The organism is Acinetobacter sp. P37 (assembly GCF_057480965.1).
Genome location: NZ_JBLIYY010000010.1, coordinates 1 through 57,671 on the forward strand (window position 1 = coordinate 1; position 57,671 = coordinate 57,671).

Genomic DNA, 57,671 nt, shown 5'->3' on the forward strand with positions numbered 1-57,671 from the left:
CTGATCCCTTCCCGAACTCAGAAGTGAAACCTCTTAGCGCTGATGGTAGTGTGGGGTTACCCATGTGAGAGTAAGTCATCGCCAGCTCATTATTCGAAAACACCCCCTGATATGTCAGGGGGTGTTTTTTTTATGTGCGGGGAAAAAGGGAAAGGAAAAAGATAGAGGGGGATACGGAAATTAAGCGTTGGATATCCAACGCTATAAGTTTACATAGAATGATAAAATTATCTTAACTGACGTCGTGCATGCTTTAATGCTGTTCTTAACCCTTCTTCTAAAGTTGGATGATAGAAAGGTTTATCCAAAATTTCATGTATGCTTAGTTCTTCTGAAATCATCCAAGCTAGCAAATGTGCTAAATGTTCAGCTTCTGCACAGAATAGCTCAGCTCCTAATAGTGTATGGTTAATTGTATCCACATATACTTCGGCAGCCCCTTTATTTTTAGCAGCAACAATCGCACGCCCTTGTCTTTCGTAAGAAACGAAACCAATGACGAATTCTGTGTTTTTATCTTGTAGTTGCTTATAGCCTTGACCAATAGTTGCCATTTGTGGTGTAGAAAATAAGATGCCTAAAGGGGGTAGCGTCTTGATGGATTTAATTTGTGGAAAGTTTAAACAGTTTTGTACTGTAAATTTACCTTCATGAGCTGCTTCGTGTTGGATAGGGGTATTGGTATGTGCATCACCGACTATAAAAATTGGATAATCAGCTAGTTGCTTTGTATCCGGATTGATCGGTAAATTTTTAATATCTTTAAATTCTGCACTTATACGTTCTAAACCTAAGGTATTTAATAATGTACGTCTGCCAGTTGCAGCTAAAACATAGTCAACTTGTAACGACTTTTGTAAGTTTTCTTCAGTATAGGTTAAATGAACTAGATCGCCTTCAAGAGAGTAATGTTCAGGTAAAATTTCAAACTTTAGCTTTAATTCTTTACTTAACTCTTCCTGTGCGAGCTTTTGTAATATGGGGCTAGTCAATGAGCCAATTTTTCGACTACGTGCAAAAACAGTAGTGTTTACATTGAGGCGTGTTAAAGCCTGAGCCAATTCTAAAGCGATCACGCCACTTCCAATAACTGCGACAGATTTTGGTAGTTGTTCTAATTCGAATATCTGATCGGACGTAATTAATTTATCGCCTAATATTTGTTTTTGTTCTGTATCTATAGCAGGCGTTGTACCTACTGCAAGGATAAATGATTTGGCTTGAAATGTTTGACTATTTACTTGAATGGTATTGGAATCAATAAATTCAGCTTTTCCTGATATTTTATGTTGGTTTGGCCAACTTTCAACATCTTTTAAAGTGGCTCGTGTAAAACGATCACGTAAGGTTTGAACATGTTGCATGACTCTAGAGGTATCAATTTCACTTTTGACATCAAGGCCTAAATTATCTGCATGTCCAATTTCGTGCATACGGTTGGCAGTAGAGATAAGTATTTTACTTGGCATGCAACCGACCCGTGCACAGGTGGTGTCCCAAGGACCATCATTAATGATAAGAATATTCTGTGTTTTTTTTATCGCTTCTTTATAAGCTGATATACCTGCAGTTCCAGCGCCAATAATAATGATATCGTACATATAGACTCCTATTTATAGAGAATTTACCACAACAAACATTTGTCTTCCTTTTATTTACATAAAGCTATAACTATGGTTACATAGCACCCAATAAATATTTATAACAACTCTATATACATTGAGGGTTCTAGGGGAAATTCATGCTAAATAAACAAACGTCATTGAAGCTTTCTGCGATTGCACTATCTATTTTACTTGCAAGTTGTGGTGGAGGCGGCAGCGATGGCTATTTTAACCAAGGCGATACTGTAAATAACGGAAATGGAAATGGAAATAATAGTAACAATGGTGGTGATACTACTACTCCCCCTGTAGAAGAAACAAAAGATTTGTATGCAAACTTTAAAGCATCAAAAACTGCTATGTTGTTATCAGGTGATACGATCGTTTTAACTGTACAAGTTCTAGATTCTGAAACAGGTGGTGCTGCTGAAAATGAACCTGTTACATTACAATTAGTGAATGCTAAAGATTTAGGAGTATCTATCGATGGTAGTGCGGATCAAACAACGGATGCAAATGGATATGTCATTTACACGATTAAACTGGGTGCTTCTACAAATACATCACTATTAACAAACGGTATTTCTATTAATTTATTAAATGCTGAAAAGAAAAAAATATCTGATACATATGTAAGTGTAGTTGAAAGCGAAGCTGAGAAACCATTATATGATTTAGCTATTCAAACGAATAAGAATTTACTTTCTGTAAAAGGTGATACGGCAACGATTACAGTTAAAGCTTTGGATACCAATGGTGGTTCTTTGGCTGGTAAATCAGTAACACTCAGTATTTTAGATTATGCAAATAATCGTGTTTCAATTGATGGTTCTTCAACACTAATTACCGATAATCTTGGTAATGCAGTATTTACTATACGTTTGCCTTTAGCGACTGGGCAACTGGCTACATCTTTAATTAATAGTGGTATTAATTTTGAAGCGATAATTGTAGACCCCAATAACAATAAAGTGGTTAAGCCGATTAAACTGGATGTGATTGCCGGTGATACGTTAGTTCCTGTAGGTAATATTACTTTTGGTAATGCTGGTGTACTAAGTACTAATTCAGAAAAAACTTTCTATACTGAGGATATTTCTGCACAAGTTGTTGATATTGACGGTAAGCCTTTATCAAATCAAAAAGTGACGATGTCTATTAATATTATCTCTGGTGCAATTGGTCGTTACGTTCAAAATTCTGAGCTTGAAAAAATAAGATCTACAGATCTTTTGAATATAGATGTTAATAAAATTAAGCCTTTAAATACTAAAGTTAATCAACTCAATATTGATATTCAATCTTTAGAAGGTGATTTGAGCTTAATTGATGATAGCGATCTGAATGCAAAAGAGAACAAAGCAAAATTACAAGCAGAAATTAATGCAAAAAAAATAGATTTGTCAAAAGCACAAAATGATATCGTTGAACTTGAATCTAATAAATCTTTAATTGCACGCTATGAAATTGAACCAAGAACGTACTTGTTATGTTCGGCAGTGACAAATCCGACTACTTCATCGCTTGCAACAAGTTTAGTAAATAGGGATAAAGTTGATGATTCTGCGATAAATGAATTTAGTTATACAACGACTGCTACAGGTTCATTTGACTTTAAAGTTAACTACTTACGTCGTTATGCAGGTTGGCAAACCGTCCAAATTAAAGCTTCAACAACAGTAAGTGGAAAAACAGTTGAATCAACGATGCTTTACCCATTGAATCCATTAAAAGCTGATTTAGAATCAGCGGCATCGCAACCATTTGATTCAAGTCCATATGGTGTAGGTAGTTGTAGCTACCAAAAACCGTGGGCTAATTTACTAAATTAAAAAAACAGCGCTTCGGCGCTGTTTTTTATTGTAGGGACTGTTCAATTCAAAGTGCAGTCCCGACACTTACACCAACGGTTGGACGTACATTCATAGAATTACACCCTGTTAGCAACAACGTTGTAAATAAAACGGTAAACACGAATTTAGTCATTGAGCAAACCTTGAGCCTTAGCTTGATTGAAAAGAGCTGTCGAACGTGAACCACTACGACAAATCATCAAAATGGGTTTAGGAAGCTCATTATAGTATTTGGCAAATTCCTTCACGTCTGTTTGAGAAATTTTACCGCTTTGCACAGGTTGATACACAACACTCACATGAGACGTTTCCGCAATGCCACGTAACTGTAAAACAGTCACTTCATTGCCCGCCTCATTATCTGGTCGGTTCACAATCACAGATTTAAATTTAAGTTGTTTGAGTAAACTCGAAAACTTATCTGTGGTCATTTGTCCAGAGACACTTAAATTTGCATTTAAGGGCTGACTGTTATTATCAGCAAATGTGGGTGCCGAAAAGATGCATGTTGCGATCAATAAAGCTTTTTGAATGAAAGCCTTAGTCATCCAAAAGATCCATCTGTTTTGCTAGTTGATACAGGTTGTTTGAACGGTTACCTGTACGGCAGAACATGAGCACTGGCTTTGGCAATTCATTAAAATGATTAGCAAAGTTACGGACATCTAGCTCAGAAATTTGACCTGCAACAACAGGTTGATGAACATAGTCTAAACCAGCGGTACGAGCTGCTTCTTCAATTTGAGCACTGGTTGGTTGCTCAGGACCACCTTCCATGTCAGGGCGGTTATTGATAATCGATTTAAAGCCTTTTTCAACCACTTGCGCTACATGTTCTGGGCCGATTTGACCTGCAAAACCAACATTTTCGCTCATTGAGTCACTCCATAATTTAATTCATAGATTTATGCTTTATGATAGCATTAAGCACAAACTTGAGCAGAATGTTCTTAAATTTTTATAAGCGATTACAACCATAAAATAACGCAATGGAGCGCGTATGCACGCCTATACAGTCGAACCACTGTATGTCAAAAGCGGACAAGATGTTATAGCTGCTGACTTTTATCGTCCAAAATCTGTTGAAAAACCTGCAGTCATTCTCATGGCACATGGTTTGGCGGCATTACGCCAGTTTAAATTAGTGCAATATGCCAAGCGCTTTGTACAAGCGGGCTATGCTGTCGTGTTGTTTGACTATCGCTATTGGGGGGGTAGCACGGGGCGTCCGAGAGAATTAGTGAACCTTAAAGCTCAACTTGAAGATTGGCGGACCATGATCGATCATTTACAGCAGCGTAAATCGATTGATTCAAGGCGCATTGTATTATGGGGAACATCGCTGAGTGGTGGTTATGTACTCAGTTTGGCGGCAGAGCTTAAAAATATTAAAGCGGTGATGGTACAAGTTCCATTTGTCGATGGCGCTGAAAGTGCAAAATTGTATCCCTTACAGCAATTACCCAAAGCGTTAAAATTATCGAGTCAGGACTATATGGGCTCTAAAGTTGGGATGAGCCCAACGACTTTACCCGTAGTTGATCCGCATCGATTGTGTTTTTTACAGTCTGAAGACAGTTATGCGGGCTATTTATCGATTGTAAATCCTGATTTTTATTGGAGTGGCGAAATTCCGGCTCGGGCCTTTTTTAAGTTAATCCGTTATCGCCCAATATTGGATGTCCGTAAAATTAGCATACCAGTACTTTTTATTGCAGCCAAAGAAGATAGTTTGATTCCCATCGAATCAAGCCGAGAAACTGCGACCAATATTGCACCGTATGTGCAGTATTATGAGTGGGAAATGCAACATTTTGATATTTATCACGGGCAATGGTTTGAAAAAGCCATGGCAACCCAATTAGAATTTTTACATCAACATGTTGGAGTCAGCTAAATGATCGTTGTGTGTCCTGAATGTGGTGCAAAAAACCGTGTACCTGAAGAAAAACTCGAAGTTGGACCTGCATGTGGTCAATGTCACCAAGCATTGATTCCATTGGCGCCCATCGAGTTGAATGAAAAGAACTTTGCAAATTTTATTAGCAATAGTGATTTACCTGTGCTGATCGATTTATGGGCTGAGTGGTGTGGACCATGTAAGATGATGGCGCCACACTTTGCACAAGTTGCAAAATCAAATCCGAAGGTGGTTTTTGCCAAAATTGATACCGAAGCAAACCCTCGATTGAGCGGTGCATTTAATGTTCGTAGTATTCCTACACTGGTTTTGATGAATAAAACCAACGAAATTGCTAGAATAAGTGGTGCAATGCGTGCTGGTGAGTTACAACAATGGCTCAACCAGCAATTAAATCTACCTCAATAAATGTCAGCGCCAGGAGCTAAAGTGTCAGAAACTCATGTAAAACCTGAAGGAACGCTTTCCCTACAAACCATCGCGATGCCTGCAGACACCAACTGGAGTGGTGATGTTTTCGGTGGTTGGATCGTGTCACAAATGGACTTGGCCGGTGCAATTCACGCAGAGCGTTTCAGTCAAGGACGCTGTGCAACGATTTCAATTAACCAAATGACCTTCCTCGTTCCTGTGAAAGTCGGGGATGTCATCAGTGTATATACCAAAATTTTAAAAGTGGGTAATACCTCTATCCAAATGCAGATTGAAGTTTGGGATAGCCATGACAGCTCACGTGATCCAATTCGCGTAACCGAAGGTGTGTTTACATTTGTCGCTGTGGATGTGAAAGGTGCTAAACGTCAAATTCCTGCGGATGCAAAAGCTAAATTTGCTGCTGATCAAGCTTAATTAAAGTTAGATGCAATAAAAAGCCGCTCAATCGAGTGGCTTTTTTATTAATCACGAATTAAAACTTAGAACATTGTATTTGAATTGGCACTGGTTTCAGGAATGCTCTGTTGCACATCCCAATGTTCGATGATCTTGCCATTTTCAACACGGAAGATATCAATAATGGCTTCTCCACGGTCTTGCTTATTTTGCGTAGAGTGCACATGTAAATAGACCAAATCACCTTCGGCAGCGGCACGTTTGATCTGGTTTTTTGCTTCAGGATTCTGTTTAAAATATTGGGTGAAGTAATCGACAAATGGCGCTTTGCCATCAGGTACATGCGGATTATGTTGAATATATTGATTGCCAATATATCGGTCAGCATATGTCTTAACCTGATGTTTAAGAAAGACACCTTCATAAAAATCAATCACGATTTTCTTATTTTCCGCTGCTTGGCTGGTTTGAATATTGCTATCAGCCGCTTGATTTGGAGTCGTTGGCGTTGCAGGAATAGTACTTTGACATGCAGTTAAAAACACCGCCAGGCTGATGAGTGAAAGGGGAATGATTTTTTTCATAAAGTGCTCAATATATTTGTGTCGTGCAAGCATATTGAGCGGAATTACGGCGTATAAATAGTAAAAAACAGTCTTGATTTTGCTGAAATTTGGTAAAACTTATACTTACCTAAAAGTAAGTTTTATTTACATTTATTTATTTTTCAGAGCGGATTTTGCCACCCACGCCCAAAGCATTTCACATTGAATCGGTGCTTCACCAGATTCATCGGTGACGAAGACCTGTACTACGGTTTCACCTTTTTCTGTACTTTGCATTTGTCGTTGCTGTTCGGGTGTAAGCGTTGCGATGGCTTTCATCCCACCTTGGGTTGGACGTTTAAAATCAACTTTGAAGCTTTTAATCAGGACAATGGCACTGTCTGGGACGTTCATTGCTGTGACAAAGCCTGTGGCTGTTTCTGCGATCAGCGCCATGGCACAGGCATGTACTTGCCCGATATGGTTTTGCATCGCCTTATGATTGGCGATGCTCACCTCAACACGCTCAGGGCTGACATGTTGATAACGAATTTTAGCGGTACCGACCATAGGCACGACGCGACCAAATGCTTGACTGAGCAAACGACTCTGAAGACCCTTCGGTAATTTAGAGCTTGCTTTGACCAGTTTATTTAAACGATTTGGACGTGCCATATTGACCTCAATGGCAGTTGTGCTGCCTTAATCTTTAAAGTTGTTAAATTGAAGCGGCACACCAAACTGTTGCTCTTTTAAGAACGCCATCACTTGTTGCAAAGTGTCACGCTTCTTGTCAGTCACACGAATTTTGTCGCCTTGAATAGAAGATTGCACTTTAATGCCGCTTTCTTTAATGGCTTTATTGATTTTTTTTGCAGTATCAGAGTCAAGACCGTCTTTCAGTTTGATCACTTGAATGACGTTTTTACCAGAAGCTGTCATTTTTTGTGGATCCAATGCTTGAATGTCTACTTTACGTTTGAAGAAATGATTTTCGAGCATGGTATACACTTGTTCACATTGGAAATCGCTTTCTGTTGAGATTTTGATTTCCTTATTTTTCTCATTTAACTCAATTGAAACGTCTTGACCACGGAAGTCAAAACGCGTCGCTATTTCTTTTTGCGTGTTTTGAACTGCATGATTTACTTCAAAAACTTCTAATTCGGAAACAATATCAAAAGAAGGCATAGATTAGACCTTTACAAAGGGAAAGAATATCTGAGATGCTAGGGATGTTTTCTTCATTTGCCAAGTGTTGTTTACATCAAAAGGAGTGCGCAATGATCCGTAAACAAGAAATTACAACATTTGAGTTCCCAGAAGACTCGATTATCTGGGATGTTCGCGATGCAAGTGCTTATGCTGAAGCACATGTTAAAGGTGCGGTTAACCGACCGATCAACGCATTGTCATCAGATGCACTGACTCAGGTGTCAACGGATCAACCCATTTACATTTTATGTGGTGGCGGAAGTAAAGCTCCACGTGCAGCAGAGTTACTAGAGGGTTTTGACAGCTCACGTGAATATGTAATCTTAATGGGCGGCACGCGTGCTGCTCGTGATGCCGGTCTTCCTTTGGAACAAGGGAAATGAGATCGAATCAAAAAAAGCGCCGAAAGGCGCTTTTTTATTGCAGGTTATTTTTTTTGAGGTGGAGATGACGGCATCTGACCCTGAAAATAAGGCTTCTTAGTTTTTTGTTTGGCTTTGGCGCGTCGTATAAAACGTGCTGCATGAATTTTATCGAGTAGCTGTGTTGGAATAGGGCAGGCTTCTTTTAAGACCAGCGCGGCAATGATTTCACTACAGAGCGGGGCATACAGGAAGCCTTTAGAACCGAGTCCACTACAGCTATAAATTTGCTGATCTTCATGGACTGCACCAATTACCGGGAAAAAGTCTTTTGTCTGTGCGCGAATTGCGGCACGTCCTTGCCATTGCTCAATCGGTGCTAAGGTTTTTGCAAAGTCAGGGAACACACTGTGGATAAGTTCATAGTTATGCACATGATCTTCAGTGAGAACGTCGGTGTCATCACGGCCGGGATAAAATGACGCGCCCATAATCATCTGTTCGGCATCCAGTTGCATACAATAGCCCCCATAACTATAGGCGGTATGCATATCCATTTGTTGAGCGGGGTTGTTCAACCAACTGACTTGTCCACGAATGGCACGCAGCTCTGGATAATCTGTTTGTAGCCGCATACTGTCACGTGCCGCACAGAGAATGACATGCTCGGCAGATGGAAGCTGCTGATCCATTGTAAATAGCGCAACGCCATTTTGTTGTTGCTCAATGCGTTGAATATCTGCTTGTAACAATTCAATGTGTGGATGCGCCAAGATTTGGTCACGAAGCTGATGTGGACTGACTGCGCCTGCTTGTTTTAAGAGCAAGGTTGGATATGTTGAGGCTAATTGATTTAGCGTGCCTTCTTCAGCAGCTAATACCTCTGAAGGATAAGCTTGAGCTAAATCTAGGTGTTCTGCTTTATTTTTTAAAATAGATTGGTGAATCTGTAAGGGACGAAATGCCTTGAAGTTTTGATAATGCTTGAGCGCATATAACCAACTCAAGGTCATCAAATGTTCAGCACTTTGTTCAATTGGACAGAGTTTAGGGTTGAGTAGGGCAAGAGGATTACCCGATCCACCGCTGAGTGGTGCTGATTTCTCGTAAATACGCACTTGATGCCCGCGTTGAGCAAATGCCCAAGCACAGCTCAAACCAGCTATGCCAGCGCCAATAATCGCGATTTGACGGGGCTTATGACCTACAGTGATTTCAGAATTTTTTTTTTCGTCTAAGGTGGGTATGTCAGCAACTACGGATTGATCATCTAACTTTTCAGGTGCGAGCCAAAAAGCTTTGAGCATTTCACGCTTATGCGCAAAGCCACGTGGTCGTGTAATGGTAATACCATGCTCACGTAAGCCGCGTTTGAGTACACCTGCCACACTAAATGAGGAGAAGGTCGTCCCAATGTCTGATAGACGCACGATATTTTTGAGTACGTTTTCTTCCCACATGTCAGGATTACAGGCGGGTGCAAAACCGTCCAAGAACCATGCATTGACCGTAGCAGTTTTTGCCATGACGGGAAAAACGTCGTGTGCATCGCCTAACCAAAGATCAATTGAAAAACGTTCTTCTGGAAAATTGAGTCGATGACATCCCGCAATGGGTTCAGGATATTGCGCAATCAGTTGCTGTGCCAAAGGTTGTAATTCAGGCCATGCATTTAATGCACGAATGAGGTCTGCTTTAGATAAAGGGAATTTTTCTACAGAAATAGCATGCAGATGACTGTGATTATCTGGACGAACCTGTTGCCATAATTGCCACAAGGCCAAAATATTTAAGCCTGTACCAAAACCTGTTTCGCCGACACTGAAATATTCAAAATCAGTCAGTGCCGCAAGGCGAGTGTCGAGGTCATTCCCTTTTAAAAACACATGACGTGTTTCGAGTAGGCCATTGTCCTTCGAAAAATACACATCACCAAACTGTTTAGACACTGGAATATCAATGCCATCGATCATTTGCCAATCGAGATCGGCAGTCTGAATTGCACCTGACAAAACTCAAGCAACCTTTAAATTGAAGTAGAAAAATGAATTACCATTGACGACGACGTTTGGTATAGACGTAACTGGCCAACAAGAAACCTAAAATCACGCCAACACCAAGTGTGGTCCCGCCGTATAAAAACATCTGCGCGCTACGTTCACTTTGCAGCACTTGTACTTGTACGCCCAAGCTATCATTTTTAAGTTGTAATTCTTGGTTTTGCGCCAAGGCTTCAAGGTTAGCTTTTTCTAACTGTTGTAAGCGTACTGATTGGTCTTTGACCATCGCTTTGACTTTGGCATCTTGCAGCGCTTTATTTTTTGCCAATTGCTCAATGGTCAATGGATTTGCATCTTGAGGTTGACCATTGGGATTGACGGTTGCCGCCACTTTAATGATGCCCGGTTTATTGGCAGGAATGGTATGCGGCACAGGATTGGGAGGAGGTGTTGCAGTCGTTGCTTGAGCAGCAGGGGCTACAGCAGGTGCAGGAGCCGGTTCTTCAGCCCATGCAGTTGAACAAATTAAAGATAAGCCCAGTAAACTAGAAACAACGACGCGCATGAACCTTATCCTTTAGGAAATGCTTTGTTAAATGGTTTGACATCAATTTGGCCATAAACCCCTTCTTTGAGGAAAGGTTCATCTGCCAACCATTGGTCTAGGGCTTCACGACTATCAAAATCGACAATGATCGTACTGCCATAAAAACCAGCTTGCGGGTTTGCCGGATCTTTAGGCATCGCACCTGCAACAATCAGACGACCTTCATCATCAAGTTTTTGTAGACGTTCAAGATGTTGAGGACGAACCGCAAGGCGCTTTTCCACTGTACCTTCATTATCTGTACAGCTTACGACGAATAATGGCATGACTTTTCCTGATTTTTGACCGAATGGATTATTCTGAGGTCTTAAAGTATTTACGTAATACAATAAACTGAATAATGATAAAGGAAAACATCACGATCATGTCACCAAAAGCAGTGAATTCACCCCAATATTTTCCGTCTGCAAACAAATAAGCGAAAAAGGTGTGTAAACATGACATTACCACGAACATTGCAGCCCATGCATAGTTCAATCGTTTCCAACCGACAGCGGTTAAATTTAAGACTGGACCAAATAAACGTTCGATGAGTGGTTTCTTATCTTTACTAAATAGTGGAGAAAGTAAAAACGCCCCAGCAAAAACTAAGTTCAGTAAAACGGCTTTTAAACGAATATAAAAATCATCGCTTAGCATCAGGGTAATACCACCAAAAATCACGGTCATGAACAACACAATCCATTGTTGTTTATCTAGACGGAATTTTTGCATGACAAACAATGCACCATAAACCACAAGCATGGAAATGATGAGGCCTGATGTTGCCACAAGAATGTTATTGTTATCGACACCCCCAGCAGAACCAATCAATTGTAATAATGGGTGCTGCGTATCTTTTGGATCTACAGTTTTATATAAATAAAAGAAAATAATGAGTGGCACAAAGTCTAAAAGTGCTTTCATGTTAGAGTATCTAAATCTGATCAAATAAATGACATAGTATAGAGATGCAAGGCGTAGATTTACATACACACAGTAATATTTCTGATGGTACTTTGTCACCAGAGGCTTTGGTGCAGGCCGCAAGTGCTATTGGAATTCATACGCTGGCTTTGACTGATCACGATACGATGGACGGATTGTTGGCTGCAGAGCAGGTTGCGCATGAATTAAACTTGCAATTAATCTCTGGCGTGGAGATTTCCAGTCAGTGGTCGAGACCTGCGACCAAAAAAAGTTATGGTGTACATATTGTCGCTTTAAATATGCAAAATCCTGCGCCCTTACAAGCCTTATTGATGGATCAAAAGCGTATTCGAGCGGAACGTGCTCGGCAGATTTGTGACTTACTGATACCGTTAATTGGTCAAGATATTTATAGCGATGTGATTGCCAAGGTTGACCATATACCAGATCGGGTAACACGTACTCATATTGCCAAAACTTTGGTGGAAAAGGGGGTAGTTTCACGTCCACAACAAGCTTTTGATAAATATATTAAAGAAGGCAAAAAAGCTTTTGTAAAATTTGAAGGTCCAAGTCTTGTTGAGACCATTGAGGTGATTCATGCCAGTGGTGGCTTTGCAGTGTTGGCGCATCCAACGCGTTATGATTTATCTGCGACCAATATTCGTTATTTGATTGAAATCTTTGCTGAAGCGGGCGGTGATGCAGTGGAATTACCACCGGCAATTGAGCCATTATCGACTCGTCAAATGGTAGATCGCATGATTGCTGCCTTTAACTTGAAAGTTTCTGTTGGGAGTGATTTTCATGGTGACAATATGCCGTGGATTAAACTCGGCAACATCCCTCGAGTGAAAGAGGGGCAAGTTGGAATCTGGGACAGTTTTAAGTCACATTGACATCAGGATCTTCGATAAACGGTGAAGTTCGATAATACTGAATGTTACGGTAAAGCAGATAGAGGCAGCCCACGGCAACGCATGCCCAGAACCATGCCTTGAACAAAAACGCGATGATAAAAACACTGATGGCGATTATGCACAACAGTAGACGTGTCACGCGTTGAGGATGCCTCTTGGTCAGCAAGGCAGATTGCATGGTAGGTTGATGTTTAAAATTGCGATAAGGAATAAAATCAATGGCGCTTGAGAGTGCCAATTTGAGTTTATCAAAATGCCGTGCCTGTGAACTGATACGATAGCTCTGCCCATAACTGGTTTTCAGTTTGAGGAGATAACCGGGTTGATCTTCTTCACGAACGGCATGAATTTCCGATAAATAAGGTAAATCCAACGTAAGCCGTGTTGGAATCTGCTCAAAATAGATATTCCCCGTATAGGGCATGGCAAAGTAGTTTTTCATTTGATGAAAATCATCAAGCTGATCATGCGCATATAACTGCACGATGGTGCGCGTACGTGCCAAATAATGCACCCAAATCTGTTGCCCAATGAGGGCAGAATTCAATTGCACATGAATGTTTAAAAACAAAGTACTCGCAAAGACTTGATGGAGATCGACGCTAAACCATTTCGCCTCTTCAAGTTCATTGAGCTTTAAGAGCAATTGTTGCTGTTTGCCTTGCCACCAATGTTCACGCACCTCTCGATAATCCACAATCACAGCATCTGAACTGCGTAAGGCGTGTTCTTTTAAATCCAAAGCCAATTTGGGATCAATCAAATGCTGTTGAATCCAAAATGGAAATTTGATTCTTTGCGATTTGTCACGAAATATACTGATGACCAATAGAGCACTCATCAGGAATAAGAATTGCCAATTGCTTTGCCATGATGTGAATAATATGCCTTGCCATGCTAGGAGTAATGCGATGCTAAACAGCAACACAACGAACATGAAAATCACAGCAAGCGCTTTGCAAGGATGCAGAATCGGTTGTGGCTTATAAGTGAAAATCCGTTTTTTTATTTTCATGATTTTTCCTTATTATGGGTGTTGTATGGATCATGGATCTGAATGCGATCCGTGCATTCAGGCGAAACGCATACCAATTATAATAAATTATGATCTTTAGCTTGAATCGGTGGTGGGGTGGGTTTTCCTAAAGTTCCAAGTAGCTCAATTTCAATAGTTCGAACCATTGAGTCCAAAGGAAGGTCATTGCTTTGTGTACCAAAGGGCTCTTCAATCTCTGAACTCAGCGCATCTAAGCCTAAAAAGGTATAGGCCAAAATCCCGACCAAAAGGGGGGTCGCAAGGCCTAAAGTAGAACCCAAGCTAAAGGGTAAGACAAAACAGAAAAAATAAACGGTTCGATTCAGCAAGACTGAATACGCAAACGGTAATGGCGTGGTGGCAATCCGGTCACAGCCGGTTTGTACGGTGCTGAGTTCCATCACATGCTGATTCATCTGGGTATAAATAATATCTGAAATTTCACCATCTTTAAGCGCCTGCATTAGCTCCCATTGAATCAAACTCAACGTGTACTGCGGTGCATTGGCCTGTTGGTATAACTGGGTGATGGCATTCGCACTCATGCCGCTGGTTTCAACCAGTTCAGTGGGATTGGCGGTTTGATGGCGGAGTCGGTCACGTAAAACGTTGGCAAAGACGATCACATGTTGAATCACACGTTCACGACGACCTTGACTGAGTAAACGGCAGTCACGGTCAAAATGTCGCGCGTTGGCAATCAAAATGCCCCATAAACGCCGAGCTTCCCACCAACGGTCATAGCAAGCTGAATTTTTAAAGCCTAAAAAAATCGACAGCACGACACCAATTAGGGTAAAGCCGACCAAAGGAAATTCGGTAAAATGGAAGATATCGACATAGGATAAGCCGCCCACAATGGCAGACAGCAACATAACGATCCCGAGCGGTGGTAAAACCTTAGGTAAAATCGTTCCTCGCCAAGAAAATAGCAGTTTAAAAATACTCGGTTGGTCACGGACGATCATGTTCGAATGATAATTTCTAGTTTTAAAAAATTATGATGATCTTCGGGTTTGCTCAAGCACTTGTCAATAACTGTTTCATGCAGATGAGTGTGCTTGGAGCAAGCCATGTTCAGCAAAGGAAAAACTCCCTTCTGTTGAGATAATGCAATGATCGATCAGTCGAATTTCCACCAGCTGACAAGCCTGCTGAATGAGTCGAGTCAATTCAAGATCGGCAGCAGAGGGTTCTGCACGACCGAAAGGATGATTATGTGCAATGACGATACTGCTGGCGTGTTCAGAAATGGCATAACGCAGCAGTTGATTGATGGAAATTTCACAGGTATTGAGGCTGCCATAAAAAAGTTTTTTAAAGTTTATTTTTCTTAAATGCGCATCTAGACAGAGCACGCCAAAGACTTCTTGACGTTCCGCTAAAAATTCAAAGCGAAGAAAATTTTGTAATTGTTCAGAGTGTTGCAAGTGCAAGGCTTCATTTTGAAAATGTTGACTCACATAGCGTTTACCGAGTTCTTTTACCGCCATGAGCTGCGCATATTTACTGTTTCCGATGCCATGAAACTGGCGTAAATCCTCAAGTGACGCATTCATTAGCGCTTGCAACTGACCAAAATGTTGGATCAGGAGTCGTGCGAGTTCGACAGCAGAGTGCTGCTGGGAACCAGAGCGTAGGAAAATAGCCAGTAGCTCAGCATCGGATAAACTTTGTGCGCCTTGTTGAATCAGGCGCTCACGTGGGCGTTCTTGTTCAGGCCAATTTTTAATTGAATTATTCATTATTCTTAGACTTTTTTATTATCATTCAATCGGCTTTTTCACAGCAGATTGTTGGGTCAGTGCATATTTAATGCTATTGTGAGCGCCACTGCAACAGATAGGTAGCCTGTTCGTGAGCTTTGATTTAAGTGTAATGCCCACAAAAAATATTCTTTTAGGTGTCACTGGTGGTATCGCAGCCTATAAAAGTGCCATTCTTGTCCGTCGATTAAAAGATGCCGGATTTGATGTGCGCGTGGTGATGACTCAAGGCGCGCAAGCCTTTGTGACCCCGCTAACGTTTCAGGCGCTTTCAGGCAACCCTGTGCATACCGAATTACTCAATCCCGAAGCAGAAGCGGGTATGGGGCATATTGAATTGGCACGTTGGGCTGATTTGGTATTGGTTGCTCCTGCAAGTTGCGACACGCTGGCAAAATTTGCGGCGGGTTTAGCAGATGATCTTCTTTCGACACTTTATCTTGCGACAAAAGCACCCGTTTGGGTTGCCCCTGCGATGAATCAGCAAATGTGGGCAGCCAAAGCGACACAGCGTAATTTAAATACACTGGTTGAAGATGGCGTACATGTGATCATGCCCGATGCCGGTTCTCAAGCCTGTGGTGATGTGGGCTTAGGACGCATGCCTGAGCCTGAAGATCTAGCAGATCAAGTGACGGCCTATTTTCATCAAGCACAGCGAGCTATTGCTGAAAAATTTGGCATGCTTGCAGGCAAACATGTGGCGATTACAGCCGGTCCTACACGTGAGTCGATAGATCCTGTACGTTATATTTCCAACCACAGCACAGGTAAAATGGGTTTTGCACTGGCAGCGGCTTGTTATGCAGCTGGAGCTAAAGTAACGCTGATCGCAGGACCCGTAAGTTTAGATACACCAAATGGTGTACGACGGATTAATGTGCAGTCTGCAATTAAAATGTTAGAGACCAGTCTGCAAATGCTGGATGAAGGCTGTGATATTTTTATTGCAACAGCAGCTGTTGCCGATTATCGCGTGGCAGAAGTTGCAGAGCATAAAATCAAAAAAGCTGGCGATGAACTCAATGTGGCATTAATTAAAAACCCAGATATCGTTGCAACGATTGCGCAGCAGTCAAAACGTCCATTTATGGTGGGATTTGCCGCTGAGACACGCAATGTCGAAGAGTATGCAGCAGGTAAACTTGTGGCAAAAAAACTCGATATGATTGCGTGCAATGATGTCTCACGTAAAGATATTGGTTTTGCTTCTGATGAAAACGCCATGACCGTGTTCTTCGCCGATCAATATCAAATGGAAAAGCGTGATTTAGAGAAAGCGTCCAAACAAGAAATTGCACAGCAATTGGTGGAAGCTATACATGATGCGCTACATCATGAGCCTGAAACGGACGATGAATAATTTCAGTTGATGCCTTAAAAATCCCCGCACTGTTCGGGGATTTTTATGGCGCATTTAAGATGTTTTATTTCAGGATTTATATTGAATAAATCACAATAGGATCGATTTCATATTGAAAATATGAAGGCTAGGAAACCACTACCAAAATGGTCATTTTCAACAAAAATATGTCAGCAAAAGACCAAGGCTGTCAGTGTTTTAAAACATCAAAAATGCAATTTAAGTGATTGATATCAAAATTAAATATAAAATTGAGAAATCTTGATAATTTGGCTTGTACTGTGTGTTTTATTGGCTATTATGAAGCAAACAATGAGGAATGTTTGGATCGCAATCTGTGATCGGTCTGACTTTTTCATCAAGAATAAATGCATCATGGGGGATGCAATATGTTTCGATGGCTCACCATTTTTTTACTGTTGAGTTTGGCTGGTTGTAGTTATTTTGTCTCGACAGATGAATTATCTCGGCAGATTGAGCAGCAGATGCAGCACGAGTTTGATCAGAATCCAGATTATCGGCAGTACCATTTACGGATTCAAAATATAAAAGTATTAGAACGTAAGGGATTAAGTTTTAAGGCTCAGGCGACGTTGCAATACGATGGTCAGCCTTATACTGTTTTGGTCGATATTTACAAAGATTTGCAAGGTTATGCATGGAAAATAGATGAAGAACAATTTGCCTTCATTGACGAAGCTGAAATTGCAAAATATCAGGCGCAGTTAGATCAAGAGTTGAATCATTTGGTTGAGGAATTGGAACAGCCAACCGAGGAGGTTGAGCCTGTTACATCGGCGCCTGAGAGCTATGTGGGTTTACGTGAGGAAGAAGATCCATCAGATTATCAATGGACTGGCTATGATGAGCCTTTTCCCAAGGGGAACATTACGGTCAATAGTCATTGAGTGATGATGTGATTGCTTTGATGATTTGTGACGATGTTGCCAAACACGTACTTGGTGAGGCATGACGAATAAAAAAGCCCGCAAAATAGCGGGCTTTTACTTTATAGGATTAATCTTCTAAAACGACTTTAGGATGATCACGTAAATAGTCTTCTGTACGTTGCATTGCATCTTTAATATTTTGGATGGCATTTTCCACATCGGCAAAGGTTTTGGCATTGCCACCACTTAAAGCCTGACGCCATTTTCGAGCACCTGGTAGATTTTGGAATAAACCTAAAATATGACGGGTAATGATAGAAAGAGGTGCACCTTCTTCCATGCGTTTCGCAATATATGGCAGCATTTGATCGATAATATCGAAACGGTTAGGTAATTCGAGATCCCAAAGCTGACCGATCTCAGCCAATAAGTATGGGTTGTGATAAGCCTCACGGCCAATCATCACGCCATCAACATGTTGTAAATGTTGCTGCGTTTCAGCAAAGGTTTTCACTCCGCCATTAATTTCGATCAATAAATTTGGACGTTCTTGTTTCAGACGATAAACATCTTCATAACGTAAAGGTGGCACATCACGGTTTTCTTTTGGCGACAAACCTTGCAGCAGGGCAATACGAGCATGCACGATAAAATTGTTACAGCCAGTCTTTGCAACCGTATCAACAAAATGCAGCATTTCTTCATAAGACTGCATGTCATCAATCCCGATGCGGTGTTTCACGGTCACTGGAATATCAACAGCATTTCGCATTTCAGTAATACATTCTGCCACCAAATCAGGCTCTGCCATCAAGCATGCGCCAATTTTATTGTTCTGAACGCGGTCACTTGGGCAGCCGACATTGAGGTTCACTTCATCATAGCCCCAGTCCTGTGCCATCTTGGTACAGGTCGCTAAATCTTTAGGATTTGAACCGCCAAGTTGTAACACAATCGGGTGTTCTTCGTTGTTATAGTCCAAATGACGATTGGCACCGCCAAATAAAATCGCACCTGTGGTGACCATCTCGGTGTAGAGAATCACATTGGGGTTAAACAAGCGTGCAAAGAAACGATAGTCACGAGTCGTCCAATCCATCATTGGCGCAACACTAATTCGTGGTTGAAGTTTATTTTCAATGGGTTGGAGATCAGTCATCAAAAAAACACGCCTTAAAAGAACAAGATGGAAGAACGAAATGGAAAATGGTGAAAAAATTACAAAAGCAGTCCGAAATACGATGAAAAAAACCGCATTTCAAGACGCGCGCAATATTAGCATAAATTGTGGTTTGGGGCATGGTCTTGCTAGCGTGTCATATTCAAGGTCAGGCCAGAAAGAGTCGGAAGTATGGCTTAAGTAATTTAAATTTTTATGTGATTAATCTATAATTTTATAAACTTTATTGTATGGTTTCTCAGCAGATTTAACTGCCTGCCTTTATGTCTTTATTTTCCCAATATCTATTGCAACGCCAGTTTTGTATCTCGTTTGAATATCTAACGACGCAAAAACCGCATTGTGTCCCAACGACATTTGCAGGCTTTCCTGTGTGCATGACATTGGCTGACCGAGTACAAAGTGACACGGATATTGCTCCTTTAGAAGCAATGCAAGACTACCCTCAAAGCATTGAAAAAATTCTGCATTATTCGGGGAAAGGCCGAGATATTTCAGATTTTCAAGCTTTTTTGAAAGATGCTCAGCAGCACGGGGTAGAGAATTTACTCTTGCTCAGTGGCGATAAACTCAAGCAGCATCAGGATGGGGCAAATGATCCTAGCTTACGGAGCCGCTATTTAGAGTCGGTCAATCAAGTCATGGCAGCCAAAGACTTTGGCGGGTTTTATTTAGGGGTAGCATTTAATCCTTTTAAATATGCAGAAGCAGAAAAGGATGCGCAGTATTTTAAACTGAATAAAAAAATTCAAGCTGGCGCTGACTATGTGATTACACAGTTGGGCTTTGACATGGATGTGTTGAGCGGTTACCAACACTATATGCAGCAATACTATCCACATGTACCTGTATTGGCTTGTGTCATGCCGCTGACCTTTACCCGTGCCCGCTTTATGGCCAAGCAAAAAGTCGCAGGCATCGTGCTTTCAGCAGATGTATTAAATTTTTTGCAACAAGAACAGCAAACTGACGCCATACAAGCTGAACAAAATGTCTATGCCCGCTGCGCTTTACAAATATTAATGTGTCAGCATTTGGGCTATGCAGGGGTTCATTTATCGGCCTGTCATAAAGCGGAAGAACAAGAGAAGTTGCAAAAAGCAATTTTGCAATTTGCCACATTAACGTTTGAACAATGTTTAGCAAAATGGAAAATGCTTTGGCGCTCTAGTGTTGAGGTGAACTTCCAGCCGACGGGCGCAAATAACCATAAGGCTCCAGTTGAACAGGTTTTGAAATATAAAAGTATGCATGTCATGCATGAGTTATTTTTTAGTTCAAAACTGGCCAAAGGAGCGGGATCTTATATTTTTTCGGCCAAATTATGGCAAAAACCGAAAGCCGATGCGGCCTTGCTGAAAACAGAATTTATTAGTAAACATGGCATTGTGGGCTGTGAAAGTTGTGGACAATGTCGTTTAGGCGAAACCTTATATATTTGTCCTGAAACCTGTCCCAAAGGATTAGCCAATGGACCCTGTGGTGGCTCCAACCTTGACCGCTGTGAGTTTGAAGACCGTGAGTGTATACACTCGGTCAAAGCGCGGTTGGCGAAAGCCGTCGGTCAAGAAAAAATGCTGAAGCAAGAGCTCATCCCTACCGTTGCAATTGAAACTCGGCACAGTAGTTCTTGGAAAAACTGGTTCGTTCCACCGACATCGCCACCAACAGAACATTAATTCACTTAAAGCATTATTCAGTCTGAAACTTTATAAATGTGAATCTTTCAGGCGCTAATCATTCTAAAAATCAGACGAATAGTCGTATAAAAAAAATGAAAAAGATGAAATAAACAATTAAGATCAACAGCAGATGAAAATCAAAAATTAAAAATAGAAATGTGAAGAATTTGGGGAATACCACATGATGAAACAAACCTGCTTAGGATTAGCTTTAGTTTTTACATTGTCAGGCACAACAGGCTGTTCAGTTGTCATGGCAAGCAAGCAGCCAAACAAGAAAAATACCGAAATGATTCAACAAGGGCTATCTCGTAACTTGGTGATTGCTGAATTTGGCGCACCGATCACCTCTGAATATAAAAATGGCAAACGCTATGAAATTTATACTTTTACCCAAGGTTATTCGACTGCCAGTAAAGTCGGACGTGCGTTTTGGCATGGTGCAGCAGATGTGGCGACCGTGGGGTTATGGGAACTTTTAGGAACACCTGCCGAATCCGTTTTTAATGGAAAGAAAATGTCTTATGAATTGATTTTTGATGAAAATGATCTGTTAGAACGTTATACCTATCTCACACAAGATGAAACCAAATAGTTGAATACAGAGATATTTTGATTGCATGCCGGTAAACAATTGCGCTAAGTTCAAATGGTAGAAAAATAAACGAATTATCCATTGGAATTTAGCAGGCATGATGCTACTTGAAGAAATATTCAAAAGTAAAAAGTCGGAAAATACCGACCAATTTAATTTACGCATTCATCGAGGTTTAAGTTGGCTGAAAAAGTCGATTGATCTTCAAGATGATCTCGATTTGCAATTTATCAGTTTGTGGGTGTCCTTCAACGCAATATATGCGCAAGACTTACAGATTGCGCAGGACAAGCAAAGCTTAAGACAGTTTTTATATGTGATTTGCCAAAAGGATGCAGAGCATAAAATCTATAATATTTTATGGGAGCGTTTTAGCCAGCCGATACGGTTATTTTTAGATAATCCCTATGTTTATCAAGGTTTTTGGGATTATCAAAATCAAAAAATTAGCCATGACGCATGCAAAGAGGGCTTGGCGCATGAAAAACAAAAAGTACTGCACGCGCTTAAAGAAAAAGATTCCGTTGATATTTTAATGGTGCTGTTCAATCGCATGTATACGCTACGCAATCAAATGGTTCATGGCGGCGCGACCTATAAAAGTTCAGTCAATCGGAAACAGCTTCAAGACGGCTGCACAATACTGTCGGCACTTTTACCGGTATTTATAGTGGTTCTTTTGGAAAATGCAGAAACCTTGGATTTAGGCAAACCCTTTTATCCCGTAGTGCAGGTTAGTTAATTTTAAAAAAACTAAAGCCACAGTAATGTGGCTTTAGAGTAATGATCCATACATTTCATTGTGGATATTTTAGTTGACGCGCAGTATAGAGTTGATCGATCAATACAAAAAATCCAGCAGCAATGACTAAAGCAATCCCTGTCATGCAGGTGGTGGTCCAGCCGCCATGATGCCATGCAAATACGCCCAAAGCTGAACCACATGCACCACCGACAAAATAAAAAGTCATGTAAATTGAATTGATTCGAGAGCGTGCAATCGGGTTGAGTTGGAAAATAATATTTTGATTACAGCTATGCACCATTGCCAAACCTAGATTGATTAAACCATAGCCCAAAATATAAAAAGTAAGAGATGATCCACCCAAGTACAGCAGTCCCCAACTGAGGGCTAAGATGCTGCAACCGAGCCAAGTTAATTTTCGATTAAAACCCAAATCTGCCCAACGCCCAATCCATTGTGTCGATAGCGCACCAAACACACCAACTAAAGTCACAACACCAACCCAAACATCGGCTAATTGAAAAGGTGGCTCAGTCAGTAACATGGCAATGGTGGAAAACAGCATACTCATCGCGGCAAAGACACAGCCCCCAATCAGAGAACGGAAAATTAACCGTGGCTCATGTTTGAGTAATGCGCCCATGGACTGGAAAACTTGGCTATAGGGCATCCGTGTGATGCTGACCACGGGCAAACGTTTTTTGAGTAAGAGTGCTAACACCAACATCAAGAGAGCACTGAGGATGTAAATCGATTTCCAATGAAACAGATAGGACAATAAGCCAGAGAGACTGGTCGATAACAGAATACCGACCAATAACCCACTCATTAAAAAGCCAACAACAGCCCCAATTTTTTCAGGTCGTATTGCAACCGTGACCAAAGGGATGAGGACCTGAGCAGCCACTGAAAATAGCCCCGTGATAATGGTTCCTGCCCAAAGCATGTATAGATTGGTCGAAAAAGCACAGAGGGCTAAACCCACAGTCGCACCAAGCATGAGTAATGGAATAAATTTGGCTTTATTCACAATATCGCCAATCGGCACAATAAACAGTAGACCCAAAGCATAAGAAATTTGCGCAAAGGTGACGGTTAGCGCCACCTCTGATTGTGGAATTTGAAAGCTTTGTTGGATAGAGGCCACTAAAGGTTGGCAATAATAATTGGCACCCGCACATAAACCACATGCAGCAGCCATAAGCCACAACAGGGTTTTATCATGGCTAATGTCGATCGAGGCTTTCATAAATTGTCCAGATATTGGGCGGAAGCGTATGCAAAGAATTTGCTGCCACGCTGTTGTGGTCACTATAAGGAAAATCAAACAGGTCTTAAAGTGTTTCTCTGTGAATAGTATCCAAGTACGGGTTTAGGATTTCTTACTGAGACTGATCATCAAGACACCCAGCATATTCAGACCGCAACCGACCCATTGCCATAGGTTTAAATGTTCATTCAACAACGCGACGGCCAGTAAAATCGTTAAAATGGGCCCGATAGAGGCAATCATGGCCGATTGTGCTGCCCCGAGTCGGACGATACTTTGCATCATTAAAATGGTTGGAAGTACGGTAACCAATAGTCCGAGCGCTAAACCATACAGCCAGACTTGACTCGGGAGTTGTTGAAGCAAGGCAATGGGCTGCGGTGTTGCAAATAGAAAATGAATAATCGTCCCAACGCAGGCTATGCTCAGGGCTAGACCAGTAAAGTGTAAAGAACCAAACTTTTGCATGAGGCCTGGCGTGAGTAATAAATAAATCGCAAATAACACGGCACTGGCAAAAACCAAACTACATCCGAGCCAAAAGTACTGATCATGTGGTGTGGCACTTTGTTCTTGTAGCATCACTAAAACTGTCCCGCCATAACTTAAAATCAGGGCAAGGATGGTTTTAAAACTCAGTGGCTTTTTGAATAAAACAGCGGAAGCCAGCACGGTTAATGTGGGGTACAGAAAAAGAATAATTCGTTCAAGCGAAGCACTGATATACATCAAGCCACGGAAGTCGAGCCAACTCGAAAAGTAATAGCCGATTAAACCGGAAATGAGCAAGAGCACCCAATCTTTTCGTTGAATCGTTTGATAGGAACATCGACTCAGCCATGCAATGACCAAGAAAAACGGCAATGCACTCATCATGCGTAAAGCCATGAGGACTGTAGCATCGACAAGAGGAGAAAGTGCATAGGCTTGCTTAATAAAAATCGCTTTGGTACTAAACAAGAAGGCAGCAATCAGCGCAAAAATTGCACCGATGAAGTGCGGACTAAGGTTTCTTGACATAAGTTAAGATGTGCCTCATGACGACTGAACGAATTCGACAGCATTGTTCCGATAAATTTGAACTGTCATTTTGATTATAAAAAATGCATCGTGTGAGTAAAAATGCAAAAAAAGAATAGTACTTATTCCTTTATGCATAAGGGATTGCTAGATCAAACATGAAAAACAGCGGAAGAAATGACCAATTTGGTTTTGACTTTTTTAATATCAACATGACTCGGGAGGTCAAATATATCAGGCTGAAACATTTAAGGTGAAAATTGCACATAAATGGTGCAATAGTGTTTTTTTGGGATAGAAAGTCAGTAGCGATATCATGATGCTAAATATTCAAAAAATTATTTTTTTAGCTAAAAACGTCAATTCTAAGTTAAGGCGAAGCATCAGGTGGGGGAGAGCAAGATCTCAATAAACCCGAAACGTGCGCAAAAATCCATCGGATATTCAAGCTGACCGATTTGACGAGACTGTGGCAGAAAAAAGTCAGTTTTCAATGCAGGTCAGCACGTCAAAACTGTCAAATGAGTCAACGAGCTGATGCAGTCTGCATGAAAGAGTGGCTTTACCTGACTTAAGTCGATTTTTCACGACACGTTCAGGTCATTAGTTGTCGAATGAAAATGTCACAATGATCAACGCACTGAAACAATCTGCACTAAAACCAGCGAAATTATTTATGTTTTTAGTCTTAAGTAATATTAAAAAGTTATAAATAGGATAAAAATGAGTAATAAATCGACAAATAAAACTGAATAAATGAAATATCGCACCATTCTTTTCATGAATCATGAGTTCAAAATATGGGTATTTATTAAATAAATATTGGGTAGTATTTTAAAAAAGTTCAATTAGAATCCAAAAATTGTACAAAAACACATCCTGAGGGGAGACATCGCGGATTGCGATGTTTACTTAAGAAAAATTAGCTTGAGGAACGCTCATGCAGATCGGAATTCCAGCCGAAACTGTTGTCGGTGAAAATCGCGTCGCTGCGACGCCTGAAACAGTAAAGAAGTTGATCAGCGCTGGTCATAGCGTCGTTATTGAACGTGGAGCAGGGGTAAACGCTGCTTACATCGATAGTGCCTATGAACAAGTTGGTGCCAAAATTACGGATGATGCCTATACCGGTAGTCAAATGATTTTGAAAGTTCGTGCGCCTAAAGGTGACGAAATTCAGAAACTCACAGCGGGTACCACCGTTGTGGGGATGTTTGACCCTTACCGCAACACCGAACTTGACCAATTTGCGTCACAAAACGTGTCTGCATTTGCATTGGAACTTTTGCCACGAACCCTATCTCGTGCGCAAAACATGGACGTACTTTCATCTCAAGCCAACCTTTCAGGTTATAAATCTGTGCTTTTGGCTGCGGCAGAATATCAACGTATGTTCCCAATGTTGATGACAGCAGCAGGTACAGTGAAACCTGCACGTGTTGTGATCATGGGCGTAGGTGTTGCAGGCTTACAAGCTATTGCAACAGCAAAACGTTTAGGTGCCGTAGTTGAAGCAACTGACTTACGTCCTACAGCACGTGACCAAGTTGAATCTTTGGGTGGTAAATGGTTAGACGTACCAATGTCACCAGAAGAGCAACAAAAAGCAGCTGATGCTGCGAAAAATGGTTATGGCTGGATGCCGGGTGAAGACTACATTCGCGACCAAGCGATTATTGTTGATAAAGCCGTATCGAATGCTGACATCGTGATTACGACTGCATTATTGCCGGGTCGTGACGCACCACGTTTAATCAAAGCAGAAACCGTTGCCAAAATGAAACCAGGCTCAATCATTTTAGATATGGCGGTTGAAACTGGCGGTAACGTTGAAGGTTCTGTTTGCGGCGAAAATGTTGTGACTGCAAATGGCGTGAAAATTCTCGGTATTCCAAATATTCCTTCAACAGTTTCGACTGAAGCGTCGGCACTGTATGCACGTAACGTTTTGAATTTCATTGAAACCCTGTTTGATAGCGAAAAGAACTTCGCAATTAACCCTGAAGAAGAAATTCAAAAAGCACTACTTGTCACTCATGGCGGCCAAGTGCTGCTGAAACGTGGTTAAGGAGAATCATCATGGTTGAAACGATTACTATTTTTGTCTTGGCAATCTTTGTTGGTTACTACGTGGTTTGGGGGGTAACACCTGCGCTACACACACCATTAATGGCTGTAACCAATGCTTTGTCATCGATCATTATCGTTGGTGCGATGATTCAAACCGTTGGTATCCCAGGTATTGTGGATGCAAGCGTACAGTTCCAAAGCATTAACGTAGTGAGTATTTTAGGTGCGATTGCCGTTTTCCTTGCGAGTATCAACATTTTTGGTGGCTTTGCGGTGACTGCACGTATGCTTGAAATGTTCAAACCTAAGCAAAAGAAAAAAGAGGGTTAATCCATGGAATTCATTAAAGAATATGCGGATTGGTTCTACCTGATTGGTGCCGTTCTTTTTATCTTAACGTTGCGTGGTTTGTCTGGTCCAAAAACTGCGATTCAAGGTAACCGTTATGGCATGATCGCAATGGCAATTGCTGTAATTACTACATTCTTTGTCGCAGATCATCCAGTGATTTGGATGATTGTGGGTGCAATGGTGTTGGGTGCGGTCGTTGGTATTGCACGTGCAAAAACAGTTCCAATGACGCAAATGCCTGAAACTGTGGCACTGATGCACTCATTGGTCGGTTTGGCTGCGGTACTGATTGCGATCGCTGCGATTCTACATAACAACCAATTGACTGCGGCATTCGCGGAGAATGAAGCGGTATTAACAGCAGCGGGTGTAGAACATGCCCACATGAGCAAAGTTCATTTATTTGAATTGTTTGTAGGCTGTTTCGTGGGTGCGATTACCTTCACAGCGTCGGTATTTGCTTACGGTAAATTGGCTGCGAAGAAATGGGCAAAAACCATTTCAGGTGGATGGGTAAAACCTGTTCAAGCTTTAATTTTCCTAGCGATGTTGGCGTGTGGTATCTACTTCTTTACCACAGGCAACATGAATGCTTTCTGGGCAATGACTGTTCTTGCACTTGCATTTGGTTGGGTATGGATTGCGCCAGTAGGCGGTGGTGATATGCCAGTGGTGGTATCGTTACTAAACTCGTTCTCAGGTTGGGCTGCAGCAGGGATTGGTTTCACGCTTGAAAACAACATGCTGATTGTTGCAGGTTCACTGGTTGGTTCATCAGGTGCAATTCTGTCTTACATCATGTGTAAAGCCATGAACCGTTCAATCATCAACGTTTTGTTTGGTGGTGCAATGGGTGGTACAGCAGTAGCTGCAGCGGATAATGGTGAAAAAGCACAGCGTAATCACCGTTCAGGTTCTGCAGACGATGCTGGTTTCTTGATGTCAAATGCGGACAGCGTGGTGATCGTACCGGGTTATGGTATGGCGCAAGGTCGTGCACAAAATGCCGTGAAAGAATTGTGTGAAATCTTAAAAGAGCAAGGTGTAAAAGTTCGTTTTGCGATTCACCCAGTGGCAGGTCGTATGCCGGGTCACATGAACGTACTTTTAGCTGAAGCTGATGTTGCATATGAAGACATTCTTGAAATGGACGAGATCAACTCAGACTTCCCAGCAACAGATGTAGTACTGGTGATTGGTGCGAATGACGTTGTGAACCCAGCGGCAAAAGACGATCCAAGTTCTCCAATTTACGGTATGCCAATCCTTGAAGCGCATAAAGCACGTACCATTATGGTGATCAAACGTTCTATGGCTACAGGCTACGCAGGTCTAGATAATGACTTGTTCTATAACGATAAAACGATGATGATCTTCGGTGATGCGAAGAAAGTTGTGGAAGATATGACAAAAGCCATTAATGGCGGCGGTCATTAATTCATATTGCCAAAGTCCCGCTGTGATAAAGCGGGATTGAGGAAGATTTAAAACCACCTTCGGGTGGTTTTTTGTTTTCTTTGCTTTTATTTTCTTCGCTTTTGATTAATTGATGCTTCACACTAAAAGTGCACAAATATTTAGCGCATCAGGTGCTTGAATCAAATTGATGCGTGTTTTGAAACAAAGGTGCAGATTGATGCGCTGTTTTGTTTCATTAAATTCAATCTCAGTGATTCAAAATATTGTCGCGAACTTATTTTGTGACGCAATGCATTGAAAAATAATTAATTGTCTGAAATTTGGTATTCTTTTTGCACAGCATGGTTATTCTTGGGGGAATAATCATGAAAAAAACATACTTGATGGCACTGTTTCTGAGTGTCCTGACATCGACTGCATGGGCAGTTGACCCGCAAATCGCCAGTAATATTCAAGACATTCGTATTTCGCTCGACAGTATTTGGGTGGTACTGGGCGGCATCTTGGTGTTCTTTATGCAAGCTGGATTTGCCATGATCGAAAGTGGTTCAGTTCGCAGTAAAAACACTATGAACGTACTCATGAAAAACTACATGGATGCCTGCTTGGGTGGTCTGGTGTTTTGGTTGGTGGGTTTTGGTCTGATGTTTGGGGTAAATACGACGGGCTGGTTTGGCTTAAGTCATTTTGCACCCGATCAACTGGATGATTGGCACTGGAACCTCCTATTTTTCCAAATGATGTTTGCTGCAACGGCAACCACTATTGCCAGTGGTGCAATGGCAGAGCGGATTCATTTTGTCGCTTATGTGGTGAGTGCGGCCGTTGTATCCGGTTTGATTTATCCTCTCTTTGGTAGTTGGGCATGGGGCAGTTTATTTGGCGGAGACGGTTGGTTAAAAGCACTCGGGTTTATCGATTTTGCAGGTTCGACCGTGGTGCATTCTATGGGCGGCTGGGTGGCTTTAGCGGGCATCATCGTACTAGGTCCACGTTTGGGACGATTTGGACGCAATGGGCAAAGCCATTATTTACCGGGGCATAACTTACCATTAGTGGCATTAGGTGGTTTTATTTTATGGTTAGCATGGTTTGGTTTTAATGCAGGCTCGACCATTAATGCCAATGTCAGCGTAGGACGTATTGCTTTAAATACGCACCTTGCAGCGTGTGCTGCAGCGGTTGCATATATGTTGCTCTGTCTCATCCGATCTAAAGCCATTTTGATCCGCAGCACGATCAATGCCTCACTGGGTGGCTTGGTTGCCATTACGGCAGGCTGTGCAACGATGTCTCCACTCTATGCAGTCATCACCGGTTTATGTGCAGGTGTTATGGTGACCTTCCTGCCAATGCTCATGGAAAAAATGAAACTGGATGATGTGGTGGATGCGGTGACGGTACATGGTTTCTGTGGCGCATGGGGAACATTGGCTGCAGGGATCTTCCTTGAAAATAATATGTTTAATGGCGATGTCATCGCGATACAAGGGCTTGGGGTGATTGCAGCCTTTTTATGGGGTTTTGGCGTTGCGTTCATTGTATTTAAGGTCTTGGACAAATTGTTGGGTGGCTTACGGGTGAGTAAGCAACATGAACAAAGGGGTTTGGACTATACCGAACATGCTGAATTGTCTTATCCCGAGTTTCAAAAAGATGTGACTTTTGAAACGGATGAAATGACTAAACGTCATTAACAGGAGTAAAGCAATGAGCACCGAACTGTTGAATTTGGCACAACGCCGCGAAGCTTTAGAAAAAGGCTTACAACAATTTATTCATGGGACTTTACTCGACAGTGCGCTACGGCACTGGGAGCAGCAGTACAGCATGAAACCGTCATTTGTATTGAATCGCTTCTTAAATGATATCTGTACCACAGAGGAGCTGCGCTTTTATCGTAAAGATATGCTGAAGCAAGTTTTGTATGAGTTATCTACCTTAGAAAAGCAGGAACTGTTAAGGGTTGAAAAACCGCAGGAGCAGGTGCAAGAAGATGAGCTCATTGCAGAGACCATTAGCGAGGCCTTTTTAGGCTTTATCGAGTCAGTCATGCTGACGGTGAAATCTACAGATCAGGCTGATTTCACCCAAGATGTGATTCAGCAATTAGAAGAAATCGGGCTGGCAATTGCAGCAAATGCACAAATTAATTCAGCGAGTTTTGTCGAGTTTTTGCCCTTGACCAGTTATGCCAAAGTTTTGACGAGCATTTATGAAGTGTATTGTGACTTTTATGGCCCGATGCGTGCAGACCAAGTTTATGCACAAACCAAGCTGAAAATTAAAGCCAATTATCCTGAGGTGGATTTACATCAACTGCTTTAGTGTAGGGGGTAAAACACCATGAAGCTGATTGTCCGTGTATAAAGTGAAGGGATAAAAAAAGCGACCTAATTAGGTCGCTTTTTTCTGGAAGCTTAAGCTACAGTTTCTGGAGCTGTACGCCATAAGCTTTCTAAATCATAGAATTTACGTGCTGTAGGTAACATCACATGTACCACTACAAAACCGAGATCAATCAGGATCCATTCTGCATCACGTTCGCCTTCAACACCGATAGGGCGGAATCCAGCTTTACGTGCTTCTTCTGCCACGTTGTCTGCAAGAGACTTAATGTGACGAGTTGAAGTACCGCTCGCAATTACAATCGCATCTGCGACATTGCTGATTGCTTTGATATCAAGTTCAACAATATCTTTGGCTTTTACATCTTCAAGTGCTTCACGTACAACAGCTAAACAAGCTTGTACATCTTTGATATTTGCGAGATCGTGAGAATTAGAAGCGCTGGGCGATGGTTCTAAATTCATAGAGGGTATGATTTCCTGACAATTTTACATGTTCTAATATAGCGGTTTTGTTGATGAATTTCAAATCAACACGTCATTGACCATTGGCTAAATGAGGGAAGTATTTGTCTTTCCACGCAAAAGAATGTGATGAGTTGCTTCGTGGTCGGTATTCAGCCGCGATGTAACCTGTATATTGGCTTTGATCTAACCATTTAAAAATCTCAGCAAATGGAATCTGCGCTGAGTCAGGTTCATGTCGCCCCGGACAGTCAGCAAACTGTATGTGACCGATATCCTGAATATTTTCTGCCAAAGTACTGAGGATGTCTTCACCCATCATCGCCATGTGGTAGCAGTCATATTGCATCTTCAAAGTAGAGTGTTGTACAGCTTCAAGCATTTCCTGAGCTTGGGCAATATTTTGCACCAAAAAGCGCGGCATATCAGTGCTATTAATCATTTCAAATAGCGGTTGAATATGATGTTCAGACAACATGTGGCACGCCAGTTTGAGGTTGCTCGACAAGGTATTTAAACATGGGAGCAAGTCAGCATCTTGTGGCTGTTTGCCGGCTAAAATATTGACACTCGGTACATTTAACGCAGTGGCATAGCGAATGCATTGTTCTAAGGCCTGATGAAATTGATTTTCACGCCCCGGAACTCCCGCAAGACCATCACCGCCTTGCATCAAATCACCCGCAGGGACATTGATTAAACACAGGCTTAAATCATTGATAGTGAGTTGGGTTTGGATTTGCTCAATACTCAGCTCATACGGAAACTGAATTTCTACATGCTTAAAACCGTGTTCACGAGCCAAAGCAAAACGCTCTAACAACGGCACTTCGGTAAAAATCATGGATAAATTAACCGCGAGCTGAGTCATGTATATCGTCCTTGAAGCAATTTACTTCTAAAGTGGGAGTTGTTAGTTTTGTTCGACATGTTGAATGATGGTGGCTAAATCTTTTTCTGCAAAACCATTGTCCTGATGGGCTTTGAGTTGCGATAAAGCAAGGCTGGCAACAGGGATGCTTAATTCAAACTGGGCAGCCAGTTGGACTGCATTATTCAGGTCTTTAGATAAAGTTTGAACTTTCCATTGCACGGGCTCGAACTGATGCGTTGCCATACGTGGAGTTAAAATCTGAAAAGGCTTTGAATCTGCAAAACCACCGGCAAGTGCTGGTGCTAATAACGTGGTGTCTACACCTGATTTCTCGGCCAGTGCGACAGCTTCTGCGATTAACGTGCTATTGGCAGCGACGATCAGCTGATTACAAATTTTGGTGGCTTGACCTGTACCTGAGTCGCCCATGCGGGTAACACGTTGAGATAAAACATTGTAAATCAGACTCAAATCTTGAATCGTTTCAGCATCACCACCGGCAAAGATGACCAAGGTGCCTTGCTCAGCGCCTGCTGTGCCCCCCGAAACAGGAGAGTCAATCCAAGTGACTTGTTGTAACTTTGCAGCATGAGCCAATTGATGGGTTTGATTTACAGAAAGACTCGAAAAATCGACAATAATTTGTCCTGCCGCTAAATGATTTTCGATGCTTGCATATACCGCGGCAACAGCAGCATCGTCTGCGAGACAAGATAAAACCACAGGATAATGGGCAATCTTCTCCAATTGAAGCGCTGTCGCGCCAATCGCAATCAACTCATCACACGCAGCAGCAGTTCTGTTCCACACCGCTACTTCAAATCCTGCCTGAATGAGACGCGTGGCCATACGGCTACCCATCAGCCCCATACCTAGAAATGCAATTTTTGTATTACGATCAAACGCCATGTGCTGTACTCAATCTATCCTGTGTGACTATTTTACTTATATTGGCGTGGTAAAAACTGAACCTCTGGGTTCTTGTCTTTTTTACGTGCCAATTGGCTGTTTTTGCCGAGCAGTAATTTTAATTGCCAGATTTTTTCTAAGCGTAAAGAACGTTTTGGACTATGTTCCATGGCATCTAAAACTTGTTTTGCTGCTGCTAAGGCATCTGGTGAACGTTGTGATAATTCTTCGGCTAACTGCTGCGCCTGAAGCAAAGGCTGTTCATTTAAATGCGTCACTAAGCCAATATCCTTGGCATATTCTGCGTCAAAAATACGTGCTGTAAGGGTTAATTCCTTGGCTAAATCCAGTCCAATCACACCTTTGAGCGAGCGGGTTAAACCCATATCAGGGACTAAGCCCCAACGACTTTCCATAATTGACATTTGCGTTTTCGGGTGGGCAATACGGATATCGGCAGCCAAGGCAAGTTGCATGCCTGCACCAAAACAAAAGCCTTCAAGTGCTGCAATTACAGGCACAGGAAGTTGCTGCCAAATCAGAAAGGCTTTTTGAAATAAACTTTGACCGGGCTTTAACAGTTCCCACGCAGCATAGGCACGATTTTTCGGATCATTCAGGTCAGCCAAATCAATGCCAGCACTAAATACATTGGCTTCACCCGTTAAAATGACACAGCGTAAGCTACGATCTTTTTTTAATTTTTCAGCAATGCTGACCAATTCTTTGAGCAATGCAAAGCTCATTGCATTACGTTTTTCTGGACGGTTTAAGTAAACCGTTGCAATGCCATTATTTTTTTCTACACGTAATAAAGCCATGGTAATTACTCTTGTTGTTTCTGCGCCCGAGCATAGCATGCACCCTGACAGGATACATGACAGTGCAGTCACAACAGAAGCTAGACGGCACTGACTTTAGTCGGACTGCGCTTAATTATTTTGTTTGGCTAAGATTTGTTGAGCTGCGTGTTCAACTTGCGCCATGACATTTTTTAACTCATCAAAACGGTTCAGGGTTTCTTGGACAAAAGCGTCATCCGCTTTACGGCGTTCCTTACGTAAAGTCGAAACAAATTGCTCAAATTGACCTGAAACCTCTTGGAGGGTTGGAGCGCCCACATAGCGGGTTGCGCCATAAAGCCGATGTAGTACATGCTCTAATTGTGGAAAATCTTCATCTTCGATGAGCTGTGCCATTTCATGGATTTCTTGCTCAAAGCTATCGACGAGCATTTTCAGTAAATCGACTGCAAGATCTTCTTTATTCGCGGCCAACTGCAAGCTTTGCTGCCAATCTAAAATACTTGGCTCTAGGGCTTCAATCACCGAACTGCGCTCTAAAACCGGCACTTTCTTAAAGTTATCGGTAGTCCACTGGGTCAAGATTTGAATAATTTGATCCATTTGAATGGGCTTGGTGACATAGTCATCCATACCACTTTGCAGAAGCTTTTGTTTTTCATCAGAGAGCGCATGTGCCGTCAAAGCGATAATCGGAAGGCGCTTATGATTTTCAAAAGTCGACTCAAGTGAACGAATGGCACGCGTGGTATCGACACCTGACATCACTGGCATTTGAATATCCATAAAGATGAGGTCAAAAGCTGTCAAACCTTGCTCTTGGCGAGCTTGAATGATTTCAATGGCTTCTTGTCCACTCAAAGCCTTGGTGGTTTTCACATTCAACTCAGAGAGCAGGGCCTCAAGCACAATCAGGTTTGGTAAATGGTCGTCGACTGCCAAAATATGCAGACCTTGACCATTAAATTCTTCATGTTGCTCCTGATCAAACCACGGCTCATTACTCAACAACTGAATCAGCGCTGTACGGCTGAGCGGTTGATGCAATGGACGTGCACGGTACTCGTTCAACATGTTTGGATCGAGCATCATTTGGTAGCCATAAACTGCTAAGTTACCGCTATAACGATGACGAATTTCTTTCAGTAAGGCTTCGGAGTCACCACTGTGATCGACGATCAACCAGGTATTTTCATTGGTTTTTAGCTGATTGAGTCGACTAAATAAATCAAGGATCGACTGCGTTTCAATATGTTCAACATCATAATTTTCTAAGTAATGACGCAGGACATTGGCGGTTGCTGGATGTGCTAAGTAGGAAACGACTTGTAGATTGCTAAATTCTGGATGCACAATTTCAATTTCTTCATCGACCACAAAGCGCGCAGTAAACCAGAAGGTTGAACCTTTTTCCGTTGGGGCACGTTCTTGGTTATCTTCAAAACCAATTTGTCCATGCATCAGGCTGACCAATTGTTTGGAGATGGCAAGACCTAAACCTGTACCACCAAATTGACGGGTAACAGATGCATCACCTTGCGAGAAGGATTCAAACAGTTTCTTACGGTCGGTACCGCTTAGGCCGATACCACTGTCTTGCACACTAAAGTGCAGCAGACATTGACCGATGTCATCATGCTCCATACGGACACGGACAATAATTTCACCATCTGGAGTGAATTTAATTGCATTTGAAATTAAGTTGGTCAAAATTTGCTTGAAGCGTAGGACATCACCAACCACAAATTTCGGCACATTGTCCGCATAGTAGAAGGTCATATCGATGTGTTTTTGTGCTGCCAATGGCGATAACATATCCATCACATCAAAGACGGCTTCTTCTAAGTCGAATTGCGCAGTTTCAAGTTCTAGCTTGCCTGCATCAATTTTGGAGAAATCCAGCACGTCATTAATTAAAGCCAATAAATGCGCTGAAGATTTACGAATCGTTTGTAGATATAAATTTTGTTCATTACTGAGGTTGCCTTGGCGCAGTAAAAGATGAATAAAGCCATCAATACTGTTCAGCGGTGTGCGCAGTTCATGGGAAATATTGGCCAAAAACACCGATTTTGATTGGTTGGCTTGAATTGCTTGGTCACGTGCTTGACGGTAGGTAATATTTTGCACTTCTAAAGTATCAAGCGTGCGTCTTAAGTCATCTTCCGTTTGTTCGGTATGTTCACGTAGCTCTAAGAAACTGAAATGTAAGCGTTTAACCACATTGGCTATATCACGCTGTAATAACCGGAGTTCTCCAGTACTGTTAATGATCATGTGCTGATCTAGAGTGTCGGCATTTAAACGTTGTAACTGCATGCGAATTTCGTACATTGGTGCGATCCAACGACGTGAATAAAAATTCAAACACAGCAAAAGTAATAAGAGTGTCAATAAACCTGTTGCAATCAACACAATTAACACGCGATAGCGGGCAATTTGCAGCGGTTGATTGTCCAGTTCAATGCTTAACCATGCTGGGGTCTGAGTTGAATCTGAAATTTTCAGGGCATAAATATGGTTACCCTGATGTGCAATCGGTCCAATAAAAGATGCTTTACTGTCAAAAGCAGGCCAAATATCTTGATCTTGAAAGCCGATGCTCAGGCGGTTGTTGCCTTTAAGATCTAAAATCGCGGCACGAATCAAATGTTTTTCGTTCAACATGCTTTGCATGGCATTACGAGCTTGATCAAACTGCCAAGGGTAATGATTCAGCAAATCAATCGCAGATTCTGACGTGGGTTGATAGCGTGTCAGAATCGCGACAGCCATTTGTTTTTGTTGTGCTTTGGCTGCATTGGAGGTTTCTGTTATTACCAACATCGCACCGACACAAGCCAAAATGGTGATCGGCACGAAAATAAGTGCAATCAACTGACCATAGGCATGATTTAAGTGTAGGCGTTTAAAAAGCTTTTTGTTGATATTTGACATGGTTTAAGCAGTTTATTCCTTATGCCCCGAATATTAGCATGGATTATTTAAAACTGATTGTGCTTTAATCACTTTCGCGAAAAAGCGAGGCAAATGGGTGCAGGCAAAGGCATTTTTTCATACAATAGGCGCACCTCGATATAGGTGTGAATAATGAGTAATACAACCCCTGATTTTCAAGCAGACGATTTTTTATTAGACCATTACGTCGGCAACACGCCGTTAGTGCGTTTACAGCGTCTGGCAAGTCATACTCAAGCAACAGTATTAGCCAAGTTAGAAGGCAATAACCCAGCGGGTTCGGTCAAAGATCGCCCTGCATATAACATGATTATGCAAGCGGAAAAGCGTGGTCAGATTAAACCGGGTGATACGTTGATTGAAGCGACGAGCGGAAACACAGGGATTGCTTTAGCTATGGTTGCAGCAATGCGTGGCTATAAAATGACCTTGATCATGCCTGCAAGTTCTAGTCAAGAGCGTAAAGATGCCATGCGTGCCTACGGTGCTGAACTGATCGAATCTGAAAACATGGAAGAAGCACGTGATCTTGCCCTTCAAATGGAAAAAGATGGCAAAGGTTTAGTCCTAAACCAGTTTGGTAACCCGGACAATGTGGAAGCACATTACCTCACTACGGGGCCTGAGATTTGGAAACAAACAGGCGGTAAAATTACACATTTCGTCAGCTCAATGGGAACCACTGGGACCATTATGGGGATTTCGAAATATTTAAAAGAACAAAATCCGGATATTCAAATTGTCGGTTTACAACCGTCTGAAGGCTCAAATATTGCTGGTATTCGCCGTTGGCCACAAGAATATCTTCCTACGATTTTTGACCCTTCACGTGTTGATCGCATTATGGATATTCCGCAAATTGAAGCGGAAAAAACGGCTCGTCGTTTAGCACGTACAGAAGGTATCAGTGCAGGTACATCATCGGGTGGTGCGGTATGGGCTTCAGTTAAATTGGCTGAAGAAAATCCGGATGCCGTAATTGTTTGCATCGTATGTGACCGTGGTGACCGCTACTTGTCTACTGGTCTATTCTCTGTTGTTGATCCTGAATAATTACAGTGGCCGATCGGCACTGGTGAGTACTTATGCGTTTACCTGTTTTAATTTTTGATATCGAAACACTGACAGATTTGAAGTCAGGTGCGCATTTGTATGGACTGGATCTGCCTGAGGTGGATCTAGATGCTGCGCTGACTAAACTGCGTCGCCAAGAGGCGGGCACGGATTTTCAGCGTTTGGCCTTGCATGAAATTGTCTGTATCTCTGGACTATGGATTGATGAAAAGGGCATGAAGTTGTTTTCATTTAGCCGTGAAGACAATAGCGAAGCTGAAATTTTAAAAAAATTCGTTTCTATTTTTGAAAAGCGTCATCCGACCTTGGTCAGTTGGAACGGTTCGCAGTTTGATTTGCCTGTAATTTTGTTCCGTGCCATGTATCACGGACTATCTGCACCAAGTTTGTTCGATCAGGGCGAGATTGATACGCAAAAGCGCTATAATAACTACCAGAATCGTTATCATCATCGTCATGTAGATTTGATGGATGTCATGGCCATGTTCCATGGTCGTCATTTTCAAAAACTTGACGATGCAGCACATTTACTCGGTTTCCCCGGTAAACGTGGTGATGGTGGCTACCATGTGCCTGAATATGTGCGTGAACAACAGTGGATGGAACTGACCAGCTACTGTGAAGGTGATGTGCTCAATACATGGTTGATTTATTTACGCTGGCTGTTGCTGAAAGGACAGTTATTGTTAAATGATCATCAGCACCTGATTCAAAGCACGATTCAATATTTACAAACTCAGCCGCAACACGCTGATTTTTTATCGGTATGGCAGCAAACCTCGCAACGTACCGAATTCACCCAATCTGATTTCCCATCTTCCACACATTAGGTACGCATGAAACACAAAGCCAAACCCCAAAAAGCCCAACAACCCATTTATACATTTCAGGTTGAATCGCTTTCACATGAGGGGCGAGGCATAGCGCACTTTGGGACGCATCCAGATCATCCTGCGGAAAAACACGGTAAGAAAGTATTTATTCGTTATGCATTGCCAGGTGAAACGGTGCGTGCGCGTATTACTAATGTCGTTAAGCGTCTCGAAGAAGCAGATAGTCTGGAATTGCTGAGTGAAGAGTCTGCTCTACGGGTTAAACCGGCCTGCCCACATTATGGGGGCTGTGGTGGGTGTAGCATGCAGCATATTCATCCCGACGAGCAAATTCGTTTAAAACAAGATGTTTTACAATCACATTTGCAACATTTTGCTGGGATACAACCTGATCAATGGTTAGCTCCTTTACGTTCATTGCGTGAAGATTACCGTCGCAAAGCACGTATTGGTGTGCGTTACCTACCTGCAAAAGATAAGCTTGTGGTTGGCTTTCGTGAAAGCCAGTCAAATAAACTGACTTCGATTGACCGTTGTATGGTGTTGGATCGTGAGTTTGGCTCCATCACCACACTCAAACAATTGTTACAAAGTCTGCAAGGTAAAGCAGATATTGGGCATATGGAACTGGCCATGGGAGATCAAGAAATTGCCCTCCTAATTCGTCATACGGCGGAACTTTGCGCGGAAGATGTCAACCAATTAGTAAAATTTGCGTTACATAAAGAGTGGCAACTGTACTTACAACCTGAAGGGCCAGACAGCTTACATCGCGTGGATCATCCCGATGCACCGATGCGTCTGCACTATGGTCTAAGTGACTTTGCTGTGGAATTTGGCTTTAATCCTCAGGACTTCACACAAGTGAATTCCACGATTAATCCGCAAATGGTGAAACTGGCATGTGAATTGCTTCAGTTACAACAAGGTGAGCGAGTTCTAGATCTGTTTTGTGGTTTAGGAAACTTTTCTTTACCACTTGCTCAATGTGTGGGTTCAACGGGTCAAGTCATTGCAGTTGAAGGGAGTGAAGAAATGGTTCAGCGTGGTGCAGAAAATGCACAAAACAATGGCCTTTCGCAACTGAAATTTTATTCACAAGATTTAACAAAAGATTTTTCGCATCATTCTTGGGCAAAACAAGGATTTGATGCATTATTGATAGACCCACCACGATCTGGTGCAGAAGAAATAATGCGTTATGTGCCCAAATTTGGTGCAAAAAGAATCGTTTATGTGTCATGTAATCCTGCAACACTAGCACGCGATGCTGGAATGTTGGTACAACAAGGCTACCGTTTGAAAAAAGCGGGTGTCATGGACATGTTTACCCATACAGGGCATGTCGAATCGATTGCTTTGTTCGAAAAAGAAAATCAGATAAACGATTAAAAGTTATGAAGCGTAGAAAACTAGGAGTAGGGTATGGTCACAGTACGTGAACAATTACCTGGACGTCTCAATGAGCTGTCTCAGGAAACGACTGTAGAACATGCCGAGCAAGCACAGCATGATTTAGCTGAATGGCTAGAGCGTGTGAGTGGCATGTTTGACGGGGCTCCTCTAAAGCAACTCGAAGAAGTTGCCCATCTGACCTTACAGAATGAACTTGAAACAACGGTCAACCATCGCTCAAATACCTTCTATACGGGTATTGAAATGGCGGATATTCTTGCCCATCTGTATGCGGATGAAGATACGTTATCAGCAGCCATGCTGTATCGAAGTGTTCGTGAAGGCGTAACCAGTTTAGAAGAAGTCCAAAGCAAATTTGGCGATCAAGTGCATGCTTTGGTGAAAGGCACGCTTGCCATGGGTAAGTTGTCTGACCTGATTGAGCAAAATAAACGTCTAGAAGATCATTTTAATAATAACCAACGTGAACATTTGACCGGCATTTATAAAATGCTGATCTCTGTGACTGAAGATGTTCGTGTTGTATTAATCAAACTTTCTGAACGTACCTATGCATTACGTGAGTTAGCGCACTCAACCAAAGAACGTCAAGAGCGTGTCGCACGAGAAATTTTAACCATTTACTCGCCGCTTGCGCACCGTTTAGGGATTGCACAGCTTAAGTGGGAGCTTGAAGATCTCGCTTTCCGTTATCTTGCACCTGAACGCTATAAAGAAATTGCCTCTTTACTGAATGAAAAACGTTTAGAGCGTGAACAATATATTCAGTTCGTGACAGAAAAGTTGCGTAAAGAACTGTTAGATCATGGCATTGAGGCAGAGATTAATGGTCGGGTGAAACACATTTATTCGATTTATCGAAAAATGAAGAGTAAGAACCTGAGCTTTGATCAGCTTTATGACATTCGAGCAGTTCGCGTTTTGGTGGATAATGTACCTGAGTGTTATCACACACTGGGGATCGTTCATCAGATTTGGCGTCATATTCCGCATCAGTTCGATGATTATATTACTAACCCGAAAGCCAATGGTTATCGCTCACTGCACACGGCCGTGATTGCAGAGAACAAATCTTTAGAAGTGCAAATTCGTACGCATAATATGCACGAAGAAGCTGAGCTCGGGGTGTGTTCGCACTTTAACTATAAAGAAGGTTCTAAAACCACAGATTATTCATTTAATCATCGCTTACATTCTTTACGTGCAGTGCTTGAACATTATCAAGAACGAAATGATGCTAGCGCCCATAAAGAAGATGAGGCTTCTGAAAACTTCGAACAAATCCAAGAGTTTGAAGATTTTGAGAAAATCTATGTGTTCAGTCGTGATGGTGATATCAAAGAATTACCACGCGGTTCGACCGTGCTTGACTTTGCCTATCATGTGCATACTGAAGTGGGCAACAAGTGCTATGCAGCACGGGTGAACCAACGTTATGTACCTTTAACCTATACCCTAAAAACTGGGGAACAGGTCGAGATTTTAACCAAGAAAGATCGTGAGCCTAACCGAGATTGGTTGGTAAACTCGCTGGGTTATATCAAGACGGCTCGTGCACGTGATAAGTTGCGTCATTGGTTCCGTCAGCAAGACCGTAGTAAAAACTTGGAAGTGGGACGTGAGATTCTGAATAAAGAATTGTCACGTTTGGCGATTCACCCGAAAAGTATCGATTTGAATGATTACTGCAATCATTTTAATGTGAAATTGGGTGAAGATATATTGATTGGCTTGGTGAGTGGTGACATTAGCTTACATGCCTTAATCAATCAGGTTAACCGTCATATGCACCTCGATCAGGATGAGCCTGAACTGGTGTTAAAACCAACCTTGAACCCACGTGCAAGTCATACGCTTTCGGCGCATGGTATTTTGATTGATGGTTTGGACAATGTAGAACTACACATTGCTCAGTGTTGTCAGCCTGTGCATGGTGAATCGATTGCTGGTTATATCACCCTGAATCGTGGCGTAAGTATCCATAAGGTCGCATGTCCGGATTATATCCGTATGATTGGGCAAGAGCCTGAACGTGCGGTTGAAGCGGATTGGGAAATGCAGCCAACTCGTGGTCAAAGTGTGCAAATCGTGGTGGAAGCTTATGACCGTCGTGGTTTGCTTAAAGATCTGACTCAAGTGATTTTCTCAGACCAAATCAATATTCGTCAGGTGAATACGATTTCCGAAAGTGATGGTATTGCCAATATGAAACTGTTGATTGAAGTAAAGGGCTTGGCGCAGTTGTCGAAACTGTTGGCACGTCTAGAACAACAACCGGGCATTATCAGCGCACGTCGATTGGTACAAGGTAGCTAAAAATAAAGTTGTATAAAAAACCCGCTGCATGCGGGTTTTTTATTATATTGGGGGAGAGAAATTATAAAATTGAATGCTTATGCTGCCTTCAGAGCTTTTTGAAAAGCGTCGACAGAATCTAACACAAGCCATTGACCATTGGGTTGCAACAGGCCCCTTTAAAAATGGTAAAGCTGTGTGTGAACATTTTGGCTTAGCGGTTCCTTTAATTTCCCAATTATTAAATAGTCATCGGCAGATTGGAGAGAAATTTGCACGTGAATTAGAGTCACAATTGGGACTCATTAAGGGAAGTTTAGATAATGAGGTTCAGTTTATAGAACAAGACAAGTGCACTGAGGAGCAAGCAAGCTTGGTCCTTTTTGAAATGCAGGTGGTTGAGACACAGGCATTTTCTTTAAAACCGATTTCAAATGATTCATCTCAATATTCAGCATTATTTAAAAACACTCAAGACCTGTATTTGATTCGCATCACAGCATCGTATTATGCCCCTGTATTACAAGAGGGTTGGCTTGTGGTCTGTGATGAACGGCGAGGGGTAGAGAGATCGGATCTAGCCTGTGTATATTTGCGAAATGGCTTAAATTTAATTTTAAACGTGATACAGCAAACAGATGACACGTGGCAATTTGCAAGTCTAGACCAAAAACGACAGGTGGAATTCCTGCAATCCGATATTGAAAAATTACATCCTATTATTGCGATCTTACCTAGCTCATTTATTTAACGTAGTCGCATAAAAAAACCCATCCGAAGATGGGTTTTGATTTGAACTATAAGTCGAAAAGCTTAAGGAATCTCTTCTTCTTCAAATTCAGGCTTCACTTGTACAATGAAGTCTTGACGGTTTAGACCACGCCATAGCGCGAAAGCAGTACCAATGTAGATTGATGAATATGTACCCACAAATACACCAACAAACATTGCAACAGAGAACCATTTCAGACCATCACCGCCCAGTACCATCATTGCTACAACAACCAGTAATAGTGTCATTGAGGTATGAATGGTACGGCGAAGTGTTTCAGTTAATGCACTGTTGACAACTTCGAGAGGCTCAGCACCACGAATCTTACGGAAGTTTTCACGAATACGGTCAGATACAACGATGTTATCGTTGAGCGAGAAACCAATAATCGCGAGTAGCGCAGCCAAAACTGTTAAGTCAAACGGCCATTGCATCATGGCAAAGATACCAATGGTCACCACGATATCGTGGAATAAAGACAGTACAGCACCCATCGCAAGTTTGAACTCAAAGCGAATAGTGACATAAACCAGCATGAGCAGTAGGGCAAGACCTACAGCACCCGCAGAACGCACGTAAAGTTCATTACCGACTTGACCACCCACCACATCGACTTTATGCACTTCTGCTTTATTGCTCGGCAATTGAGCGGCAGTCGTAATGGCTTTGGTTAAGTCTTCAGCTTCAATGTCTTTTTGAACTGGCATACGAACCATCAGGTCGCGGTCAGATCCTAAGGTTTGTACTACAGGATCTTTAAAACCAGCTTTTGTCAGCGCTGAGCTCACATCGGTAGATTTTACTGGTTGACTATAGTTCAACTCTGCTGCCACACCGCCAGTAAAGTCCAAACCGAGGTTTAGACCTTTGGTGCAAATAAAAAAGATACTTGCGAGCGTTAAAATAATCGATATAAAGGCTGCCGGTTTGGCAATCTTCATAAATGGAATAATGCGCTCGTTGTCCGGACGGCCGTATTGTTTCGGTTGAGTATTTTCAGTCATCTTCGATCTCCTAAATGCTCAACTTCTTCAGGTTACGTTTTTTACCATAAATGATTTGTACGATTGCACGTGTCACAGTAATTGCTGTGAACATTGAGCAGACAATACCAATCATTAGGGTAACCGCGAAGCCTTTAATTGGGCCTGTACCAATTGCGAACAGAATGAAAGCAACCAAGAATGTGGTTAAGTTGGAGTCAAAGATGGTGTTATACGCACGATCATAACCCGCAACAATCGCCTGTTTCGGCGAGGCACCCCATTTAATTTCCTCTCGTATCCGCTCACAGATCAGTACGTTGGCATCGACCGCCATACCAATGGTAATTACGATACCTGCAATACCCGGAAGGGTGAGGGACGCGCCAATCCAAGACATGATGGTTAAAATCATGGCAAGGTTAACCACGAGTGCAAAGTTGGCAATCAAGCCGAACACACGGAAGAAGACCACCATCCAAATCGCAACCAATAAGAAACCGATTTGAGTTGATAATACGCCTTTGTCAATGTTTTCTTGACCGAGACTCGGACCAATCACACGTTCTTCAACGAAGTACATTGGCGCTGCCAAAGCACCTGCACGTAACATCAATGCAAGTTCAGATGCTTCTTGAGGTGAATCTAGACCGGTAATACGGAACTGAGAACCCAATACAGCTTGAATCGTTGCCGCATTGATTACTACAGATTCGGTATAAGGTGTACGAACTTCAGTTTGTGTACCTGTTGCAGGATCTGCAACATAACTAATTTTTTGTTTGTTCTCGATGAACAAAACAGCCATTCGTTTGCCTACAGCATTACGAGTAGCTTCAGACATCAACTTACCGCCCGCAGTGTCCAAAGTAATATTTACTTCAGCACCACCTGTATCTTGGCTAAAGCCTGATGACGCGTTTTGTACACGTTCACCCGTTAAGATACGGTTACGGTTAAGCAATAATTGACGGCCGCTGTCCAAAGACTCATAAGCAAAAGCTTCTGTACCCGGCGGTAATGAGCCTTTTGCTTGTCCTGTGTAAGGATCGATATATTGATCATTTAAGTCAGAAACTAAGCGGAACTCAAGGTTTGCAGTACGACCAAGTACACGTTTTGCTTCAGCAGTATCTTGTACACCCGGTAATTCAACCACAATACGGTTGCTACCTTGAGTTTGCACCAATGCTTCCGCTACACCTAACTCGTTAATACGGTTACGTAAAGTCGTTAAGTTTTGGTTGACAGCATAAGACTGAATTTCTTGTTTACGTGTATCTGTGTAGCTTAGACGAAGAGTCGAACCATCAGTTGTTGCAACCGCTTGTTGAGTATATTCATTGCCGTTACGACGAAGGAAATCCATAGCTGCAGAACGGTCATCATTATTTGCAAATTGCATCGTAATGGTGTTGTTGCTCAAAGATAAGCTATTGAATTTTAATTTATTGTCACGAAGTTGGCGACGTAAGTCAGCCGCAGATGTTTCCATACGTTGTGAAATGGCTTTATCCATATCCACTTCGAGTAGGAAGTGTACACCACCACGTAAATCCAGACCCAGCTTCATTGGTTTAGCACCAATTTTTTGTAGCCATTCTGGGGTAGTAGGCGCAAGGTTCAGTGCGACGACATAATTTTCACCGAGCCCACGACGTAGTGCTTCTTTCGCTTTTAATTGTTGTTCGCTCGAATCAACACGTAATAAAGCGGCATTATTGGTGAAGCTATTGTCATGGCTGGCAATATTTTCAGATTTTAAAATCTGCTCTGCTTTTTGTACGATGCTTTGGTCAATCTGGGTACCGGCTTTGGCACCTGAAATTTGAACAGCAGGTTCATCAGGATACAAACTTGGCAGGGCATATAATGTACTGATGACTAGTACCACTAGAATCAGTAGATATTTCCATGCTGGGTAACGCATTCGTTTTCTTCTTAAAATGAAAAAAGCCGTGCGGGTGCACGACTTATTTTTTGATTAAAGGTTATTTAGAGTGCCTTCAGGCAGAACTGAAATCACACTTGCGCGTTGTACTTTTACTTCTACGCCACGGTTCAGTTCAACAACTGCAAAATCACCTTCGATTTTTGTGATTTTACCCATTAAACCGCCCGCAAAAACAACTTCACTACCAACACCTAGGCTTTCAATTAGTGCACGATGTTCTTTTGCACGTTTTGATTGAGGGCGCCAGATCAAGAAGTAGAAGATTGCGACAAATACCGCAATCATCAACAGGTTTGCCATCATGCTTGGTTGCTGTGCAGCTTCACCTGCCGCGTGAGCAGTAGAAATAAAAAGGCTCATTTCATTTTCCTAAACTAAAAAAACTGGTTATCAATACTTTGATAAATAAATTGGACTTGTTCAGCAATTTACCTTGTCTTTTTCTTCAGCGCAAATGCTGAAAGAATTAATCTTGAGGACAAGGTGGCACTTCCATGCCGCGACGACGATAAAAGTCTTCAACAAACTCATCAAAAGTGCCATGGTCAAGAGCATCACGCATCGCTTCAGTTAGACGTAGGTAATAACGTAAGTTATGAATAGTACCGAGCATCGAACCGAGCATTTCGCCGCATTTCTCAAGATGGAAGAGATAAGATTTGGTGAAGTTTGTACATGTATAACAGTCGCAATGTGGGTCAAGCGGACTTTGATCATGACGATATTTGGCATTACGAATACGCACTAAACCGTCGGTCACAAAATAATGACCATTACGTGCATTTCGAGTTGGCATTACACAGTCAAACATATCGACACCGCGACGAACCGCTTCTACGATATCTTCTGGTTTACCGACACCCATCAAGTAACGTGGTTTATCCGCAGGCATTTTCTCTGGAAGATAATCCAATACTTTGATCATTTCTTCTTTAGGTTCGCCAACAGACAAGCCGCCAATGGCATAACCATCAAAATCAATTTCTTTGAGACCATTTAAAGATTCATCACGTAAATCTTCATACATGCCGCCTTGGATAATACCAAATAGTGCATTACGGTTTTTCAGCACGTCATGATGTTGAGTCTTACAACGTTTCGCCCAACGCAATGAAAGCTGCAATGATTTTTGCGCTTCTTCATGTGTCGCAGGATAAGGCGTACATTCATCAAAAATCATCACGATGTCTGAATTCAGTGTGTGCTGAATATCCATCGAAATTTCAGGAGATAAAAAGACTTTAGAGCCATCAATCGGAGAGCGGAAAGTCACGCCCTCTTCTTTAATTTTGCGCATAGCGCCAAGACTGAAGACTTGGAAACCGCCTGAATCTGTCAAAATCGGGTTATTCCATTTCATGAATTGGTGTAAACCACCATGTTCACGAATGACATCTAGGCCTGGGCGAAGATATAAATGGAAGGTATTGCCCAAAATAACTTGGGATTTAATTTCTTTAATGTCACGTGGGAGCATGCCTTTTACAGTACCGTAAGTACCGACAGGCATGAACATAGGTGTTTCAACAACACCATGTTCAAGGGTTAAACGGCCGCGACGAGCACGGCCCGATTGCGCCAATTTTTCAAACTTCATACAAGGTCCAGATCAAGGCGAAAAAACAGTTCGCTGATGGTAAGAGTGCTAAAAGTGCTCTATTTTCCTTGATTCTGCGGTTAAACGCTAGCTTTGTCGGGTGTTAAGTCTGTAAATTTATAGATCGCATCTTGTGACAGGGCTTCATCTGAACTCTTGGCATTAAAATAAAACTGGTTAATTCGCTGCAAAATTTCTTCTTTATCCATCGCAAACGTACCTTTCGGGTCCGATGTCATGGCTACGATGCTGTCAATGAGCTTTTGAATATAGGGGTTCGTGGTTGCATAGCTTTTTTCTAAGCTTAAAAGATAGACTTCATTAGCTACATGTAAATAGTTATAAGGTTGTATTTCAACGATTTGAGCCAAATCAATCAGCAGGTCTTTATCATACTGAGACAGCTTCATACGCTTGGGTAAGCTGTCGAGCTTGAGTGGTTGTTTGGATTTGAGAAAATCGTCAAGTTGTGTGCTTGGAGTATTTAAAACCTGAGCTGAATAAATTTCTATTTCAGGCTGTGTCTGGACCGTGATAAAAAACAGAATATTGTCCAATTCAATGCCGTAGGACTGAACCAAGTCGACTTTTGTTTGTTGTATGGCATTGAGCAAGATTGAAAGATGGTTAGCCGATTCAGACTTTATCGTACTTTTTATAGAAGATGGATCAAAGTTTAAATGGCCCACTTCATTTACAGATGTCAGTTTAAACTGCGCCAAGTCTTGACTTAAAGCCAGTAGGCTACGATAGCGCCATTTCGACACATTCCATCGATCATGCGCTGCAAGATATTGAGCAGAATCTTCATCTTCGGCAAAAATACTACGCTGCGTAGAGACTGCGATATAGTCCATGGAAAAATAGGGATTGAACACCAACGTACATGCGTAAATATGGTCGTCTTGGTGCTGCTCATAGAGTTTGAAAAACGCCTGAATCAGCACATTTTTCAGTGCATTAATTTGATTTTGCATATTTTATTTTTCTTTCTAGTTTTGGAGGTGCTTGATCACCTCATCATTATTTTTTTACTTTTGTGCATTAAAGCCCGAACTTAAAAGTTCGGACGATAATCAAAATTTTGGCTGGCAGCTTGATCGCGGAAAGGGCGAACCGCTTTTTTACTCAGCAATAGCGTATTAATAATATTGTTAGGAAACACTTGAATGTGGTTGTTGAACAACTCAACGTTGCGGTTAAAAATAGTAATCGCCGCACCGACATTTTCGTTTTGTTCTTCAATTTCATTCATCATTTTCAGATAAATATCATTGGCTTTGAGCTCAGGATAGTTTTCAACCACAACATTCAGACTGCGCATCAGATCTTGATTTAAGGCTTCGATACGCTGTAATTGGCTGACATCGGTACTATTTACGTTCAAATTCATAATATTTTGACGGAGTTCAGTGACTTTTGCCAAAGTCCCTTGTTCAAAATTGGAATATTGCTCAACCAAAGGCTGTAATCCATCTAAAATTTTGATTTTTTGACGTTCATAGCTAGCTACATCTGACCATGCACGAATGGTTGCATTGTGATGTCGGACAATATTGTTGCGAATCATGATTGCACCAATCACCAATGCAATGATGATTAAAACAAAGATCAAAAGCCCCATAAAATTTTATCCTCAAGATAAAAGGTCGTAATTTAAAACATTATTATATGAAATCTATTTTAAAAACTGCGTTAAGTCGTTTTTCAAATTTTCTAAAGCATTTAATTTAAAGGTTCTGAGATGTCCACGCAATGCCGAAACATCCTTAATTCGTTTTGCTTTACTACTGACTTTAAATAAATCTGTAGAGCCAAGATAGCACATTATGCGGTGGCTCGGATGAAATAGCAGATCACCTTCACGGTTTTGAAAAAAATCCGCTAGTCGGAGGACAAAGCCCGGGCTGAGCAATTTAGCGATTTCCATTTGGTTCTCGCCATAAAACTTTAATTTTTGATTGGTTTGAATGTCGCTGCTGTGCCAAGGAAAACTATAAGGATAGCCAAAGTTTTTGCCTGTTGCAGATACGGCAAGTCCATGGATGCCAATATCAAAAACAAATATGCCCCACAGGTCTTTATGAATTTCTTTAACCGTGACTTCATCACCGTCTTTGTCACGTACCTTCAGTTCATTTACATAGTGATAATGAAAGACCATGACTTGATGCTGTTGCTGATTTTCGTCTTCCCAAACGGTGCTCGCGAAGGTCTGAATATCATTCGAAAGGCTGCCTTGTTTAAACACGGGGAACATACGTTTAAGATTGCCAATAAATTGCAGATTATTCAGTGGCATTGAAATGTATTGAGGCTGTCGGTTAAAAGCCAATTGGTATTTTCTGGCAATGCATTCGGTTTCTAAAAACGCAATAACTTCTTCGAGCGGATCATCTTTTTCATAGCTAATATAGGCCCAGAACACCATGGCCAAGCCCGCTGCAAAGCAGAGCTGTGCCCAGCCATGATCAGGCTGAATCACAATAAATAGCATGAAGCCGATACCCAGTGCAGCTAAAGCTAGGGGGAGTAAATTTTCAAATTTGAGCGTAATGGGTGCATTCCATGGATGCAGTCCATCGAGGAGCTCTTGGTGTGTTTTGGCGTTTCGGCCTATATCCCAGAGCCGAGCGATATTCTGAAAAACCACAGCATTCTTTTTTCGACGAATATGGATGGAGTGCTTTACAGAATCGATCGGCATAGGGATGATTTCGGCGTAATTTTATTTGTGGTTAATATTATCAATTAACATCGCATCACCATAACTAAAGAATCGATATTGGCTTTCGACGGCATGGTGATAGGCATTCAAAATATTATCTCGACTGGACAACGCTGACACTAACATGAGCAAGGTAGATTCAGGTAAATGGAAGTTGGTAATTAAGCGATCGACTACTTTGAACTCATAACCTGGGTAGATAAAGATTTGTGTATCACCAGTCCAACCCTTGAGTTCGCCGCCATTGGCTTGAGCGGCACTTTCAGTCGCACGAGTCGCTGTAGTACCGACAGCAATAACTTTATTGCCACGTGCTTTTGTCTCACGGATTAAAGCCATAGATTCTTCTGACACGTCACACCATTCGCTGTGCATGATGTGATTTTCAATGTCATTGGTGCGCACGGGTAAAAATGTACCTGCACCCACATGCAAGGTAACAAAGGTTTTATTTACGCCTTTGTCCGCCAATTTTTTGAGTAGCGCTTCATCAAAATGTAAGCTTGCTGTTGGTGCTGCGACAGACGCTAATTTGGTTGGGTCGTTAAACACGGTTTGATAACGTTCGGTATCAATCGCTTCTGCTTCACGGTTAAAGTAAGGCGGAATCGGTAAAGCACCGTATAAATCTAAAACTTGTAAAATAGGCTGTGAAAATTCCACAACAAATAAGTTTTCATGACGGCCTTGAACGGTCACTTTAACTTCGTCTGGACCAATAAATAATTCCGCACCTTCTTTAGGCGTATTACTGGCTTTAATGTGGCAATGTGCGGTTTTTGGGTCAAGAATACGTTCAACCAAGACTTCAACTGCACCACCTGTAGCGCGTTTGCCTTTTAAGCGAGCTTTCATCACTTTGGTATCGTTCAGTACCAATAAGTCACCTTCATTGAGCAAGTCTAAAATGTCAGTGAAATGATGGTCGTGATATTCACCATTGAGATCGAGATGGAGCAGGCGTGATGCACTACGTGTTTCAAGCGGATAGCGGGCAATGAGTTCGTCAGGGAGATTGAAGTTAAAGTCAGAAAGTTGCATGTTAAGAAATCTGAAAAGGGGATAATGAAATTTGGCTTAGTATAAGCTTTTTTAGGTTTTAACGCTGAAATTGATGGATTATCCATCTAAAAATTCTTATACGGTTTATTTTTAATCAAATGAGAACATGATGCGTTGACAAGTTTTTGAAACAGTTTATTATACGTTTCAACACCTTCCCGAGGTGGTGAAATTGGTAGACGCGGTGGATTCAAAATCCACTATCAGAGATGATGTGTCGGTTCGAGTCCGACCCTCGGGACCAAAATTCTAAAAAACCCCAAGCTTATTAAGACTTGGGGTTTTTTATTGTCTGAAATTAATGGTTTAAGTTGTTCTTGTCCTAATCTTATCGATTTCATTAGTCATATATCCGGTGGTCACTTTGTGAAATGAGCATCTGAATAAGTATCTAAATTTTGTTCGGATACTCTAGGGCTAAATCAGTAGAACCATTAATAGCAACTCAAGTTGAAAAGCTAATGGTAAAGTCGGGTTCATTTCTAGAAGTGCTATTAGCATTAGCTTGAAAGAAGAAATCTGAATACGTTTTTTGATTGTTGAGGAGGAATTATATTTAAGCTCAAAAGGCTTCTAGGTCGGAAATAATATAAAAGTAAATTTCTAAATTTTGAAAAGAATTAAAGTCAGTTCAAAGGTGATTCGACAGATTTTTTTATGAACTTCTATATTTTTCGTAAATATAATATATTTGTTACAGTTATGAAAGTATAAGTAAATAATCAAAGCTTAGAGTCAGTATTGTCATTAGTTGGGGGAGGGGTAATGAAGAAATTTTTATTAGTTTTTTGTCTAATTTTATCTAATTCTATAGTTTATGGTTATACGATGTATACATATAAGGATAAAAATGGAGAGGTTTTTATTACAAATAGATTGAGTACAAATTCAAATGTAACATTGTTAAAAGTCAATGAATATTCATCAGATTCCGATCAAAAAAAAATGACTTCGACATTATCTAATGGAAAATATACCAATTCTTCACGGAGTGATGGTGTATTATTTAGAAACAATGTTGAAAAATTTTATAAACCTGCAGATTTGGGGCTTGTAGATAGATCAAATTTCAAGTACTTGAAATTAGGTGAGGAAGTTAATATTCAGGAGACTAGAAATGTGCCAGAAACTACGTCTTTACTTGCAGAAAATAGTTTTCAGATATTAGGTTCTAGTAATTTTAAAGATAGAAACTTATCTCATTCAAATTTGTCTTCCCAAGCTAAAAAAATTGGTGCTACTCATGTAGTATTCACAAAGATTAACAGTTCTATAAATTCTTATACCACACAAGATGATCCTAATAATTTGGATTTTATTTATGATTACTCAGTTGGATTTTTTGTAAAAAACGATATCAGTAAAAGTCCTGTTTATTGGGTGTTACGATATCTTCTATACCATTAGATAAAAGGGGATTGTATCAAAGAAATACAGGTGTATATATCGCCATGCTAGTTAAGCAATCTAGAGCTTATTATGCCAATGTATTGATTGGTGATGTTATAGTGAGTATTAATGGTAAAGAAACTTTAGATCCTGAAAACTTTATTAAAGTTAAAGATTTGGAATTAACTAAAAATAAAATAATTACTTTAGAAATACTTAGATCAGTTAATAATGAGCTTAAGAATTTTAAGATACCTATTGAATTTCAATAATATAAATTTAATTTAAGATAATCATTTACTATTTAAATTAAAGTGATGTATTTAATTTTATAATTCATTTGAGAAATAATTACATTCCCTAAAGCGATTCTTTTGTCAAACAAAAAACCAGCGCCGAAGCGCTGGTTTTTTTACATCACTAACTTAAGTTAGTTTTGCATCAACTTATTGGGCAGCCTCAAGAGCAGCATTTAAAGTTGCGCTTGGACGCATTACAGCATTTACTTTTGCTGTATCTACAGCGTAGTAACCACCGATGTCCGCGGCTTTACCTTGAACTTCAGCAAGTTCTGCAACGATTTTTTCTTCGTTTTCAGCAAGTGCTTGAGCAAGAGGAGCGAATTTTGCTTTAAGCTCTGCATCTTCGTCTTGCGCAGCAAGTTCTTCAGCCCAGTATTTAGCAAGGTAGAAGTGGCTGCCACGGTTGTCAAGTTCGCCAGTACGACGTGATGGAGACTTGTCATTGTCAAGCAATTTACCAGTCGCAGCATCAAGCGTATTTGCAAGAAGTTTAGCTTTCGCGTTGTCTTCTTTGATGCCCATTTCTTCAAGAGAAACCGCAAGTGCCAAGAACTCACCTAAAGAATCCCAACGTAAGTGGTTTTCTTCTACAAGTTGTTGTACGTGTTTAGGCGCAGAACCACCCGCACCAGTTTCGTACATGCCGCCACCAGCCATTAGAGGCACGATAGAAAGCATTTTCGCAGAAGTACCCAATTCCATAATCGGGAACAAGTCTGTGAGGTAGTCACGTAGGATGTTACCAGTTACAGAAATTGTATCTAGGCCACGAGCAACACGTTCAAGTGTGTAACGCATCGCACGTACTTGAGACATGATTTGAATGTCTAAACCAGTAGTGTCGTGGTCTTTCAAGTAAGTTTGAACTTTCTTGATGAGTTCGTTTTCGTGTGGACGGTATGGGTCAAGCCAGAAGATCGCAGGCATGCCAGAGTTACGTGCACGAGTTACTGCAAGTTTCACCCAGTCGCGGATCGGAGCGTCTTTCACTTGACACATACGCCAGATGTCGCCTTCTTCCACGTTTTGAGACATCAACACTTCACCTGTTTCAAGGTCAGTGATGTTTGCAATACCTGCTTCAGGAATTTCGAAAGTCTTGTCGTGTGAACCGTATTCTTCAGCTTTTTGCGCCATCAAACCAACGTTAGGTACAGTACCCATAGTGCGTGGGTCAAAGTTACCATTCCATTTACAGAAATTGATCATTTCTTGGTAGATACGCGCGAAAGTAGATTCAGGCATTACAGCTTTACAGTCGTACTGTTTGCCGTCAGCACCCCACATTTTACCGCCACCACGGATCATTGCAGGCATAGATGCATCTACAATTACGTCATTAGGTGAGTGGAAGTTAGTGATACCTTTTGCAGAATCAACCATTGCAAGTGCAGGACGGTGTTCTTGGCAAGCATGTAAGTCAGCAATGATTTCTTCACGAAGAGAAGTCGGAAGAGTTTCAATTTTTTCGTAAAGACCAGACATACCGTTGTTGATGTTAATACCTAACTCATCAAACAATTTGCCGTGTTTTTCGAATGCATCTTTGTAGTAAATCTTCACACAGTGACCGAAAACGATTGGGTGAGACACCTTCATCATGGTCGCTTTTACGTGTAGAGAGAACAAAATGCCTGCTTCTTTACAATCATCTAATTCTTTTTCATAGAAGTCGCAAAGTGCTTTTTTGCTCATGAACATTGAGTCGATGATTTCGCCGTCTTGAAGCGCAACTTTAGGCTTAAGAACAACAGTTTCACCAGACTTAGTGATCAATTCCATTTTTACATTGCGAGCGCGGTCTAAAGTCATAGACTTTTCGCCGTGGTAGAAGTCACCTTCATCCATGTGAGAAACGTGAGTTTGTGACCACTGCTTCCATTCGCTCATAGAGTGCGGATGTTTCTTCGCGTAATTTTTTACTGCAGTAGGCGCACGACGGTCAGAGTTACCTTCACGAAGTACAGGATTTACAGCAGAACCTAGGCATTTGCTATAACGTGCCTTGATTTCTTTTTCTTCCTCAGTCGCTGGGTTTTCTGGGTAGTTCGGAATTGCAAAACCTTTAGACTGTAATTCTTTAATGCAAGCAGTTAATTGGCCAACTGAAGCACTGATGTTCGGAAGTTTGATAATGTTTGTGCTTGGATCTTGGGTTAATTGTCCAAGCTCTGCCAAGTTATTTGGCACCTTTTGTTCTTCGCTTAGATAGTCTGAAAATTCAGCGAGTACACGTGCTGCAACTGAGATATCGCGTTTAACGATTTCAACGCCAGCAGGTTTAGTAAAGGTTTCAATGATCGGCAGCAGAGAGTAAGTCGCCAATAATGGCGCCTCGTCGGTCAGTGTGTAGATGATAGTTGACTTTCCACCAGCCATATATAGCCCCTTGCTTTAGATTGTGTCTTTGAGGTTCGAGCTTGTGGCTCGCCTCTATGAACCGATTTGCTTAAATAAAACTATGAAAGTATCGGGGTTCATTGCTTTTCAGTCAACGCAAGATCCTGTGATGTGGTCATTTCGTAGAAAAATGATACAAAAGAAGTGCAGTTTGACGCCCAATTTTAGCGCAAAACCGAGAAGGGAAATATTGAAAGCTTGTTATTCATAGCTTAAAGCTATTGAACAATTAAATTTATATCATTTTTTGGGGGCTGATCTGTTCTTTATGGCTCGTTCAAGTTTTAGTTGTAAAGCAAAGCGTTTGATAGGTCAAACCGAATGCCTTAACTTTTAGGTGTAGATTTGGTGCGGAAGTTCGAAAATTAGTCAGGATTGGGGACTTTATTAAAGAACGACGTGAGTTTGATGCTCCGTTTGACTTTGAAGGCTCGCGGAATGTTTATGCGATAACTTATATATCTGATGAATAAGGCATGGCACTTTTTCAGCTTCAGTCATTTGGGTGAATGAGTTCATGTGCACTAGAAGCATGAAACGAATCTTTAGCTCAGTTTAATAAAGTAAAAGCAAGCAAGTATGGTTTAATGCTCAAATGACACACATAACTGATAAAAACTAATAAATTAGTCTAATAGAAAAACTTAAAAATAGATTCATTTAGTGTAGCTGACTGAAACGAGCATCCTGATGAGCAATCTGGTCATAGAATAGTCATAAAACTCACTATTTTTTGTGATGTGGTTAAAGAAAATTAAACCCAGTTTTTTAGGTCTTATGTAAATGAATATTTCTTTTGGTCATGTTTTTAGTTTGAATAAAACGCGAAAAGTACGATTTAAAATAAACAGTCAATAAAATTTAAATTAATTTAAGTTTCTAATTTTATTGTTTTAATTTTTGTATTGCATTTAATATGATGTTCTTTATAGATATTTTTATTTTCTAATTGGATGAAAGTTCGATTAAATAGCGCATTCGTAAATGATGTTTGTCTTTTTGTTGGGTTTTGTTATTGAGTGTTTGGGCTATTTTTGCTATTAATCTTGAACATAACAGTTGGTTTTTATCTTTAAGATAAACCCTGAGGAGAGCAACGGGATGGCTTTACGTTTACTGGATATTGGTACACAAACCGAATTATTAACTGCCTGTCGTTTGTCTTTATTGATGGGGGTTTATACCGACGACAACCGCATTGCAGAATTTTTAAAGTTCGCGCGTGGTATTGTGCAAGTCGATAATGCTGTCCTCGCATTTAAAAATGAACCTTATATATGGTATGCGTCAGAGCACATATTTAAGGCCTTTATGGCCGAAGCTGATGATGATCGTCTAGATCAGTTTTTTGCTGAACATTCTCGTATAGACCGAGACGCTGAAAATTACCAAGCTTATTCCGACTATATGCAAGAACTTGGATTAGGGCATCAGCGTTTAGTCGCTTTCGATTTAAAATATGATCAAGAATCTATCGGTAAAGTTATTTTATTCGATGATCAAGTCACTGCATTTGAAGCCAAACAATTAAAGATCGTTGAAGAATTTGTACAAAGTCTAGTCAATATTATTCAACTTCGTGTTGAAAATGCCGAATTAAAAGAAGCCTATGAACAGCAGTCGGCACTGAATTTTAGTAAGACTAAATTTTTCCAAATTATTGCGCATGATTTAAGAGCACCTTTTCATGGTCTACTTGGATTTTCTGAAGTTTTGGCACAGGAGCGTCATACCTTAGATGATTCGAGTGTGCAAAATATTGCAGACTATTTATATGACACCACACAATCGACGTATAACCTCTTAGAAAGCCTGTTGAACTGGGCCATGGCAGAAGGTGGTCGCTTTGTTTATCACCCGATTAATTTTGATTTACATCAGTCTGCAAAAATCGTCAGTGATGTCTTAAATAGCTTGGCTGTGAAGAAAAATATTCGACTGATCAATGCCGTGCCTGAAGGTATTAAAGTCAATGCAGATATCAATATGATCACATCAGTGATGCAAAACTTGGTGTCAAACGCATTGAAATTTACCCATACCGATGGTAGAGGTGTGGTGACGATTTCAGCCGATCGAGATGGAGAACGGGTTGTATTCACTATTCAAGATACTGGATTGGGGATGACCCAAGCTCAGATCGATGATTTATTTCAGCAAAAACTGACGGTTAGTATTAAAGGTACGGCAGGAGAACGTGGTACGGGGTTGGGTTTAGTCCTTTGTAAACGTTTTGTGGACTTAAATCAGGGTGAAATTGTGGTGAATTCGAAAGAAGGTGAAGGCACACAATTTAAAGTCTGGTTGCCACAGGCGACGAGCCTGCATCAAACCCTAAATACCGAGAGTAGCAGT

The 57,671-nt window shown here is 41.3% G+C and carries 54 protein-coding genes, 1 tRNA gene and 1 rRNA gene (1 of these 56 running past the window's edge); 26 read left to right on the forward strand and 30 right to left on the reverse strand.

The genetic code is table 11. The features are described from left to right. A 5S ribosomal RNA gene (rrf, locus tag AC25JC_RS10430) occupies positions 1 to 87 on the forward strand; the annotation flags it as partial. Positions 88 to 227: 140 nt separating this feature from the next. Here rrf and AC25JC_RS10435 read toward each other — a convergent pair. Then, complete coding sequence (locus AC25JC_RS10435; RefSeq protein WP_180116432.1) at positions 228 to 1,601, reverse strand: dihydrolipoyl dehydrogenase; 1,374 nt, start codon at positions 1,599 to 1,601, stop codon at positions 228 to 230. 140 nt (positions 1,602 to 1,741) lie between these two features. On the opposite strand from AC25JC_RS10435, the gene AC25JC_RS10440 reads away from it, so the two are divergent. Next, positions 1,742 to 3,436, forward strand: coding sequence for a hypothetical protein (locus AC25JC_RS10440; RefSeq protein ID WP_180026776.1), 1,695 nt, complete (start codon positions 1,742 to 1,744; stop codon positions 3,434 to 3,436). 146 nt (positions 3,437 to 3,582) lie between these two features. Here AC25JC_RS10440 and AC25JC_RS10445 read toward each other — a convergent pair whose 3' ends face one another. Then, on the reverse strand, positions 3,583 to 4,005 hold the full coding sequence (locus AC25JC_RS10445) for a protein tyrosine phosphatase family protein (protein WP_180153130.1): 423 nt from the start codon (positions 4,003 to 4,005) through the stop codon (positions 3,583 to 3,585). After that, on the reverse strand, positions 3,998 to 4,333 hold the full coding sequence (locus AC25JC_RS10450) for a protein tyrosine phosphatase family protein (RefSeq protein WP_111885430.1): 336 nt from the start codon (positions 4,331 to 4,333) through the stop codon (positions 3,998 to 4,000). The genes AC25JC_RS10445 and AC25JC_RS10450 overlap by 8 nt, the downstream gene beginning before the upstream one ends. A gap of 124 nt (positions 4,334 to 4,457) precedes the next feature. Here AC25JC_RS10450 and AC25JC_RS10455 point away from each other — a divergent pair, with 124 nt between their 5' ends. From AC25JC_RS10455 to AC25JC_RS10465, 3 genes are read left to right on the forward strand one after another with little or no spacing between them, the layout of a single operon-like run. Continuing rightward, complete coding sequence (locus AC25JC_RS10455) at positions 4,458 to 5,354, forward strand: alpha/beta hydrolase (RefSeq protein ID WP_078191320.1); 897 nt, start codon at positions 4,458 to 4,460, stop codon at positions 5,352 to 5,354. Beyond that, positions 5,355 to 5,786 carry a thioredoxin TrxC gene (trxC, locus tag AC25JC_RS10460; protein ID WP_078191319.1) on the forward strand — a complete coding sequence of 144 codons (432 nt, stop codon included), beginning with the start codon at positions 5,355 to 5,357 and terminating at the stop codon, positions 5,784 to 5,786. A 21-nt stretch (positions 5,787 to 5,807) separates the two neighbouring features. Beyond that, entirely contained in the window at positions 5,808 to 6,227 is a 420-nt protein-coding gene (locus AC25JC_RS10465) for an acyl-CoA thioesterase (RefSeq protein ID WP_078191328.1), read from the forward strand. A 65-nt stretch (positions 6,228 to 6,292) separates the two neighbouring features. On the opposite strand, the gene AC25JC_RS10470 is transcribed toward AC25JC_RS10465, so the two are convergent. The 3 genes from AC25JC_RS10470 to AC25JC_RS10480 form a co-directional block, all read right to left on the reverse strand. After that, positions 6,293 to 6,793, reverse strand: a complete 501-nt coding sequence (locus tag AC25JC_RS10470; protein WP_249708747.1) for an ester cyclase — start codon at positions 6,791 to 6,793, stop codon at positions 6,293 to 6,295. A gap of 132 nt (positions 6,794 to 6,925) precedes the next feature. Beyond that, the gene (locus tag AC25JC_RS10475) at positions 6,926 to 7,429 is read right to left on the reverse strand and encodes a DUF4442 domain-containing protein (protein ID WP_249708746.1); all 504 of its coding nucleotides are present in this window, start codon (positions 7,427 to 7,429) and stop codon (positions 6,926 to 6,928) included. Between the two features lie 27 nt (positions 7,430 to 7,456). Further along, positions 7,457 to 7,945, reverse strand: coding sequence for a YajQ family cyclic di-GMP-binding protein (locus tag AC25JC_RS10480; RefSeq protein ID WP_078194203.1), 489 nt, complete (start codon positions 7,943 to 7,945; stop codon positions 7,457 to 7,459). 92 nt (positions 7,946 to 8,037) lie between these two features. On the opposite strand from AC25JC_RS10480, the gene AC25JC_RS10485 reads away from it, so the two are divergent. Beyond that, entirely contained in the window at positions 8,038 to 8,352 is a 315-nt protein-coding gene (locus AC25JC_RS10485) for a rhodanese-like domain-containing protein (RefSeq protein ID WP_078194202.1), read from the forward strand. A gap of 44 nt (positions 8,353 to 8,396) precedes the next feature. Here AC25JC_RS10485 and mnmC read toward each other — a convergent pair whose 3' ends face one another. The 4 genes from mnmC to AC25JC_RS10505 are packed head-to-tail and all read right to left on the reverse strand — an operon-like array spanning position 8,397 to position 11,844. Next, the gene (mnmC, locus tag AC25JC_RS10490; protein WP_486923988.1) at positions 8,397 to 10,343 is read right to left on the reverse strand and encodes a bifunctional tRNA (5-methylaminomethyl-2-thiouridine)(34)-methyltransferase MnmC2/FAD-dependent 5-carboxymethylaminomethyl-2-thiouridine(34) oxidoreductase MnmC1; all 1,947 of its coding nucleotides are present in this window, start codon (positions 10,341 to 10,343) and stop codon (positions 8,397 to 8,399) included. Between the two features lie 37 nt (positions 10,344 to 10,380). Then, positions 10,381 to 10,896, reverse strand: a complete 516-nt coding sequence (locus tag AC25JC_RS10495) for an SH3 domain-containing protein (protein WP_078191313.1) — start codon at positions 10,894 to 10,896, stop codon at positions 10,381 to 10,383. A gap of 5 nt (positions 10,897 to 10,901) precedes the next feature. Beyond that, positions 10,902 to 11,204 carry a YciI family protein gene (locus AC25JC_RS10500; RefSeq protein ID WP_078191312.1) on the reverse strand — a complete coding sequence of 101 codons (303 nt, stop codon included), beginning with the start codon at positions 11,202 to 11,204 and terminating at the stop codon, positions 10,902 to 10,904. Between the two features lie 28 nt (positions 11,205 to 11,232). Continuing rightward, the gene (locus AC25JC_RS10505; protein WP_078191311.1) at positions 11,233 to 11,844 is read right to left on the reverse strand and encodes an inner membrane-spanning protein YciB; all 612 of its coding nucleotides are present in this window, start codon (positions 11,842 to 11,844) and stop codon (positions 11,233 to 11,235) included. Between the two features lie 44 nt (positions 11,845 to 11,888). Between AC25JC_RS10505 and AC25JC_RS10510 the strand changes: the two genes are divergently transcribed. After that, positions 11,889 to 12,746: a PHP domain-containing protein gene (locus AC25JC_RS10510; RefSeq protein WP_180085581.1), complete on the forward strand. Its 858-nt coding sequence runs from the start codon at positions 11,889 to 11,891 to the stop codon at positions 12,744 to 12,746. On the opposite strand, the gene AC25JC_RS10515 is transcribed toward AC25JC_RS10510, so the two are convergent. The 3 genes from AC25JC_RS10515 to radC form a co-directional block, all read right to left on the reverse strand. Beyond that, positions 12,733 to 13,782: a hypothetical protein gene (locus AC25JC_RS10515; protein ID WP_486923989.1), complete on the reverse strand. Its 1,050-nt coding sequence runs from the start codon at positions 13,780 to 13,782 to the stop codon at positions 12,733 to 12,735. The genes AC25JC_RS10510 and AC25JC_RS10515 overlap by 14 nt on opposite strands. A gap of 77 nt (positions 13,783 to 13,859) precedes the next feature. Continuing rightward, on the reverse strand, positions 13,860 to 14,771 hold the full coding sequence (locus tag AC25JC_RS10520) for a bestrophin family protein (RefSeq protein WP_078191309.1): 912 nt from the start codon (positions 14,769 to 14,771) through the stop codon (positions 13,860 to 13,862). 75 nt (positions 14,772 to 14,846) lie between these two features. Further along, positions 14,847 to 15,548, reverse strand: a complete 702-nt coding sequence (gene radC, locus AC25JC_RS10525; RefSeq protein ID WP_180116424.1) for a RadC family protein — start codon at positions 15,546 to 15,548, stop codon at positions 14,847 to 14,849. Between the two features lie 112 nt (positions 15,549 to 15,660). Here radC and coaBC point away from each other — a divergent pair, with 112 nt between their 5' ends. Together coaBC and AC25JC_RS10535 are read left to right on the forward strand one after the other, a co-directional pair. After that, positions 15,661 to 16,932, forward strand: coding sequence for a bifunctional phosphopantothenoylcysteine decarboxylase/phosphopantothenate--cysteine ligase CoaBC (gene coaBC, locus AC25JC_RS10530; protein ID WP_078191307.1), 1,272 nt, complete (start codon positions 15,661 to 15,663; stop codon positions 16,930 to 16,932). A gap of 389 nt (positions 16,933 to 17,321) precedes the next feature. Next, entirely contained in the window at positions 17,322 to 17,840 is a 519-nt protein-coding gene (locus AC25JC_RS10535; RefSeq protein WP_180026766.1) for an Asp-tRNA(Asn)/Glu-tRNA(Gln) amidotransferase subunit GatC, read from the forward strand. A gap of 109 nt (positions 17,841 to 17,949) precedes the next feature. Here the strand turns inward: AC25JC_RS10535 and dusA are convergent, their stop codons facing one another. Continuing rightward, positions 17,950 to 18,981 carry a tRNA dihydrouridine(20/20a) synthase DusA gene (gene dusA / locus AC25JC_RS10540; RefSeq protein ID WP_180024574.1) on the reverse strand — a complete coding sequence of 344 codons (1,032 nt, stop codon included), beginning with the start codon at positions 18,979 to 18,981 and terminating at the stop codon, positions 17,950 to 17,952. 284 nt (positions 18,982 to 19,265) lie between these two features. Here dusA and AC25JC_RS10545 point away from each other — a divergent pair, with 284 nt between their 5' ends. From AC25JC_RS10545 to AC25JC_RS10555, 3 genes are all read left to right on the forward strand, one after another. Then, the gene (locus AC25JC_RS10545) at positions 19,266 to 20,681 is read left to right on the forward strand and encodes a methylenetetrahydrofolate reductase C-terminal domain-containing protein (RefSeq protein WP_486923990.1); all 1,416 of its coding nucleotides are present in this window, start codon (positions 19,266 to 19,268) and stop codon (positions 20,679 to 20,681) included. 187 nt (positions 20,682 to 20,868) lie between these two features. Then, entirely contained in the window at positions 20,869 to 21,279 is a 411-nt protein-coding gene (locus AC25JC_RS10550; RefSeq protein ID WP_078194214.1) for a hypothetical protein, read from the forward strand. Positions 21,280 to 21,376: 97 nt separating this feature from the next. Beyond that, a complete protein-coding gene (locus AC25JC_RS10555; RefSeq protein ID WP_486923991.1) occupies positions 21,377 to 22,021 on the forward strand; it encodes a hypothetical protein in 645 nt (214 codons plus the stop codon). A 55-nt stretch (positions 22,022 to 22,076) separates the two neighbouring features. Here AC25JC_RS10555 and AC25JC_RS10560 read toward each other — a convergent pair whose 3' ends face one another. Continuing rightward, positions 22,077 to 23,273, reverse strand: coding sequence for an MFS transporter (locus tag AC25JC_RS10560; RefSeq protein WP_486923992.1), 1,197 nt, complete (start codon positions 23,271 to 23,273; stop codon positions 22,077 to 22,079). Between the two features lie 123 nt (positions 23,274 to 23,396). Next, entirely contained in the window at positions 23,397 to 24,314 is a 918-nt protein-coding gene (locus AC25JC_RS10565; RefSeq protein WP_486923993.1) for a DMT family transporter, read from the reverse strand. Between the two features lie 940 nt (positions 24,315 to 25,254). Between AC25JC_RS10565 and AC25JC_RS10570 the strand changes: the two genes are divergently transcribed. The 5 genes from AC25JC_RS10570 to AC25JC_RS10590 all read left to right on the forward strand — a co-directional run bounded on the left by AC25JC_RS10570 (position 25,255) and on the right by AC25JC_RS10590 (position 30,482). Next, positions 25,255 to 26,382 (forward strand): Re/Si-specific NAD(P)(+) transhydrogenase subunit alpha, encoded by a 1,128-nt coding sequence (locus AC25JC_RS10570; RefSeq protein WP_111885447.1) that lies wholly within the window; start codon positions 25,255 to 25,257, stop codon positions 26,380 to 26,382. A gap of 11 nt (positions 26,383 to 26,393) precedes the next feature. Further along, entirely contained in the window at positions 26,394 to 26,714 is a 321-nt protein-coding gene (locus AC25JC_RS10575) for a proton-translocating transhydrogenase family protein (RefSeq protein ID WP_078191287.1), read from the forward strand. Positions 26,715 to 26,717: 3 nt separating this feature from the next. After that, positions 26,718 to 28,172 (forward strand): NAD(P)(+) transhydrogenase (Re/Si-specific) subunit beta, encoded by a 1,455-nt coding sequence (locus AC25JC_RS10580; protein ID WP_078191286.1) that lies wholly within the window; start codon positions 26,718 to 26,720, stop codon positions 28,170 to 28,172. 347 nt (positions 28,173 to 28,519) lie between these two features. Further along, the gene (locus AC25JC_RS10585) at positions 28,520 to 29,851 is read left to right on the forward strand and encodes an ammonium transporter (protein ID WP_180116418.1); all 1,332 of its coding nucleotides are present in this window, start codon (positions 28,520 to 28,522) and stop codon (positions 29,849 to 29,851) included. A gap of 13 nt (positions 29,852 to 29,864) precedes the next feature. Beyond that, positions 29,865 to 30,482, forward strand: coding sequence for a hypothetical protein (locus AC25JC_RS10590; protein WP_180116417.1), 618 nt, complete (start codon positions 29,865 to 29,867; stop codon positions 30,480 to 30,482). Positions 30,483 to 30,574: 92 nt separating this feature from the next. Here AC25JC_RS10590 and rsfS read toward each other — a convergent pair whose 3' ends face one another. The 5 genes from rsfS to AC25JC_RS10615 form a co-directional block, all read right to left on the reverse strand. Beyond that, on the reverse strand, positions 30,575 to 30,967 hold the full coding sequence (gene rsfS / locus AC25JC_RS10595) for a ribosome silencing factor (protein ID WP_086178424.1): 393 nt from the start codon (positions 30,965 to 30,967) through the stop codon (positions 30,575 to 30,577). 73 nt (positions 30,968 to 31,040) lie between these two features. After that, positions 31,041 to 31,838 carry a hydroxypyruvate isomerase family protein gene (locus AC25JC_RS10600; RefSeq protein ID WP_180116416.1) on the reverse strand — a complete coding sequence of 266 codons (798 nt, stop codon included), beginning with the start codon at positions 31,836 to 31,838 and terminating at the stop codon, positions 31,041 to 31,043. A 42-nt stretch (positions 31,839 to 31,880) separates the two neighbouring features. Further along, a complete protein-coding gene (locus AC25JC_RS10605) occupies positions 31,881 to 32,750 on the reverse strand; it encodes an NAD(P)-dependent oxidoreductase (protein ID WP_180116415.1) in 870 nt (289 codons plus the stop codon). Between the two features lie 32 nt (positions 32,751 to 32,782). After that, a complete protein-coding gene (locus tag AC25JC_RS10610) occupies positions 32,783 to 33,571 on the reverse strand; it encodes a crotonase/enoyl-CoA hydratase family protein (protein WP_486923994.1) in 789 nt (262 codons plus the stop codon). 111 nt (positions 33,572 to 33,682) lie between these two features. Then, positions 33,683 to 36,490, reverse strand: coding sequence for a GacS-like sensor histidine kinase (locus AC25JC_RS10615; RefSeq protein WP_486923995.1), 2,808 nt, complete (start codon positions 36,488 to 36,490; stop codon positions 33,683 to 33,685). 153 nt (positions 36,491 to 36,643) lie between these two features. Here AC25JC_RS10615 and cysM point away from each other — a divergent pair, with 153 nt between their 5' ends. The 5 genes from cysM (at position 36,644) to AC25JC_RS10640 (ending at position 42,880) form a co-directional block, all read left to right on the forward strand. Further along, on the forward strand, positions 36,644 to 37,564 hold the full coding sequence (cysM, locus tag AC25JC_RS10620; RefSeq protein WP_078191278.1) for a cysteine synthase CysM: 921 nt from the start codon (positions 36,644 to 36,646) through the stop codon (positions 37,562 to 37,564). A gap of 32 nt (positions 37,565 to 37,596) precedes the next feature. Further along, entirely contained in the window at positions 37,597 to 38,415 is an 819-nt protein-coding gene (locus tag AC25JC_RS10625; RefSeq protein WP_180004601.1) for a 3'-5' exonuclease, read from the forward strand. Positions 38,416 to 38,421: 6 nt separating this feature from the next. Next, positions 38,422 to 39,810 carry a 23S rRNA (uracil(1939)-C(5))-methyltransferase RlmD gene (rlmD, locus tag AC25JC_RS10630; protein WP_486923996.1) on the forward strand — a complete coding sequence of 463 codons (1,389 nt, stop codon included), beginning with the start codon at positions 38,422 to 38,424 and terminating at the stop codon, positions 39,808 to 39,810. Between the two features lie 33 nt (positions 39,811 to 39,843). Next, positions 39,844 to 42,150, forward strand: a complete 2,307-nt coding sequence (locus AC25JC_RS10635) for a RelA/SpoT family protein (protein ID WP_078194183.1) — start codon at positions 39,844 to 39,846, stop codon at positions 42,148 to 42,150. Positions 42,151 to 42,229: 79 nt separating this feature from the next. Then, positions 42,230 to 42,880: a hypothetical protein gene (locus AC25JC_RS10640; RefSeq protein WP_180123878.1), complete on the forward strand. Its 651-nt coding sequence runs from the start codon at positions 42,230 to 42,232 to the stop codon at positions 42,878 to 42,880. A 62-nt stretch (positions 42,881 to 42,942) separates the two neighbouring features. Here AC25JC_RS10640 and secF read toward each other — a convergent pair whose 3' ends face one another. The 8 genes from secF to queA form a co-directional block, all read right to left on the reverse strand. Further along, positions 42,943 to 43,905 carry a protein translocase subunit SecF gene (gene secF, locus AC25JC_RS10645; protein ID WP_078194181.1) on the reverse strand — a complete coding sequence of 321 codons (963 nt, stop codon included), beginning with the start codon at positions 43,903 to 43,905 and terminating at the stop codon, positions 42,943 to 42,945. 10 nt (positions 43,906 to 43,915) lie between these two features. Continuing rightward, positions 43,916 to 45,814 (reverse strand): protein translocase subunit SecD, encoded by a 1,899-nt coding sequence (gene secD, locus AC25JC_RS10650; protein WP_486923997.1) that lies wholly within the window; start codon positions 45,812 to 45,814, stop codon positions 43,916 to 43,918. Between the two features lie 54 nt (positions 45,815 to 45,868). Next, on the reverse strand, positions 45,869 to 46,198 hold the full coding sequence (yajC, locus tag AC25JC_RS10655) for a preprotein translocase subunit YajC (RefSeq protein ID WP_078191271.1): 330 nt from the start codon (positions 46,196 to 46,198) through the stop codon (positions 45,869 to 45,871). 106 nt (positions 46,199 to 46,304) lie between these two features. After that, positions 46,305 to 47,435 carry a tRNA guanosine(34) transglycosylase Tgt gene (gene tgt, locus AC25JC_RS10660; RefSeq protein WP_078194179.1) on the reverse strand — a complete coding sequence of 377 codons (1,131 nt, stop codon included), beginning with the start codon at positions 47,433 to 47,435 and terminating at the stop codon, positions 46,305 to 46,307. A gap of 80 nt (positions 47,436 to 47,515) precedes the next feature. After that, positions 47,516 to 48,412: a DUF4303 domain-containing protein gene (locus AC25JC_RS10665; RefSeq protein WP_249733523.1), complete on the reverse strand. Its 897-nt coding sequence runs from the start codon at positions 48,410 to 48,412 to the stop codon at positions 47,516 to 47,518. 80 nt (positions 48,413 to 48,492) lie between these two features. Continuing rightward, positions 48,493 to 49,059, reverse strand: a complete 567-nt coding sequence (locus AC25JC_RS10670) for a LemA family protein (protein ID WP_078191268.1) — start codon at positions 49,057 to 49,059, stop codon at positions 48,493 to 48,495. 54 nt (positions 49,060 to 49,113) lie between these two features. Continuing rightward, positions 49,114 to 50,142: a hypothetical protein gene (locus AC25JC_RS10675; protein WP_486923998.1), complete on the reverse strand. Its 1,029-nt coding sequence runs from the start codon at positions 50,140 to 50,142 to the stop codon at positions 49,114 to 49,116. Positions 50,143 to 50,163: 21 nt separating this feature from the next. Further along, positions 50,164 to 51,204, reverse strand: coding sequence for a tRNA preQ1(34) S-adenosylmethionine ribosyltransferase-isomerase QueA (queA, locus tag AC25JC_RS10680; RefSeq protein ID WP_180024560.1), 1,041 nt, complete (start codon positions 51,202 to 51,204; stop codon positions 50,164 to 50,166). Positions 51,205 to 51,382: 178 nt separating this feature from the next. Here queA and AC25JC_RS10685 point away from each other — a divergent pair. The 3 genes from AC25JC_RS10685 (at position 51,383) to AC25JC_RS10695 (ending at position 52,886) form a co-directional block, all read left to right on the forward strand. Beyond that, positions 51,383 to 51,469, forward strand: a tRNA-Leu gene (locus tag AC25JC_RS10685). A 521-nt stretch (positions 51,470 to 51,990) separates the two neighbouring features. Next, a complete protein-coding gene (locus AC25JC_RS10690; RefSeq protein WP_486923999.1) occupies positions 51,991 to 52,632 on the forward strand; it encodes a hypothetical protein in 642 nt (213 codons plus the stop codon). A gap of 11 nt (positions 52,633 to 52,643) precedes the next feature. Further along, a complete protein-coding gene (locus tag AC25JC_RS10695) occupies positions 52,644 to 52,886 on the forward strand; it encodes a PDZ domain-containing protein (RefSeq protein ID WP_486924037.1) in 243 nt (80 codons plus the stop codon). A 174-nt stretch (positions 52,887 to 53,060) separates the two neighbouring features. Here AC25JC_RS10695 and AC25JC_RS10700 read toward each other — a convergent pair whose 3' ends face one another. Continuing rightward, positions 53,061 to 55,295 carry an NADP-dependent isocitrate dehydrogenase gene (locus AC25JC_RS10700; protein WP_180172348.1) on the reverse strand — a complete coding sequence of 745 codons (2,235 nt, stop codon included), beginning with the start codon at positions 55,293 to 55,295 and terminating at the stop codon, positions 53,061 to 53,063. A gap of 1,122 nt (positions 55,296 to 56,417) precedes the next feature. On the opposite strand from AC25JC_RS10700, the gene AC25JC_RS10705 reads away from it, so the two are divergent. Continuing rightward, a protein-coding gene (locus AC25JC_RS10705) for a sensor histidine kinase (RefSeq protein ID WP_180066678.1) crosses the window boundary here: on the forward strand, positions 56,418 to 57,671 show its 5' portion. It continues 24 nt past the right edge of the window; 1,254 of the gene's 1,278 nt are visible here — the first part of the coding sequence; it begins with the start codon at positions 56,418 to 56,420; its stop codon lies beyond the right edge, outside the window.

What these genes read in the sequence shown, in the direction of transcription:
- dusA (WP_180024574.1), bottom strand. Translation starts at nt 18,981, where the DNA reads ATGACTGATCTCCAACCCATTGAAAATAAACTTCAACCACGAATTAGT.
- AC25JC_RS10450 (WP_111885430.1), bottom strand. Translation starts at nt 4,333, where the DNA reads ATGAGCGAAAATGTTGGTTTTGCAGGTCAAATCGGCCCAGAACATGTA.
- AC25JC_RS10670 (WP_078191268.1), bottom strand. Translation starts at nt 49,059, where the DNA reads ATGGGGCTTTTGATCTTTGTTTTAATCATCATTGCATTGGTGATTGGT.
- rlmD (WP_486923996.1), top strand. Translation starts at nt 38,422, where the DNA reads ATGAAACACAAAGCCAAACCCCAAAAAGCCCAACAACCCATTTATACA.
- AC25JC_RS10585 (WP_180116418.1), top strand. Translation starts at nt 28,520, where the DNA reads ATGAAAAAAACATACTTGATGGCACTGTTTCTGAGTGTCCTGACATCG.
- AC25JC_RS10675 (WP_486923998.1), bottom strand. Translation starts at nt 50,142, where the DNA reads ATGCCGATCGATTCTGTAAAGCACTCCATCCATATTCGTCGAAAAAAG.
- tgt (WP_078194179.1), bottom strand. Translation starts at nt 47,435, where the DNA reads ATGAAGTTTGAAAAATTGGCGCAATCGGGCCGTGCTCGTCGCGGCCGT.
- cysM (WP_078191278.1), top strand. Translation starts at nt 36,644, where the DNA reads ATGAGTAATACAACCCCTGATTTTCAAGCAGACGATTTTTTATTAGAC.
- AC25JC_RS10590 (WP_180116417.1), top strand. Translation starts at nt 29,865, where the DNA reads ATGAGCACCGAACTGTTGAATTTGGCACAACGCCGCGAAGCTTTAGAA.
- AC25JC_RS10535 (WP_180026766.1), top strand. Translation starts at nt 17,322, where the DNA reads ATGTTTCGATGGCTCACCATTTTTTTACTGTTGAGTTTGGCTGGTTGT.
- AC25JC_RS10640 (WP_180123878.1), top strand. Translation starts at nt 42,230, where the DNA reads ATGCTGCCTTCAGAGCTTTTTGAAAAGCGTCGACAGAATCTAACACAA.
- radC (WP_180116424.1), bottom strand. Translation starts at nt 15,548, where the DNA reads ATGAATAATTCAATTAAAAATTGGCCTGAACAAGAACGCCCACGTGAG.
- secF (WP_078194181.1), bottom strand. Translation starts at nt 43,905, where the DNA reads ATGACTGAAAATACTCAACCGAAACAATACGGCCGTCCGGACAACGAG.
- AC25JC_RS10435 (WP_180116432.1), bottom strand. Translation starts at nt 1,601, where the DNA reads ATGTACGATATCATTATTATTGGCGCTGGAACTGCAGGTATATCAGCT.
- AC25JC_RS10475 (WP_249708746.1), bottom strand. Translation starts at nt 7,429, where the DNA reads ATGGCACGTCCAAATCGTTTAAATAAACTGGTCAAAGCAAGCTCTAAA.
- AC25JC_RS10575 (WP_078191287.1), top strand. Translation starts at nt 26,394, where the DNA reads ATGGTTGAAACGATTACTATTTTTGTCTTGGCAATCTTTGTTGGTTAC.
- AC25JC_RS10555 (WP_486923991.1), top strand. Translation starts at nt 21,377, where the DNA reads ATGATGCTACTTGAAGAAATATTCAAAAGTAAAAAGTCGGAAAATACC.
- AC25JC_RS10440 (WP_180026776.1), top strand. Translation starts at nt 1,742, where the DNA reads ATGCTAAATAAACAAACGTCATTGAAGCTTTCTGCGATTGCACTATCT.
- AC25JC_RS10560 (WP_486923992.1), bottom strand. Translation starts at nt 23,273, where the DNA reads ATGAAAGCCTCGATCGACATTAGCCATGATAAAACCCTGTTGTGGCTT.
- AC25JC_RS10470 (WP_249708747.1), bottom strand. Translation starts at nt 6,793, where the DNA reads ATGAAAAAAATCATTCCCCTTTCACTCATCAGCCTGGCGGTGTTTTTA.
- AC25JC_RS10610 (WP_486923994.1), bottom strand. Translation starts at nt 33,571, where the DNA reads ATGGCTTTATTACGTGTAGAAAAAAATAATGGCATTGCAACGGTTTAC.
- AC25JC_RS10580 (WP_078191286.1), top strand. Translation starts at nt 26,718, where the DNA reads ATGGAATTCATTAAAGAATATGCGGATTGGTTCTACCTGATTGGTGCC.
- AC25JC_RS10600 (WP_180116416.1), bottom strand. Translation starts at nt 31,838, where the DNA reads ATGACTCAGCTCGCGGTTAATTTATCCATGATTTTTACCGAAGTGCCG.
- AC25JC_RS10665 (WP_249733523.1), bottom strand. Translation starts at nt 48,412, where the DNA reads ATGCAAAATCAAATTAATGCACTGAAAAATGTGCTGATTCAGGCGTTT.
- AC25JC_RS10605 (WP_180116415.1), bottom strand. Translation starts at nt 32,750, where the DNA reads ATGGCGTTTGATCGTAATACAAAAATTGCATTTCTAGGTATGGGGCTG.
- AC25JC_RS10485 (WP_078194202.1), top strand. Translation starts at nt 8,038, where the DNA reads ATGATCCGTAAACAAGAAATTACAACATTTGAGTTCCCAGAAGACTCG.
- AC25JC_RS10510 (WP_180085581.1), top strand. Translation starts at nt 11,889, where the DNA reads ATGCAAGGCGTAGATTTACATACACACAGTAATATTTCTGATGGTACT.
- AC25JC_RS10515 (WP_486923989.1), bottom strand. Translation starts at nt 13,782, where the DNA reads ATGAAAATAAAAAAACGGATTTTCACTTATAAGCCACAACCGATTCTG.
- AC25JC_RS10455 (WP_078191320.1), top strand. Translation starts at nt 4,458, where the DNA reads ATGCACGCCTATACAGTCGAACCACTGTATGTCAAAAGCGGACAAGAT.
- yajC (WP_078191271.1), bottom strand. Translation starts at nt 46,198, where the DNA reads ATGAGCCTTTTTATTTCTACTGCTCACGCGGCAGGTGAAGCTGCACAG.
- AC25JC_RS10505 (WP_078191311.1), bottom strand. Translation starts at nt 11,844, where the DNA reads ATGAAAGCACTTTTAGACTTTGTGCCACTCATTATTTTCTTTTATTTA.
- AC25JC_RS10550 (WP_078194214.1), top strand. Translation starts at nt 20,869, where the DNA reads ATGAAACAAACCTGCTTAGGATTAGCTTTAGTTTTTACATTGTCAGGC.
- AC25JC_RS10700 (WP_180172348.1), bottom strand. Translation starts at nt 55,295, where the DNA reads ATGGCTGGTGGAAAGTCAACTATCATCTACACACTGACCGACGAGGCG.
- AC25JC_RS10480 (WP_078194203.1), bottom strand. Translation starts at nt 7,945, where the DNA reads ATGCCTTCTTTTGATATTGTTTCCGAATTAGAAGTTTTTGAAGTAAAT.
- AC25JC_RS10495 (WP_078191313.1), bottom strand. Translation starts at nt 10,896, where the DNA reads ATGCGCGTCGTTGTTTCTAGTTTACTGGGCTTATCTTTAATTTGTTCA.
- AC25JC_RS10545 (WP_486923990.1), top strand. Translation starts at nt 19,266, where the DNA reads ATGTCTTTATTTTCCCAATATCTATTGCAACGCCAGTTTTGTATCTCG.
- AC25JC_RS10565 (WP_486923993.1), bottom strand. Translation starts at nt 24,314, where the DNA reads ATGTCAAGAAACCTTAGTCCGCACTTCATCGGTGCAATTTTTGCGCTG.
- trxC (WP_078191319.1), top strand. Translation starts at nt 5,355, where the DNA reads ATGATCGTTGTGTGTCCTGAATGTGGTGCAAAAAACCGTGTACCTGAA.
- AC25JC_RS10570 (WP_111885447.1), top strand. Translation starts at nt 25,255, where the DNA reads ATGCAGATCGGAATTCCAGCCGAAACTGTTGTCGGTGAAAATCGCGTC.
- AC25JC_RS10690 (WP_486923999.1), top strand. Translation starts at nt 51,991, where the DNA reads ATGAAGAAATTTTTATTAGTTTTTTGTCTAATTTTATCTAATTCTATA.
- AC25JC_RS10520 (WP_078191309.1), bottom strand. Translation starts at nt 14,771, where the DNA reads ATGATCGTCCGTGACCAACCGAGTATTTTTAAACTGCTATTTTCTTGG.
- AC25JC_RS10445 (WP_180153130.1), bottom strand. Translation starts at nt 4,005, where the DNA reads ATGACTAAGGCTTTCATTCAAAAAGCTTTATTGATCGCAACATGCATC.
- AC25JC_RS10615 (WP_486923995.1), bottom strand. Translation starts at nt 36,490, where the DNA reads ATGTCAAATATCAACAAAAAGCTTTTTAAACGCCTACACTTAAATCAT.
- queA (WP_180024560.1), bottom strand. Translation starts at nt 51,204, where the DNA reads ATGCAACTTTCTGACTTTAACTTCAATCTCCCTGACGAACTCATTGCC.
- rsfS (WP_086178424.1), bottom strand. Translation starts at nt 30,967, where the DNA reads ATGAATTTAGAACCATCGCCCAGCGCTTCTAATTCTCACGATCTCGCA.
- AC25JC_RS10625 (WP_180004601.1), top strand. Translation starts at nt 37,597, where the DNA reads ATGCGTTTACCTGTTTTAATTTTTGATATCGAAACACTGACAGATTTG.
- secD (WP_486923997.1), bottom strand. Translation starts at nt 45,814, where the DNA reads ATGCGTTACCCAGCATGGAAATATCTACTGATTCTAGTGGTACTAGTC.
- AC25JC_RS10635 (WP_078194183.1), top strand. Translation starts at nt 39,844, where the DNA reads ATGGTCACAGTACGTGAACAATTACCTGGACGTCTCAATGAGCTGTCT.
- AC25JC_RS10500 (WP_078191312.1), bottom strand. Translation starts at nt 11,204, where the DNA reads ATGCCATTATTCGTCGTAAGCTGTACAGATAATGAAGGTACAGTGGAA.